The 57,671-nt window shown below is 43.0% G+C and carries 51 protein-coding genes, 2 tRNA genes and 3 pseudogenes (1 of these 56 only partly in view); 37 read left to right on the top strand and 19 right to left on the bottom strand.

Going from position 1 to position 57,671, the window contains the following annotated elements; translation table 11 throughout:
- The 3 genes from QE357_RS00945 to glyA all read right to left on the bottom strand — a co-directional run.
- On the bottom strand, nt 1-864 hold the 5' portion of the coding sequence (locus QE357_RS00945) for a S8 family serine peptidase (protein ID WP_309705067.1). Its footprint begins 3,084 nt before the window's first position; the window shows 864 of its 3,948 coding nt (coding positions 1-864); its start codon is at nt 862-864; the stop codon falls past the left edge of the window.
- Nucleotides 865-1,258: 394 nt separating this feature from the next.
- On the bottom strand, nt 1,259-2,149 hold the full coding sequence (gene tatC, locus QE357_RS00940; RefSeq protein WP_307141695.1) for a twin-arginine translocase subunit TatC: 891 nt from the start codon (nt 2,147-2,149) through the stop codon (nt 1,259-1,261).
- Nucleotides 2,150-2,354: 205 nt separating this feature from the next.
- Nucleotides 2,355-3,650, bottom strand: coding sequence for a serine hydroxymethyltransferase (glyA, locus tag QE357_RS00935; protein ID WP_106636417.1), 1,296 nt, complete (start codon nt 3,648-3,650; stop codon nt 2,355-2,357).
- Nucleotides 3,651-3,935: 285 nt separating this feature from the next.
- Here glyA and QE357_RS00930 point away from each other — a divergent pair, with 285 nt between their 5' ends.
- Complete coding sequence (locus QE357_RS00930) at nt 3,936-4,895, top strand: MlaD family protein (protein WP_106636416.1); 960 nt, start codon at nt 3,936-3,938, stop codon at nt 4,893-4,895.
- A gap of 145 nt (nt 4,896-5,040) precedes the next feature.
- Here QE357_RS00930 and rdgB read toward each other — a convergent pair whose 3' ends face one another.
- Together rdgB and QE357_RS00920 are read right to left on the bottom strand one after the other, a co-directional pair.
- Complete coding sequence (gene rdgB / locus QE357_RS00925) at nt 5,041-5,613, bottom strand: RdgB/HAM1 family non-canonical purine NTP pyrophosphatase (protein WP_106636415.1); 573 nt, start codon at nt 5,611-5,613, stop codon at nt 5,041-5,043.
- A 358-nt stretch (nt 5,614-5,971) separates the two neighbouring features.
- Nucleotides 5,972-8,083, bottom strand: coding sequence for a thioredoxin family protein (locus tag QE357_RS00920; RefSeq protein ID WP_309705063.1), 2,112 nt, complete (start codon nt 8,081-8,083; stop codon nt 5,972-5,974).
- A gap of 270 nt (nt 8,084-8,353) precedes the next feature.
- On the opposite strand from QE357_RS00920, the gene QE357_RS00915 reads away from it, so the two are divergent.
- The 3 genes from QE357_RS00915 (at nt 8,354) to QE357_RS00905 (ending at nt 11,626) form a co-directional block, all read left to right on the top strand.
- Nucleotides 8,354-9,124 (top strand): TerC family protein, encoded by a 771-nt coding sequence (locus tag QE357_RS00915; protein ID WP_106636413.1) that lies wholly within the window; start codon nt 8,354-8,356, stop codon nt 9,122-9,124.
- Between the two features lie 150 nt (nt 9,125-9,274).
- Nucleotides 9,275-10,762, top strand: coding sequence for an amino acid permease (locus tag QE357_RS00910; RefSeq protein ID WP_309705061.1), 1,488 nt, complete (start codon nt 9,275-9,277; stop codon nt 10,760-10,762).
- Nucleotides 10,763-10,990: 228 nt separating this feature from the next.
- Nucleotides 10,991-11,626, top strand: coding sequence for a thioredoxin family protein (locus QE357_RS00905; RefSeq protein ID WP_106636411.1), 636 nt, complete (start codon nt 10,991-10,993; stop codon nt 11,624-11,626).
- A 75-nt stretch (nt 11,627-11,701) separates the two neighbouring features.
- On the opposite strand, the gene QE357_RS00900 is transcribed toward QE357_RS00905, so the two are convergent.
- Together QE357_RS00900 and QE357_RS00895 are read right to left on the bottom strand one after the other, a co-directional pair.
- Nucleotides 11,702-12,619: a DUF2167 domain-containing protein gene (locus QE357_RS00900; protein WP_309705058.1), complete on the bottom strand. Its 918-nt coding sequence runs from the start codon at nt 12,617-12,619 to the stop codon at nt 11,702-11,704.
- A 153-nt stretch (nt 12,620-12,772) separates the two neighbouring features.
- Entirely contained in the window at nt 12,773-13,492 is a 720-nt protein-coding gene (locus QE357_RS00895; protein ID WP_309705055.1) for an outer membrane beta-barrel protein, read from the bottom strand.
- A 169-nt stretch (nt 13,493-13,661) separates the two neighbouring features.
- On the opposite strand from QE357_RS00895, the gene QE357_RS00890 reads away from it, so the two are divergent.
- Nucleotides 13,662-14,246 carry a 5-formyltetrahydrofolate cyclo-ligase gene (locus QE357_RS00890; protein WP_309705053.1) on the top strand — a complete coding sequence of 195 codons (585 nt, stop codon included), beginning with the start codon at nt 13,662-13,664 and terminating at the stop codon, nt 14,244-14,246.
- 321 nt (nt 14,247-14,567) lie between these two features.
- Nucleotides 14,568-15,561 (top strand): annotated as a pseudogene (locus QE357_RS00885) (aspartate-semialdehyde dehydrogenase).
- Nucleotides 15,562-15,588: 27 nt separating this feature from the next.
- On the opposite strand, the gene QE357_RS00880 reads toward QE357_RS00885, so the two are convergent.
- Nucleotides 15,589-16,515: a hypothetical protein gene (locus tag QE357_RS00880; RefSeq protein WP_309705051.1), complete on the bottom strand. Its 927-nt coding sequence runs from the start codon at nt 16,513-16,515 to the stop codon at nt 15,589-15,591.
- 211 nt (nt 16,516-16,726) lie between these two features.
- Here QE357_RS00880 and uvrB point away from each other — a divergent pair, with 211 nt between their 5' ends.
- Complete coding sequence (uvrB, locus tag QE357_RS00875; protein ID WP_307141687.1) at nt 16,727-18,742, top strand: excinuclease ABC subunit UvrB; 2,016 nt, start codon at nt 16,727-16,729, stop codon at nt 18,740-18,742.
- A gap of 60 nt (nt 18,743-18,802) precedes the next feature.
- Here the strand turns inward: uvrB and QE357_RS00870 are convergent, their stop codons facing one another.
- Nucleotides 18,803-19,219 (bottom strand): helix-turn-helix domain-containing protein, encoded by a 417-nt coding sequence (locus QE357_RS00870; RefSeq protein ID WP_309705048.1) that lies wholly within the window; start codon nt 19,217-19,219, stop codon nt 18,803-18,805.
- 99 nt (nt 19,220-19,318) lie between these two features.
- Here QE357_RS00870 and QE357_RS00865 point away from each other — a divergent pair, with 99 nt between their 5' ends.
- Nucleotides 19,319-19,963: an NAD(P)-dependent oxidoreductase gene (locus QE357_RS00865; protein WP_106636404.1), complete on the top strand. Its 645-nt coding sequence runs from the start codon at nt 19,319-19,321 to the stop codon at nt 19,961-19,963.
- Between the two features lie 235 nt (nt 19,964-20,198).
- On the opposite strand, the gene QE357_RS00860 is transcribed toward QE357_RS00865, so the two are convergent.
- Nucleotides 20,199-20,351, bottom strand: coding sequence for a hypothetical protein (locus tag QE357_RS00860; protein WP_157830286.1), 153 nt, complete (start codon nt 20,349-20,351; stop codon nt 20,199-20,201).
- Nucleotides 20,352-20,407: 56 nt separating this feature from the next.
- Entirely contained in the window at nt 20,408-21,013 is a 606-nt protein-coding gene (locus QE357_RS00855) for a hypothetical protein (RefSeq protein ID WP_309705046.1), read from the bottom strand.
- Nucleotides 21,014-21,277: 264 nt separating this feature from the next.
- On the opposite strand from QE357_RS00855, the gene QE357_RS00850 reads away from it, so the two are divergent.
- The 8 genes from QE357_RS00850 to QE357_RS00815 all read left to right on the top strand — a co-directional run bounded on the left by QE357_RS00850 (nt 21,278) and on the right by QE357_RS00815 (nt 29,684).
- Nucleotides 21,278-21,877, top strand: a complete 600-nt coding sequence (locus QE357_RS00850) for an RNA polymerase sigma factor (RefSeq protein ID WP_307141682.1) — start codon at nt 21,278-21,280, stop codon at nt 21,875-21,877.
- Nucleotides 21,874-23,481: a hypothetical protein gene (locus tag QE357_RS00845; RefSeq protein WP_309705044.1), complete on the top strand. Its 1,608-nt coding sequence runs from the start codon at nt 21,874-21,876 to the stop codon at nt 23,479-23,481. The genes QE357_RS00850 and QE357_RS00845 overlap by 4 nt, the downstream gene beginning before the upstream one ends.
- Before the next feature lie 124 nt (nt 23,482-23,605).
- The gene (locus tag QE357_RS00840; protein ID WP_309705042.1) at nt 23,606-24,760 is read left to right on the top strand and encodes a glycoside hydrolase family 172 protein; all 1,155 of its coding nucleotides are present in this window, start codon (nt 23,606-23,608) and stop codon (nt 24,758-24,760) included.
- A 31-nt stretch (nt 24,761-24,791) separates the two neighbouring features.
- Entirely contained in the window at nt 24,792-25,907 is a 1,116-nt protein-coding gene (locus tag QE357_RS00835; protein WP_309705040.1) for a VCBS repeat-containing protein, read from the top strand.
- Nucleotides 25,908-26,038: 131 nt separating this feature from the next.
- The gene (locus tag QE357_RS00830) at nt 26,039-26,506 is read left to right on the top strand and encodes a hypothetical protein (protein ID WP_309705039.1); all 468 of its coding nucleotides are present in this window, start codon (nt 26,039-26,041) and stop codon (nt 26,504-26,506) included.
- Nucleotides 26,507-26,721: 215 nt separating this feature from the next.
- Nucleotides 26,722-27,231, top strand: a complete 510-nt coding sequence (locus tag QE357_RS00825) for an HAD-IIIA family hydrolase (RefSeq protein WP_106636397.1) — start codon at nt 26,722-26,724, stop codon at nt 27,229-27,231.
- A gap of 91 nt (nt 27,232-27,322) precedes the next feature.
- Complete coding sequence (gcvT, locus tag QE357_RS00820; protein ID WP_106636396.1) at nt 27,323-28,414, top strand: glycine cleavage system aminomethyltransferase GcvT; 1,092 nt, start codon at nt 27,323-27,325, stop codon at nt 28,412-28,414.
- Nucleotides 28,415-28,781: 367 nt separating this feature from the next.
- Nucleotides 28,782-29,684 (top strand): CHC2 zinc finger domain-containing protein, encoded by a 903-nt coding sequence (locus tag QE357_RS00815; RefSeq protein ID WP_309705037.1) that lies wholly within the window; start codon nt 28,782-28,784, stop codon nt 29,682-29,684.
- Nucleotides 29,685-29,908: 224 nt separating this feature from the next.
- On the opposite strand, the gene QE357_RS00810 is transcribed toward QE357_RS00815, so the two are convergent.
- Nucleotides 29,909-30,337, bottom strand: a complete 429-nt coding sequence (locus tag QE357_RS00810; protein ID WP_309705035.1) for a DUF6924 domain-containing protein — start codon at nt 30,335-30,337, stop codon at nt 29,909-29,911.
- A 244-nt stretch (nt 30,338-30,581) separates the two neighbouring features.
- Here QE357_RS00810 and QE357_RS00805 point away from each other — a divergent pair, with 244 nt between their 5' ends.
- The 5 genes from QE357_RS00805 to QE357_RS00785 all read left to right on the top strand — a co-directional run bounded on the left by QE357_RS00805 (nt 30,582) and on the right by QE357_RS00785 (nt 36,195).
- Nucleotides 30,582-30,890: a hypothetical protein gene (locus QE357_RS00805; RefSeq protein WP_309705033.1), complete on the top strand. Its 309-nt coding sequence runs from the start codon at nt 30,582-30,584 to the stop codon at nt 30,888-30,890.
- Between the two features lie 236 nt (nt 30,891-31,126).
- The gene (locus QE357_RS00800) at nt 31,127-31,705 is read left to right on the top strand and encodes a hypothetical protein (protein WP_309705031.1); all 579 of its coding nucleotides are present in this window, start codon (nt 31,127-31,129) and stop codon (nt 31,703-31,705) included.
- A gap of 7 nt (nt 31,706-31,712) precedes the next feature.
- On the top strand, nt 31,713-32,039 hold the full coding sequence (locus QE357_RS00795; RefSeq protein WP_309705029.1) for a hypothetical protein: 327 nt from the start codon (nt 31,713-31,715) through the stop codon (nt 32,037-32,039).
- A 262-nt stretch (nt 32,040-32,301) separates the two neighbouring features.
- Nucleotides 32,302-34,701: an ATP-binding protein gene (locus QE357_RS00790; RefSeq protein WP_309705026.1), complete on the top strand. Its 2,400-nt coding sequence runs from the start codon at nt 32,302-32,304 to the stop codon at nt 34,699-34,701.
- A gap of 60 nt (nt 34,702-34,761) precedes the next feature.
- Nucleotides 34,762-36,195, top strand: coding sequence for a hypothetical protein (locus QE357_RS00785; protein WP_309705024.1), 1,434 nt, complete (start codon nt 34,762-34,764; stop codon nt 36,193-36,195).
- Here the strand turns inward: QE357_RS00785 and QE357_RS00780 are convergent.
- Nucleotides 36,167-37,204, bottom strand: a complete 1,038-nt coding sequence (locus QE357_RS00780) for a hypothetical protein (protein ID WP_309705022.1) — start codon at nt 37,202-37,204, stop codon at nt 36,167-36,169. The genes QE357_RS00785 and QE357_RS00780 overlap by 29 nt on opposite strands.
- 32 nt (nt 37,205-37,236) lie before the next feature.
- On the bottom strand, nt 37,237-37,980 hold the full coding sequence (locus tag QE357_RS00775) for a helix-turn-helix transcriptional regulator (protein WP_309705020.1): 744 nt from the start codon (nt 37,978-37,980) through the stop codon (nt 37,237-37,239).
- Between the two features lie 127 nt (nt 37,981-38,107).
- On the opposite strand from QE357_RS00775, the gene QE357_RS00770 reads away from it, so the two are divergent.
- The 6 genes from QE357_RS00770 to QE357_RS00745 all read left to right on the top strand — a co-directional run bounded on the left by QE357_RS00770 (nt 38,108) and on the right by QE357_RS00745 (nt 41,955).
- Entirely contained in the window at nt 38,108-38,341 is a 234-nt protein-coding gene (locus tag QE357_RS00770; protein ID WP_309705018.1) for a hypothetical protein, read from the top strand.
- 172 nt (nt 38,342-38,513) lie between these two features.
- Complete coding sequence (locus tag QE357_RS00765) at nt 38,514-38,906, top strand: hypothetical protein (protein ID WP_309705016.1); 393 nt, start codon at nt 38,514-38,516, stop codon at nt 38,904-38,906.
- Entirely contained in the window at nt 38,906-39,379 is a 474-nt protein-coding gene (locus QE357_RS00760; RefSeq protein ID WP_309705014.1) for a hypothetical protein, read from the top strand. The genes QE357_RS00765 and QE357_RS00760 overlap by 1 nt, the downstream gene beginning before the upstream one ends.
- Entirely contained in the window at nt 39,367-40,215 is an 849-nt protein-coding gene (locus QE357_RS00755; RefSeq protein WP_309705012.1) for a tyrosine-type recombinase/integrase, read from the top strand. The genes QE357_RS00760 and QE357_RS00755 overlap by 13 nt, the downstream gene beginning before the upstream one ends.
- 135 nt (nt 40,216-40,350) lie before the next feature.
- Complete coding sequence (locus QE357_RS00750; RefSeq protein ID WP_309705010.1) at nt 40,351-40,725, top strand: hypothetical protein; 375 nt, start codon at nt 40,351-40,353, stop codon at nt 40,723-40,725.
- 27 nt (nt 40,726-40,752) lie between these two features.
- Nucleotides 40,753-41,955 (top strand): VapE domain-containing protein, encoded by a 1,203-nt coding sequence (locus QE357_RS00745; RefSeq protein WP_309705007.1) that lies wholly within the window; start codon nt 40,753-40,755, stop codon nt 41,953-41,955.
- A gap of 438 nt (nt 41,956-42,393) precedes the next feature.
- Here QE357_RS00745 and QE357_RS00740 read toward each other — a convergent pair.
- Nucleotides 42,394-42,465, bottom strand: a tRNA-Arg gene (locus QE357_RS00740).
- 34 nt (nt 42,466-42,499) lie between these two features.
- A tRNA-Met gene (locus tag QE357_RS00735) sits at nt 42,500-42,572 on the bottom strand.
- Nucleotides 42,573-42,724: 152 nt separating this feature from the next.
- Between QE357_RS00735 and era the strand changes: the two genes are divergently transcribed.
- Both era and der read left to right on the top strand, forming a co-directional pair.
- Nucleotides 42,725-43,624 carry a GTPase Era gene (gene era / locus QE357_RS00730; protein WP_307141663.1) on the top strand — a complete coding sequence of 300 codons (900 nt, stop codon included), beginning with the start codon at nt 42,725-42,727 and terminating at the stop codon, nt 43,622-43,624.
- 179 nt (nt 43,625-43,803) lie between these two features.
- Nucleotides 43,804-45,111, top strand: coding sequence for a ribosome biogenesis GTPase Der (gene der / locus QE357_RS00725; RefSeq protein WP_307141662.1), 1,308 nt, complete (start codon nt 43,804-43,806; stop codon nt 45,109-45,111).
- A 135-nt stretch (nt 45,112-45,246) separates the two neighbouring features.
- Here der and guaB read toward each other — a convergent pair.
- Nucleotides 45,247-46,717: pseudogene (gene guaB, locus QE357_RS00720) on the bottom strand (IMP dehydrogenase).
- 208 nt (nt 46,718-46,925) lie between these two features.
- Here guaB and QE357_RS00715 point away from each other — a divergent pair.
- Nucleotides 46,926-47,741, top strand: a complete 816-nt coding sequence (locus QE357_RS00715) for a 3'-5' exonuclease (RefSeq protein ID WP_307141659.1) — start codon at nt 46,926-46,928, stop codon at nt 47,739-47,741.
- Between the two features lie 187 nt (nt 47,742-47,928).
- Here the strand turns inward: QE357_RS00715 and QE357_RS00710 are convergent, their stop codons facing one another.
- Nucleotides 47,929-49,206: a 4-hydroxy-3-methylbut-2-enyl diphosphate reductase gene (locus QE357_RS00710; protein ID WP_309705003.1), complete on the bottom strand. Its 1,278-nt coding sequence runs from the start codon at nt 49,204-49,206 to the stop codon at nt 47,929-47,931.
- Between the two features lie 347 nt (nt 49,207-49,553).
- Between QE357_RS00710 and QE357_RS00705 the strand changes: the two genes are divergently transcribed.
- Nucleotides 49,554-50,486 (top strand): sugar phosphate isomerase/epimerase family protein, encoded by a 933-nt coding sequence (locus QE357_RS00705; RefSeq protein ID WP_309705002.1) that lies wholly within the window; start codon nt 49,554-49,556, stop codon nt 50,484-50,486.
- Nucleotides 50,487-50,544: 58 nt separating this feature from the next.
- Nucleotides 50,545-52,014, top strand: coding sequence for a Gfo/Idh/MocA family protein (locus tag QE357_RS00700; RefSeq protein ID WP_307141656.1), 1,470 nt, complete (start codon nt 50,545-50,547; stop codon nt 52,012-52,014).
- Between the two features lie 300 nt (nt 52,015-52,314).
- Here QE357_RS00700 and QE357_RS00695 read toward each other — a convergent pair whose 3' ends face one another.
- Nucleotides 52,315-52,749, bottom strand: a complete 435-nt coding sequence (locus QE357_RS00695; protein ID WP_309705000.1) for a hypothetical protein — start codon at nt 52,747-52,749, stop codon at nt 52,315-52,317.
- 330 nt (nt 52,750-53,079) lie between these two features.
- Here QE357_RS00695 and QE357_RS00690 point away from each other — a divergent pair, with 330 nt between their 5' ends.
- The 5 genes and pseudogenes from QE357_RS00690 (at nt 53,080) to QE357_RS24960 (ending at nt 56,964) form a co-directional block, all read left to right on the top strand.
- Nucleotides 53,080-54,447, top strand: coding sequence for an anthranilate synthase component I family protein (locus tag QE357_RS00690; protein WP_409050258.1), 1,368 nt, complete (start codon nt 53,080-53,082; stop codon nt 54,445-54,447).
- A gap of 83 nt (nt 54,448-54,530) precedes the next feature.
- Nucleotides 54,531-55,100: an aminodeoxychorismate/anthranilate synthase component II gene (locus tag QE357_RS00685; RefSeq protein ID WP_309704995.1), complete on the top strand. Its 570-nt coding sequence runs from the start codon at nt 54,531-54,533 to the stop codon at nt 55,098-55,100.
- A 52-nt stretch (nt 55,101-55,152) separates the two neighbouring features.
- Nucleotides 55,153-56,139: an anthranilate phosphoribosyltransferase gene (trpD, locus tag QE357_RS00680; RefSeq protein WP_309704992.1), complete on the top strand. Its 987-nt coding sequence runs from the start codon at nt 55,153-55,155 to the stop codon at nt 56,137-56,139.
- Nucleotides 56,140-56,163: 24 nt separating this feature from the next.
- Nucleotides 56,164-56,439: pseudogene (locus QE357_RS24965) on the top strand (NAD(P)-binding domain-containing protein); the annotation flags it as partial.
- A 9-nt stretch (nt 56,440-56,448) separates the two neighbouring features.
- Nucleotides 56,449-56,964 (top strand): DUF2520 domain-containing protein, encoded by a 516-nt coding sequence (locus tag QE357_RS24960; protein WP_409050257.1) that lies wholly within the window; start codon nt 56,449-56,451, stop codon nt 56,962-56,964.
- Nucleotides 56,965-57,671: the final 707 nt, after the last annotated feature.

The raw sequence follows: 57,671 nt of genomic DNA, 5'->3' as shown, positions 1-57,671 counted from the left end.
ACCCGAACCGATGCTATACGAAGCTCCGTCGGCGGGTTTGTTGGTTCCATTGGCATCGCGGTCATTACCCGCCGCAAAACAGATCAGGTAATTGGGTGAGTTAACGGCAATGCGATCCAGCGATTGAGCATTAGAGCTATAATAGCCAAATTTATAATCTTCTGTTTCGCTGACGGCATCGGTGCCGTACCAACGCCAGGTCGTGCCGTCTTCGTCCAGTTGCCAGCCCGCCAATTGTCCGTAGGAGTGATTGGAGATTAACAAACCCGAAGCAGCACTGGTTATTTCTGAAATATCATTGTTAAAATCCCAGGCCCGAAGCGAAGCTCCCGTAGACATACCTTTGGCTAATGGGTTAACTCCACTGGCAATCATTGTTCCGGCCACGTGCGTAGCGTGTGAGTTATTACTCGTGACGTTATCTACCTGCGTTACCCGACCTGAAAATTCCACGTGATCTGGGCGAACGGCCCCACCGTCCCATACGCCTAAACGGCCATTCATAACGGAGCTTCCACCCGTAAGACTTAATCCCAGACTTCCTCCCTTTTGAAGCGTATTCGTGCGGGTTGTTGCGGCGGCAATTACGTTCGAAAAAGTAGTTATATATACCGGTTCTCCGAGAGCATCAAGCCCTTGAAGTTTAATACGACGACCATTGGCATACAGCCGCTCGACAAACCAGCCGCGTTTATTGACAAGATCCAGAGCTTTCGTATAGGAGGTCTTTTCCTGATCGGCCAACTGGCGAGCCGCCTTTTCCAATAATTGCGTTTGTTTCTGTGAATAAAGTGAAAGAGGTTTTTGGGCCAGGGCAGGATAGAAGACCAATGATCCTAGTAATACCAGTATATATTTTTTCATTTCTTGCGGGGTTACTATTCAAAATACGATACGTTAAAAGTAGGGGTGATGTTGCAGGTTTCGACGGGTAATGCGTTGATTATTATTATTTGGCAAGGCACCTTAAAGTAGAGACGCGATTTGTCACTTCTGGTCAAAAAGATGATGATACGTTTCAGTAGGTTATCAACTTCTTTCCTTCATCCAGAGCGAAGCGAAGGACCTTATTATCTTCTTCTAATTTATTAGGTCATGAGGTACCGTTCATAATCTAAAAGTTTCCCCTGATCTCTCCATTCTTTTGAGATATCAGTTAAGGAATATATGCTTGTTATCCACAGTGAAACTTCGACTGTGGGAATAATGGCAAATCGGTAACTAACAAAAAAGCCCCTGATTTCTCAGAGGCTTTTTCCTAGTTATTTTCTCTAAATCGAGCTTCGTTTTCTTCTGCAATTTCGCTGGCAAGTCGGGCTTTTTCCCGTTTATTATTCACTCTTGCCGAAACGAAAATACTGATTTCATAAAGTAATAATAAAGGAGCCGTTACCAGCATCTGACTGAATACGTCGGGTGAAGGAGTAATAACCGCCGCAATAATCAGGATAACAATGAAGGCGTGTTTCCGATAGTCCCGCATGAACTTAGGAGTCATAATCCCCACCTGCGATAACACGAAAATGATCATCGGTAACTGGAAAGTCAGACCGCAGGCCAGAACCATCATTACCAGCAAACTCACATAAGAAGAAATATCTACCTGATTTTGAATGGATTCATCAATCTTAAAATCAGCAAGGAAATTAATGGCCAGGGGACTGACCACAAAATAACCGAAGGTTACCCCGCAGAAAAACAGGAGCGTTACCCAAAATACCGACCCCCGGGAAGCACTAATTTCCACATCCCGAAGACCTGGTTTAATGAATCGCCATAATTCCCAGAAGGCATACGGAAAGGCTAGTGATAAACCAATGAAAAAGGAATAGGTAATGGCCATCATGAATTGACCCGTCATTTCCCGGTTAATCAGAATGAAGTCAATTTTCTGAACGCATAAATCAGGAGCATTCACGATCTGGGCTAAATCGCAAAGCTTGCGATAGGTCCAGAAATCGGGTCGGCTGGGAGCCAGGATAATGCCATTCCAGATTTCGTTATGAAAAGCAAACGCCAGAACGGTAAAGACGATAATGGCCGCGAGTGCCCGGATGATGTGCCAGCGAAGTTCCTCCAAGTGTTCAATGAAGGTCATTTCACCGCCCGTTTCTTCTTCATTTTCGTCCCAATGTTGATCCAGAGGCATTGTATAAATGTTAAATATGAATAAAAATTTCGGCTATACTGATGTTCAAAAGAGTAAATTAATAGATCAGAGCCGAACGTTTCAACCTTTGACTATCCATTTTTTGCTCTTCAATAAAAAAGATCGTTTGAAGCAGTTGATTTGAAGAGTAAACTTCAAAGCTTTTAAACTGTTTCAAACGATCTTCAACCTTATAATTATTTAATTAGCGGTACAGCGGGAAGTTTTCAGTCCAGGCATTTACCTTTTTCTTCACTTCTGCGATGTAGCTTTCATTTTCGTTGTGCGTTAACACGTCGTCAATCCACTCTACAATTTGTAACATATCATTCTCTTTCAGACCACGTGTCGTCATAGCAGCCGTTCCTACCCGCATACCGGAAGTAACGAAGGGAGACTTATCGTCAAAAGGAACCATGTTTTTGTTCACCGTGATGTCAGCTTTGATCAGCGTGTTTTCAGCTAATTTACCTGTCCAGCCTTTGGGGCGGAGGTCAATAAGCATCAGGTGGTTATCCGTTCCGCCAGAGCTGATTTGATACCCTTTATCGATGAAGGCCTGAGCCATTACCTGAGCGTTTTTCTTTACCTGAATGGCATATTCGCCGAATTCTTCCGTCAGAGCTTCACCGAATGCTACGGCTTTAGCCGCAATCACGTGTTCCAGCGGGCCACCTTGCGTGCCGGGGAATACGGCAGAATCCAGCAGGCTGGTCATAGTACGGATGTCCCCTTTAGGCGTGGTAATACCGAAAGGATTTTCGAAATCTTTACCCACCAGAATCAAACCACCACGAGGACCACGCAGCGTTTTGTGCGTCGTTGTCGTTACGATGTGGCAGTGTTCCATGGGGTTATTCAACAACCCTTTGGCAATCAGAGCCGAAGGGTGAGAAATATCCGCTAATAATAAAGCTCCGATTTGATCAGCGATGGCACGCAGACGAACGTAGTCCCAGTCACGAGAATAGGCTGAAGCACCGCAAATCAGCAGGCGGGGACGCTCACGTAAAGCGATTTCTTCTACTTTATCCCAATCGATCAGACCCGTTTCCTGTTCTACACCGTAGAAGAAAGGCTGGAAATATTTACCCGAGAAGTTTACAGGAGAACCGTGTGAAAGGTGACCCCCGTGAGCCAGACTGAAACCGAGGATTTTATCACCAGGGTTCAGGAATGACAGAAAAACGGCTGCGTTTGCCTGAGCTCCCGAGTGAGGCTGAACGTTTGCCCAGCTAGCTCCGAATAATTCTTTCGCCCGGTCAATAGCCAGTTGTTCCACTTGGTCAACCACTTCGCATCCGCCGTAATAACGTTTACCGGGAAGACCTTCAGCGTATTTATTCGTTAATACACTGCCTTGAGCTTCCATCACTTGCTTAGACGTGAAGTTTTCAGAAGCGATCAATTCAATGCCATATTCCTGGCGATGAGCTTCTTTCTCAATGAGATCGAAAAGTTGGGTGTCGCGTTCAATGCGGGAAGCGGTAACCGTTGACATGGCTATAAAGCAGGTTTATGTAAATGGTAGATTTTTTCGCTAAATTAATCTGATTGTCAGTTTATTGGCTTTCCAGAAATGGCCTAACTAACACAGAAAGACAAAGGTACACCGGAAACCTAAGCTTGCCAAATCCTAAGGTCTGGCTCAGTGTTTTTAGAATCCTATTCTGCAATTTCCCGGTTATGGGCTACTTTTGGGAGTTTTCTGTCTAGATAGTCAGTATCGCATACCAATACCTTCTGCCTGAGTACTGACTATTGTTCAATGAACATTTGAAAAGCCATGTCAAAAGAAATAAAAGTTGGAATAATGACCCTGGTTTCAGGGCTTGTCTTGTACTTCGGATTCAACTTTCTGAAAGGGTCCGATCTGTTTTCCAGTTCCCGAGATTATTATGTGCTGTATGATAGTGTAGATGGACTAACCTCCTCCAATCAGATTATGCTCAATGGCGTAGCGGTAGGTCGAGTTAAAGAAACCCGTATTCTCACGGAACATAATAATAAAATCCTGGTAACCCTCACGCTGGACCAAGACATTCCCCTCACTACCAACACGGTAGCCCTGTTAGGTGATAACGGGCTCATTGGGGGAAAAGTAATTCAATTGCAAATTGGCAAAGGCTCGGCCATCGCTGCTGGCGATACACTTAAAGGAAATAAACAGGCGGGCTTAACGGCGGCTTTACAGGATAAAGCTTTGCCCATTATGACTGACGCGGATTCACTGATTCGTAATCTGAATGTAGTCGTTTCTCGTTTCAAGCAAACGGGCGACGTGCTGAATCAGTTACTGGCTAATGTGGATGAAACCGGGCTGGCTCTGCGGGCTACGATCAATGAAAACCGCAAAAACCTGACGGGTATTACTACCAACCTGAGTAAGTTATCTGCTCAACTGGTAGAAACGGAAAAAAGCATTAAGCCCATTATGGCCAAGGCAAATACCTTCACGGATTCGCTGAATGCCCTTCGTTTAGGTCAGACCGTAGCAAAAGCGAACCAGACCGTAGCTGAATTACAGGCCATGTTACAGGCGTTGAAAGAAGGTCAGGGAACCGCTGGAAAACTATTGAAGGATGATCAGTTATACACCAACATGAATCAGTCGATTCGGGATTTGGATAAACTGCTCGTTGACCTTCGCCAGCAACCCAAACGTTACGTTCATTTCTCTGTTTTTGGAGGAGGGAAGAAAGGCAAAAAAGCCGCTGGCGATACGCTGGGGAATGGGGAGAAATAGTTGTTAGTTGATCTGTAGTTAATAGAATAGCCTTTAGAAGGTCGCTGCCAGCAGAAAAGCTGGCAGCTTTTTTATGAGGTAACCTGAAGTAAAGAACTAATTCACACCATGCTACCAGCGAAAAAGCTGCCAGCGATACCTTATCTCACACAGTCGTCAAAAACTCTACCATTTTCGTGACTGCTCGGGTGCGGTGGTTGATGGCGTTTTTTTCTTCCATGGTCATTTCACCAAAACTACGATCAAAACCTTCGGGCTGAAAAATAGGGTCGTATCCAAAGCCGTGATCGCCACGGGGAGCCTCTAGTATGGTTCCTTCCACGATTCCTTCAAACTGATAAATCTCTTCTTGAATAATCAGCGTGATAACCGTACGAAAACGAGCTGAGCGATCAGTAACTCCTTCCAACTGAGTTAATACCTTCTGCATATTCGCCTGAGCATCTCGTGAACCCGAATAAAAAGCGGAGTCCACACCGGGTTCGCCATTCAAAGCCGTAATCTCTAGTCCGGTATCATCGCCGAAACAATCAACATTGTAGTAATCAGCGAGGTACTTGGTTTTTTGGAGTGAATTGGCTTCCAGCGTCCGTCCGGTTTCGGGAAGTTCTTCGGTACAATCAATATCAGCTAACGTTTTTAATTCAAAGCTAGAGCCTAAAAAAGTCTGAATTTCGTCCAGCTTATGACGGTTATTGGTTGCGACGACTAGTTGCATCTTTCAGAGTTTGAGTTTCAAGGTTTTGAGTTGGATGTTGTATCCTACTGATTGTTCTCAAAACCTTCTTTTTAGATTCAAAGGTAAATCGGCTGTCATTAAAGAAACATAAAGGGCTGGCTAAAATTTACGTTCGTTAGACTTTAGGGCACAAGTTTAAGTTGTCATCTTGAACAAAGAGAAAGACCTTACTTGTGAATGTAAGCGGAGTCTGAAGAAGGCGAGTTATGTTCAATTCCCGATAAGTTCCTTCGTTTCGCTATGGAAGCCAGACTTGGGGACAAATTCAAACCCCAGGTCTGGCTTCATTACTCCAGAAAGAAAAAAGCCATCCTGTTAAAGGGATGGCTTTTCATCATTACTTCTGCTGACTGAATTTTGCTTTTCCTTCGTCGAGATAGCTGATAAACTTCTCCACGTTAGGCTCGTAAGCAACCGCTTTTACCAGTGGTGTTGCATCATTATCTGGGTCGATTAACACGTATAGGGGCTGGGCGTTGAAGTTATACTTTGAAATTTCAAAGTCCAGGTTCTGATCGCCGATGGCGGTTTTGGGTTTGCCGTCCACTTTCGAAACATAATGTTCACTTTCGGGAAGCTCGGTTTTGTCATCCACGTACAGCGAAATGATGATGTAATCTTCGCGTAAACGTTTCAGTACTTCCGGCTGACTCCAAACCGTTTCTTCCATCTTCCGGCAATTCACGCAACCGTGACCCGTAAAGTCAATAAAGACAGGTTTGCCCACCTGTTTTGCATAGGCAATGCCTTCTTTGTAATCAAAGAAACCTTCCAGTCCGTGGGGTAACTTCAGAAAATCGGCGTACTTCCGTCCCGCCGGTAAGGTGCTGCCTGTTCCCAGTTGTGCAGTAGGAGCATTGTGATGCAGGTTAAATTCCTGCGAAGTTTCGGGAGGTAATAAACCCGAGAGTGGCTTTAGCGGAGCTCCGAATAAGCCGGGAATCAGATAGACCACAAAGGAGAAAATTACAATGGCGAACAACGTACGGGGAATCGAAACGCGATCTACCGGGCTATCGTGAGACATTAATACTTTGCCCAATAGATTGAAGCCCATCAGAGCAAAAATGACAATCCAGAGGGAGAGATATACTTCACGGTTCAGTAAGCCCCAGTGATAGGTTTGATCGGGAACACTCAGGAATTTTAACGCAATAGCTAACTCCAGAAAACCTAACTGAACTTTCAACGTGTTTAGCCAGCCACCCGACTTAGGCATGGTTTTCAAAAAGCTCGGAATAAAGGCTGCAATCACGAAAGGTAAGGCGAAGGCCGTACCGAAACTGATGTTTAGTAAAGCCGAATCCCAGATACTGCCTTTGGCCGCCAGAATGGCTGCTGTACCCACAATCGGAGCCGTACACGAAAATGAAACCAGAGCCTGAGCAAAAGCCATAAAGAAAATACCACCCCAACCACCTTTATCGGCCTGAGCGTCTACTTTATTCACAAAGGCACTGGGTAAATTCAGCTCGAAAGCTCCGAGGAACGACAGGGAAAAGAGAACGAAAATCAGGAAAATAAATACGTTGGGAATCCAGTGCGTACTGATAAAATTCACAAATCCGCTACCAAAGACGGCGGAAATCAGCGTTCCGAAAAAAGCGAAAATCAGAATGATCGAGACACCATAGAACAAGGCTTTTGTCATGCCTTCCATCCGCGAATCAACGCGTTTGGTAAACATGGCCACCGTCATCGGAATCATAGGATAGACGCAGGGCATTGCTACTGCCGCTAACCCCGCTAGAAAGGCTAATACAACATCGCCGAAGCCAACCCCACTTTTCTGATCTTTTGCCTCTTCTGGAGTTACAGCGGCCTCCGTTACTGGTGCCCATCCCGTCGCTATAGTATCCGTATCTTCCGTGGTTGGTGCAACTACTGTGGAGGTGGCCGTATCAGCAGGCGTGCTGGTTACAGCGGGCGTTTTTGCTTCTTCGGTTTTGGGAGCTTCCGTAACGGGCGTTGCCGCCGCAATTACTTTTAGTTTGGTTAGATTAAAATCACCATCATTAATGGGAATGCATAAGCCATCGTCCTGGCAAACCTGACCGCCAATGTTTCCTTCAATTTTAGCTCCTTCTTTCAGAATCTTGACGGTCTGGCGAAAGGCAGGCTTCCCTTCAAAAAAGCGAACTTTCCCGTCGAAGATTTCGTCCATTTTTTCAATGGGCTTACTCGTCGTGCGGAATTTGCCTACGGTTTCGTACGCATCACTTTTCTTCAACTTGATTACCGTTGGCAGAGGTCCCACGTCGGGATCCTGATCGGGAGAGAAGATATGCCATCCGCTGTTTACATCAACTTCTACAATCACGTCTACCGTTTCGCCCACCTTAACTTCGTTTTTGGAAAGGGAGAACTTCAGGGCGTAAGGCTTGACCACCTGGGCCTGAGCCGCGATGGCCGTCCATACCCAGAGAGATAATACTAGTAACTTTTTCATGAATGTTGAATGAGTCGAGGACGATGAATGGGGAAAACCAATGAGCAGATTCCTCCGTCCTGCGTCATCTATGCACTGATATTAGTCGGCAACGCAAAATAAATCAGGATAGTTTAGTTTTTGAAAAGGAAGTGTGTTAATCCTGCTTATCCAACGATTTATAGTAAATAATTGCCGGAGGATCGCATTAAAATGAAGCTTTTAGCCCTCCATGCCTTAAATTTGCTGGGTATGGGCCTATACTCTCCCAATTTTCTTTGATAAATCAGAATGGATTTTCTACACCAAATACTCGGGAATGACTTGGAAGCCGCCGGCTTTGTTATCCTGAATTTGATCCTGATTGAAAGTTTACTGTCCGTAGATAACGCCGCTGTATTGGCTACGATGGTCATGGACCTATCGCCTGAACAGCGTAACAAAGCTCTGAAATACGGTATTATTGGTGCTTATTTATTTCGGGGGCTTTGTCTGCTGGCGGCTACCTGGCTCGTAAAAATCTGGTGGCTAAAACCCATCGGCGGAATTTATCTGCTGTATCTCTGTTTCAGCTACTTTTTCAAAGGCTCTCAGCCCGAAGAAGAGCACGAAATCCAGAAAAAAGATTCCTGGTTTTACCGGAATACCATTGGTTTGCTTGGCAAGTTCTGGGCAACCGTTGCTCTGGTCGAAGTGATGGATCTGGCCTTTTCCATTGACAACGTTTTTGCCGCCGTTGCTTTCACCGATAATATCTATCTGATCTGCACAGGCGTCTTCATCGGAATTCTGGCGATGCGTTTTGTGGCTCAGTCTTTCGTGAAACTCATGGAGAAATTTCCTTTTCTGGAAGGAGTTGCTTTTCTGGTCATTGGGCTTTTAGGATTGAAGCTCATGTCTTCCGCGGCGTGTCATTTCTTCAAGGAAACCGCCATTTGTACGTTTCTGGAGGGCGAAGAAGCGGACTTGTACGTATCCATTGCAACGGTCGTTCTTTTTGTCGTGCCCGTTTTAGGGTCACTTCTTTTCAATGTCCCGAAACGGCATATAACAGAAGATTGATCCAGTTTCATTTCTTGAATAGCTTCAGTTAAAAAAGCAGACACGTTTGCGGTAACGCTCTGTTTTTTTGCATATTTGAAGAATAATATTTTGCCGCTTCATTGATAACCTAGACAACATTTTAAATTTTACTCCTAACGGAACATTTGTATGGCGAACATTTGGGTAAAGAAGCCCCTGAAACAGTTACTAAACGAGGCGGAAGCCACAGGTGAAGGCTCATTAAAACGAACACTTACCGCTGGAAACCTGATTGCTCTGGGGATTGGAGCGATCATCGGGGCGGGTCTTTTCGTACGTACGGCTGCCGCCGCTGCTGATAGTGCCGGTCCTTCTGTAACGATTTCTTTCATTCTGGCCGCTGTGGGTTGTGCCCTGGCTGGTTTATGCTACGCTGAATTTGCTTCCATGATCCCCATCGCGGGTTCTGCTTATACGTATTCGTATGCAACTATGGGTGAGTTTGTAGCCTGGACCATTGGTTGGGATTTAGTATTAGAGTACGCTTTGGGTGCTGCAACGGTTTCCATTGCCTGGTCCGAATATCTGAACAAGCTTCTGGCCACGATCTTTGGGACTGAGATCCCTTATCAGTGGTGTCATTCACCCTTTCAGGTTTCAGAGTTGGGTACGCATGGAATTATGAATATTCCGGCCGTATTTATTCTCTTCTGTATAACCTTGTTGTTAATCCGTGGCGTTCAGGAATCAGCGACCGTTAATGCAGTTATCGTTGTCCTGAAAGTAGCGATCGTCATTCTCTTTATTGCTCTGGGCTGGCAGTACATTAACCCTGCCAACCACATGCCTTACATTCCTGAAGCAACGCGAGTGACTGATTCCGCAGGTGTAACCCGAGACTTTGGTGGGTTCTGGGGAATTGTGGGCGGTGCAGGTACTGTATTCTTCGCTTTCATTGGTTTTGATGCCGTTTCAACCGCAGCTCAGGAAGCGAAAAATCCTAGCCGTGACATGCCGATTGGTATCCTCGTTTCGCTCGTGATTTGTACCATTCTTTATATTCTTTTTGGTCACGTATTAACGGGAATTGCTAACTATACGGAATTCCGTACGGCAGGTAAAGAAGCATCGGTGGTGTATGCTATTCAGAAATATATGCACGATTACCAGTGGTTAGGCACTTTGATCACCGTGGCTATTCTGGCAGGTTTCTCATCCGTAATTCTGGTGATGTTGTTAGGTCAGTCTCGGGTGTTCTATTCAATGGCAAACGATGGTCTGGTACCTAAAGTATTCAGCCAGTTACACCCTAAATTCCGCACGCCTTACCGTTCGAATATGTTGTTTTTCGTTTTCGTAGGTATTTTCGCTGCCTTCGTTCCTGGTGACGTGGTAGGTGATATGACCAGTATTGGTACATTATTCGCGTTCGTTCTGGTATCACTCGGCGTGGTAATCATGCGTAAAACGGATCCAAATGTACCTCGTCCCTTCAGAACACCTTTCTCACCCGTAGTGCCTATTTTGGGTGCAGTTACCTGTCTGTTAATGATCTATGGACTAGGTCAGGAAAACTGGCTTCGTCTGATCGTATGGATGGCCCTGGGTCTGGTGATCTATTTTGGTTATAGCGTTCGTCGGAGTAAACTTCAACGTCCCGGAGCTGGTGAAGAATAAGCACTTCTTACAGCTATGATATACCTTAAAGGGCGGCTCTGCATCCAGAGCCGCCCTTTTATATTTGTCTTTGATAATCATATAGTTTTACGGCAGGTAATAAATAAATATTCACGAGTATTCGTTATTAACCGATTGAGGAATAATCTTGTGAAAGAAAAATAAATCCGCCAGAGCCGTCTTATCTAATCCGGGAAGTACAAAGCTCAAAAATTATTACCGACTACTATGAATACGAGAATTTATAGAACCTGCCTCTGCCTCTGGATAGGTCTGCTAGCCTGGAGTACGCTGAAGGCTGCCGATCATCCGACTGATCAGCGGGGATATAATATTGGAGAAACCGTTGCCAATTTCGTGCTGAAAAATGTAGATGGCCGAATGTTGGGTCTGTCCGAATTTAGGGCCAGCAAAGGAGTCATTGTGGTATTCACAACGAATCACTGCCCCTACGCGAAAGCCTATGAAGACCGCATTATTGCTCTGGACGCCAAGTACAAATCGCAGGGTTTTCCGGTATTGGCCATTAATCCCAATGATCCTTCGGCTTATGAAGAAGATTCCTATGAAAACATGAAGGTAAGAGCCAATGCCAAGCGTTACCCCTTTCCGTATCTGTTTGATGATACCCAGAAAGTGGCAAAGAACTTTGGAGCGAGTCGTACGCCTCAGGTTTATATTCTGGTTCGGGAAGGCGATAAATTTACCGTTCAGTACATGGGTGCTCTGGATGATAATTCACAGGACCCCTCTGGCGTAACCCGGAGATATGTAGAAGATGCCGTTAATAACCTCATTCAGGGTAAACCCGTCATGTTGAACGTAACCAAATCGGTGGGTTGTGCGATTCAGTGGAAGGAATGATAACGAAGAATAGATTTACTAGTTAAATAAAAGAGCTCGGTCCTACCGAGCTCTTTTATTTAAAAGTGGTTGTAACTAAGCTTCAGTTGAAGAGGTCGGATCTTCTTCAATTTCTGGAACCAGTTCTTCTTTTTTACGACCTAAGAAGAATCTCTTTATAACTCCCCAGCCCGCGGCAATAGCTACGATGATGGCTTTCCAAAACTTCAATATCAGTGCTAGGAATCCTACTTTAGTCAGAATCTTACCTGCTACCAAACTTCCAATGGTCCAGGCCGCAACATTATCCACATCGGGAAGATAGTCAGCGTATGTACTGCCGGGATTAAAAGTAATACTGCCTAAAACTTTATCGATATTTGCTTTTACTTCAGGAAGCTCACTCATAGACGCAACAGCATTAAGCATGAAAATTCCTTTTCTTCCTAAAATTCGAAGATTATAGTTTAACGTATGTTCATCACTATCTCCAAATTTCAAGTCCTTAGCCCAGTGAAGTACTTTTTTATTACTATCATAATAAGGTGCAGAAGCCCATTTAACTAACTCGAATGGGGGATAACCCTGCTTAATTCTTTCAGGATTAGCCTCGTCAATTTCTTCCTGTTGTTCTTTTAAAAGATCATCGTAATTGATGTCCTGGGCATCATCGTCTTTGACATAACCCATAGCATCATAGCTAATGGTAAAGACCCAGCTTTTTTCTCCTAAGACACCGTGATTGACAGGAACAAGTAATCCCAGAATAGATTCATCGGCTGGATTACCCCATAAGTCCGTTAAGACATACTGGCTTTGTTTCTTGTCGAGAAATTGAAAGCCTGCCGGAACCGTGAGCGTAGCATTGCCTTCTTCCAGCTTAATAACACCAGTCTGATAGCGAAGAGATTTTTCAATTTTTTCATGTTCAAGCTTTAAGCTATCTAGATTTTGAGCTTGAAGAGATGATAACGCGAATAGTAATAAAGATAGAAAAAGGAATAATTTTCTCATGGACAAGGTTAGTTGTGGAGATTAATATTTTAATTGATTATGGACTTTGTAAATATATAAATATTACGAATTAATTTAAATGTTAATCGGGCTTTTAAAAGCAACGATTTATCGCTTTTAAAAGCCCGATTAAGAGGGAAGTATGGAACTATATTATAAACGAATTCCAAAATTAATTGCACTCATTTCGGGACCTTTATTGGTTTGGAAAACATTATTTAAATCATATTGAACAAAGAAGGAACCCGCTTTGCGGAAGGCAATGTCAAGAGCTACGCCGTAACGTATGTTATTCATGTAAAAGCGACCATGATCGCGACTTTTGTTACCATCCTGATCTTTGATTTTCGTGTAACTGTCCAGTCTCATACCCGCATAACCCCCGAAACTAACCTGAGAAACCACTCCTTCGCGGAACACTACTGTGGGCATTACTGGAATATTAAGGTAAGCGGCAGTTAATTTACTTTTCTGTAGAGGACGACCCGCTTCGGGGAAAGTAACCTGTCCATTGGCCGCATTAACTACGTTGTTTTCCTGAAACATGAAGTTATTCCAACTAACTTCCACGCCCGTTTTCAACGCGAAGGCGGCTTTGTTGCCTTTGTATAAGCGAAAACGGTGAGAAGAACCGATGGATACGAAGCGACTTCCCAGTGGACGAAGGTCATAGCCTGAGATGCCATTCGAGTTTTTCACGTTCAGAGCATTGAGTCCGAAAGAGAAATCCATACCGTGGGTCACAGCAGGAATCCAGCTTAATACCTTAACTGGTTTGGTAGGTAAGGTGGGTAACGTATCCGCAGGGGCTTGTCCAAAAGCTACCGAAGCAAAGGTGGATAAAGCGGTGATGGCAATTAAGGAGCGTTTCATGGCTATGTCTATTTAGAAGGTTCTTTTAACAGGAATTCTTTACTTTCGAATTCAATTAGCAGATGTGCAAGCCTGGAAGAAGGTAAATGATATCAGTAGTAATGGTCAATAAGCGGGAAGAAAGGTTGAAATCGCAGATAAGAATGGCTTGAGACCGAAAAACAGCGTTATGACTAAAGCAGAACTACGAAAAGAATTCCGTCAGAAACGGCAGGGATTAACCGATGAGGAACTAGTTATCCACAGTCAGGCGATTGCTCAACATTTAATTCTTTCGTCGCTGGTAACCTCTATTCACACCTTACACGTTTTTTTACCCATTCGAAAGAAGAAAGAGGTGGATATGTATGAAGTTATCCACAGAGTTCAAGAGAGTTATCCACAGATTAATATAGTGGTTTCACGTTCTAATCCAGATACCCGACGGTTAACCCATTATTTACTAACCGAGACCACCGAAATTGTGGAAAACCAATGGGGAATTCCTGAGCCCGTCCCAGGAACTTCGCCGGAAATTGCGGATGCTGAAATTGATGCAGTCCTGATTCCGTTAATGGCTTTCGATCTGGCTGGAAATCGGGTAGGGTACGGCATGGGCTTTTACGATCGGTTTTTATCCCGTTGTCGGCAGGAGGTTCAGAAGATTGGCGTTTCATTTTTCGAGCCGGTACCACTCATTACGGATATTACCTCAGATGATGTGCCTTTAACGGCCTGCATTACTCCGCAGGAGATTTGGCATTTTATGCACTGAGCTAGCCTTTGTTTGGGAATACTTTTCAAAAGAAAAATAAAAAAACAGGGTAACTGTTTTTCAATCGCCGAGAAACCCCTTACTTTGCGGCCAATTCGACAATTCGTCACAGTGAACACAAAGAAAATTAAATAGAACATTCGGAGTGAGCGGGGCCTCGACCCTCGTTTGCCAGAATTGTTTTGTCGGTTTTCTCTCCTTCACGGTGACGAATTTTTTTATGTCCATACCTCAACACTGGTACGAAAGTTGCTGTTGAATATGAGCATATTACGAAAACAAGAGTCTATTTATTCACTATAATTTCTTCGTTACAAAACAATGAAAGTTGCTGTAGTTGGAGCCACCGGCCTCGTGGGTGGTGAGATGTTAAAAGTATTGGAAGAACGTAACTTCCCCATCACCGAACTCATTCCGGTCGTCTTCTGAGCGTTCTGTGGGTAAAAAAGTAAGCTTCAAGGGACAGGAATATACCGTAGTTAGTTTTGAAGATGCCATTGCTGCTAAACCAGCAATCGCCATTTTCTCAGCGGGCGGTAGCACTTCTCTGGAGCTGGCTCCCAAGTTTGCAGAAGCAGGCATTTTTGTAATTGATAACTCTTCAGCCTGGCGGATGGACCCTACGAAAAAACTCGTAGTACCCGAAATCAACGCTCACACGCTGACGAAAGAAGATAAAATCATTGCAAACCCCAACTGTTCAACGATTCAGATGGTGGTGGTGTTGAACCCGCTGCATCAGCAATATAAAATCAAACGCGTAGTCGTTTCGACGTATCAGTCTGTAACAGGTACGGGTAAAGCGGCGGTCGACCAGTTATTTGCCGAGCGTAAAGGCGATGATACGGTGAAAAAAGTATATCCTCACCCCATCGACCTGAACGTACTTCCTCACATCGACGTATTCCTGGATAACGGCTATACGAAAGAGGAAATGAAAATGGTGAATGAAACCAAGAAAATCATGGGGGATGAAACCATCGCGGTAACGGCTACTACGGTACGTATTCCTACGATTGGGGGTCACTCAGAGGCAGTTAACATCGAATTTGAAAACGACTTCGATCTGGAAGAAGTACGGGCTATTCTGGAAAAAGCTCCCGGTGTAGTGGTTCAGGATGATCCGAAAAATCAGGTATATCCGATGCCATTAACGGCTCACGGCAAAGATGAAACCTTCGTGGGTCGCATCCGTCGGGACGAATCTCAGCCGAACACCCTGAACTTATGGATCGTAGCTGACAACCTGCGTAAAGGAGCAGCCACGAACGCCGTTCAGATCGCTGAATATCTGAATACAAATGAGTTAGTATAAAGTTATTACTAATGAAGAAAGAGCGGGCTAGTAATTACTGGCTCGCTTTTTCTTTGTTCGAAATTCTCCTAGTCGATAAATATAACCGAACTGGATAGCGGGCTTTCGGGCGTTATTACCTATTGTACAAGATGCCAAATGCCTTTCAACCTGAAAGGCCAGCATGATATTTGAAGTATTAAACCATTGAGGGCCGGTATAATCTTTCGTAATGGTTTTTCCCCAGGTAGCTTTTAGAATCATAGCTCCTTCGTTGTCGGGGAAATGATTGAAAACCAATTCACTCGATAAAGCCAACGTTGTTAACCCTCGGGAAGAAGCAACGATCCAGTTATCCGTATATTCTCTTGAGCCTAAGCCTACGTAACGAGAGTGATAAATGGTCTTGTTAGGTATTTTCTGGCGAATATCATACAATGAGCCATATTCCTGACTGTAAGCCCATTCAATTCCTAGGTACCGCCAATTGACATTTTTTCCCCCGCCAATACATGCATTTAGGTGAGCACTACCCCTCATGCCCCAACCGTAAAAGTGATACGTTCCCGCGTATTGACTGAATAATCTCCCATAGCTGGGGCTAGATGTATGACTCGTGGTATCGTATTCTGAAAAGGTATAAGGACCAATGGCATACGTTCCAATAAAGCCAAAAGTTCCGTAAGAGATACTTGCATTTCTCCAGCTATGAGCTCTGCTTACTTGTGCTAACCCAAATTTATAGCCATTTTTTGATGCGTTAGTAGCTCTATTGTAACCATCGCCCACGGTATAAACGCCACCCACATACCACGCTGAATGAACACCGCTGTCTTTAGGAGCGAAGGGTTTAGGTTGATAAATCAGATCATGAGCATGAAGTCCAGCTCCGAGTCGGTAATTACGTACCGTTTGGCAGCTAGTCAAATATACCGTCACAATACAGAAAAAGCAGAAGTAGTAAAGGTATTTCATAAGGATAGGTGCAGGGTAACTAATGGATTACATCAACTACGCGAAAGACCCCAAGTTTTTTCAAAAAGTTGGAATGGAAAGGCTTTTTTAAGCGTTACTGTCTGGATGGCCCGAATCGTATCTTTCTGACCATTTTTTAGTAGTTTCACTCATTCGAAAAGGGCTGATTGTCCTTTCGATTTTTTTGTGTAAAGAAGCTGAACCGAACGCCATGAATTTTGAATTAACCTCTGAATATCAGCCCACGGGCGACCAGCCCAAAGCCATTCAGCAGCTCGTTGAAGGAATTAACCGAAATGAACCGGCTCAGGTCTTGCTGGGGGTAACCGGCTCGGGTAAAACCTTTACGGTAGCTAATGTTATTAAAGAAATTAACCGTCCGACGCTGATTCTCAGCCATAACAAAACGCTGGCGGCTCAATTGTACGGCGAGTTCAAGCAGTTCTTCCCCAATAATGCCGTCGAGTACTTCATCAGTTACTACGATTACTACCAGCCCGAGGCGTATATCGCCACGACGAATACGTACATCGAGAAAGATCTTGCCATTAATCAGGAAATCGACAAACTTCGACTTTCAGCCACTTCAGCGTTGATGTCTGGTCGGCGGGATGTGATTGTGGTGGCTTCGGTTTCGTGTATCTACGGTATGGGTAACCCCGACGAATTCCGTAAGAGCATTATGCGGGTGGGGGTCGGAGAGTTATACTCTCGAAACCAGTTCCTGTATCGCCTGGTTGAGATTTTATATTCGAGAACGGAAGCCGATTTCGCCCGGGGAACGTTCCGGGTGAAAGGGGACACCGTTGATGTTCACTTACCCTATGCAGAGTTTGGGTATCGTTTCATCTTTTTTGGGGATGAAATCGAAGCCATTCATCGGATTGATCCGGCATCGGGTAAGAAGATTGGCGAAGAAAACCGCGTAGCCATTTTCCCGGCCAATCTGTTTGTAACGGGTCGCGATACGCTGGCCCGGGCCATGCACGAAATTCAGGATGATCTGGTGGAACAGATCAAATTTTTCGAAAAAGAACTGCGTTTGCAGGAAGCCGACCGAATTAAGCAACGGACGGAATTCGACATGGAAATGATGCGGGAGTTAGGGTATTGCTCGGGTATTGAGAACTATTCCCGTTATTTTGATAACCGATTACCCGGCCAGCGACCTTTCTGCCTGCTGGACTTTTTCCCCGAAGATTACCTCATGGTGATTGACGAAAGTCACGTAACCGTTCCGCAGATTCGGGCGATGTGGGGCGGTGACCGTTCGCGTAAGGAAGCTCTGGTTGATTATGGGTTCCGCTTACCTAGTGCTCTGGATAACCGTCCTTTGACTTTCCAGGAATTCGAAAGTATGGCCTTACAAACGCTCTACGTTTCTGCTACGCCCGCTGATTATGAATTACGCCGGAGCGAAGGGGTTGTTGTTGAACAAATCATTCGCCCAACGGGTCTATTAGATCCGGAAATTGAAGTTCGCCCCAGCATTAACCAGATTGATGATTTACTGGATGAAATTCATGATCGCATTAAACGCGAGGAGCGGGTGCTGGTAACCACTCTGACCAAGCGAATGGCCGAAGAGCTTTCCAAGTACCTGGATCGGGTAGGCGTGAAGTGCCGGTATATTCACTCGGAAGTAAAAACGCTCGAACGGGTCGAAATTTTGCGGGAGTTACGTTTGGGTATCTTTGATGTACTGGTGGGGGTTAACCTCCTGCGGGAAGGCTTGGATTTACCGGAAGTTTCGCTGGTTGCGATTATGGATGCTGATAAAGAAGGGTTCCTGCGGGATATTCGTTCACTGATTCAGACGATTGGTCGGGCAGCCCGGAATGATCGCGGTAAGGTATTGATGTACGCCGACCGCATTACGGGATCCATGGAAAAAGCCATTAGTGAAACGGCTCGTCGCCGGGCCTTACAAATGGAGTATAACGCCGATAATGGGATAACTCCGAGAACGGTACGTAAATCGAAAGACGTAATTCTGGAACAAACCAGCATTGCGGATGTCATGGGTAAGCCCTCTCGAAATTATTATGTGGAACCTCAGGAGATATCGCTGGCTGCCGACCCTGTGATGGCCTATATGGATAAAGATGCTATTAACGAACGCATCAAACAGGTGCAGAAAGAAATGGAGCAGGCCGCTAAAGAACTCGACTTTATGAATGCTGCCAAGCTTCGGGATGAAATGCTGAGTTTGAAGAAGATGTTGTAGTTATTGGTAGCCTATTGACTGCCCGAAAGTTCTAAAACTTTCGGGCATTTTTTTGATAGACTAATTCTCCGAGTATTTCTGCCGAGCCTTCACAATCTCTGCCTTGTACATATTGGCCCATTCGGCGAGGTCAATCATTCGTTGCAGCAGACTTCTACCTAAAGCAGTCAACTGATATTCCACCCGAGGCGGAACTTCGGCATACACCTGCCGTTGAACCAGCCCGTCTTCTTCCAGACTTCTCAAGGTAACGGTCAGCATTCGTTGGGAAACGTCACCAATCTGAGCCTTTAACTCATTAAAACGCAGCGTTCCGGCATTGCCTAAGTGGATAATCGTTAGGAATGACCACTTATCCCCAATCCGGTCAAGAATGCCACGAATGGGGCAGACGCCGAGTCCATCGGTGTTACTGAAAATTTTTTCTATTTTTTCCTGAACCGGATTTTCCTGAGTATCAACAATAGTTACTTCCATGTGCCTTAGTTATCGAAAAATGCCTTCTTGTAAGGCTTAAACCATTGATTTACTTTTGAGTTATTAAAAGTAACCAAGGAAACAAAAATAACTAATAAAATGAAAATTGCACTCATTGGAGCTACTGGATTTGTAGGAACTGCCGTTTTAAACGAAGCTTTAAACCGCGGTCATGAAGTAACGGCCATCGCTCGGAATACCGATAAAATCACGAATACGTCCGAATTTCTAACGGTGAAAGCGGGTGATGTTCAGACCAAAGAAGAAGTAAAATCACTGGTAGCAGGTCATGATGCCGTTGTGAGTTCTTACAACGCGGGCTGGACTAACCCAAACCTGTACGAGGATTTTCTCAAAGGATCACAAGCCATCCTGGACGGAACGAAAGAAGCGGGCGTTTCGCGTCTGATCGTTGTGGGAGGGGCCGGAAGTTTGTATGCTGCTCCAGGAGTGCAATTAGTAGATACGCCTCAATTTCCCGCAGAATGGAAAGCCGGAGCTACTTCTGCCCGTGACTTTCTGAATGTAATTAAAAAAGAATCAACGATTGACTGGACGTTTCTAAGCCCAGCCATCGAACTCGTTCCTGGCGAACGTACAGGAAAATATCGTACGGAATTGGAAAGCCCCGTTTTCGATGAAAAAGGCAAAAGCCGAATCTCAGTAGAAGACCTGGCTGTAGCTATTGTGGATGAATTAGAAAAACCACAATTTGTACAAAAACGCTTTACGATTGGATACTAACAGGAAATACAAGGTTATTACCCAAATAAAGCCTGAAATCTACAGTCCGTCGAAGAAGCCTTTGCAGTCACTAAAGTCACGTTACCTTTGAATTGACAATAAGGACAAGTGGCGACTTGAGTCTTATAAGGTACATATTTAGTAACGTGACACCAAGGCGGTGGAGTCACATGATCTACATTAACCCCACATTCCTTTTAGGAGCGTGGGGTTTCTTTTTGATGCCTCCACCGCTCTACAGAATAGCGTATGCTATGAGAATAGTCATACTCATTACTACCATTTCAATCAGCCACTCCGAAAGGGGTAACGTTGAGTTTTCGGCTTCCTTCCAGTCTTGAGTCTGTTCTTTGGTTGCCTTGGGTTTGCTTTCCAGTAATGATTCCATGAGAGCGGGAGTTATGCGTGAATGAAAAACCCGGTAGGTTCTCTACCGGGTAACTATTAATGACGTTTCTTCGGACGAGCTTCTTTCGCGAGTTCTTCCACGAAAGTTCCGCTTGCGTCAAAACGTAATACTTTGATAGAGTTACCACTTTTAATGGCTACGAAATAGACGCCATCTGCATTTTTACCTGCTTTCTCAAGCGTAGCACCGGCGTAATGGGCAGTGATATAAGTAGTAATGCTGGTGGGTAAATCAGCCAGAGCCACTTCCGTAAGTTTCGCCTGCTTCTGGTAATGACTTAATTCCTGAACGAAGACTCCTGCAGCAGTAAATAGTAATGCTTTGGGCTTATTATCTACTGTAATACCCACAATCAGATTACCTTTTTCGTCGCTGGCGGCCAGTTTAATCGTTGCGGTTGGGTAAGTCTGCTGAATGTACGTGGTAATAGCTGAAGACAAAGTCGAAATATCAACTGCCGTTAGTTTTCCTTTGCATTTCTGTTTGGTAACCGAGTCCGCAGCAACGGCAACCCGGGCAGCCGAAAGTGTCATCACTTCCGCCGCTTCTTCCGTTGACGTAGAGGTCGCTAGGTCTTCACGATTACAACTCATCAGGCAAGTCCCGATCAGTATTACTAAAGCAATCCAATAGTTTTTCATAAGTTATTATGGGGTAAAATGTGTTTGATAGCGAATACGCAGGTTTTCGGAACTGCGTTGCAAAGCCTCGAAATAGATTTATTTTTTTAATGAAAATTAAATCAGACAAGAGAGTAATCATCTGTCAATCAGATATATTAGCAGACGAATCGCCACAGTTTAGTAGCAGCTTGAGTAAGGGCAGTAAAAAAGTTTGTGGTGGCCTGCAACGCCAGGGGCTAGGGCTGCGTAAAGGCATAACAAAGGACCTTAACCACGATCATTTTGTTTTTCCGGAAAAAATCATCCTTTTCTGATGATGACCTCGAAGGGGTCATTCAGGCCTGCTTGTTGGAAGACCAGCGGGCCCAGCGGGTGCTTTTCCAGCAGTTTTTCAGTTATGCCAAAAGTATTTGTCTGAGGTATTCTTCAAATGTGGAAGAGGCGGAAGAGATTTTAAATGAGGGGTTCTTTAAGGTATTTAAAAGCCTGCCTAATTACGATACACAATTACCTTTCAAGGCTTGGTTACGTACGATAATGGTTAATTCTGCGATTAGTCATTTCCGTAAAAATCAGAAATTTCATAGTGAAATTGGTTTTGAAGCCATCACTGAACCGGCTTTGGACGAAGGAATTGTGGATCAGATTTCCGCAGAAGAAATATTAGAACTGGTTCAGCAGTTACGTCCCATTTACCGATCTATTTTTCTCATGCACGTCGTGGATGGGTATCAGTTAAGGGAAATTGCTGATCAGCTAAATGTAAAGGAAGGAACCGTACGCTCACACTTTGCCCGAGCCCGCGTGATTCTTCAGCAAATGGTTATGGAATCCTATCCTGATGTGGTACAAAAAAACTGGGGGAATACGTCTTTGCCATGAAAACGGATCGTTTCAATGAAGCCATCCGACGAAAGTTGGAAGGGATTGAGCCTCCTTTCGAAGAAAAGGATTGGTCTGCATTCCAGGCTTTTTCCAAGCAGCAGATGCCCGTCTCGTGGTGGGCCAAAACCGGAGCCAAATGGGTTGGCTACGGAGCTTCCGGTTTGGTAGCTTCCGTCTTGATTATTACCAACATTATTCAATATCAGCAGAATAAAGAGTTAAAACAGACGGTTGCCCAATTGCAGCAGGAAGTAAAGCAGCAAGCCGCTCAAACGCGAGTACCCGAATCTTATACTCTTCAAACCCCTTCGAATGAATCAACTTTACCTCATCCTTCCGTTGAGAAACTAACTCCATCGGGTTCTTCAGTGGAAAATTATCCGGCAGAAGAAGCATTGGTGATTGACAAGTTGGAAAAAACGGAAGCTGTTACTTCAACTGAAAAGCGAAGTGCTTCCGTACAAAAATCACAACGTCCAATCATAGAAGCTGAGAAAAATGAATCTGTCGCGATTGCTGAAGATCGGCTTTCAGTAATTAGGAAAGGTACTATTTCTACGGAAGTAAAAAGTAACGTAACGGAAGAACGGGTTATTAAAGAGTCAGATACTGAACCTCGCTATACCAATCAAGAGCTTATTCAGGAACGTAAAAGCGTCAGGGCTGGCTCTAATCAGTTCAGTAATGAACGTTTTGCTAGTCCTAAAGATAAGCGTAGCCATTCAGGTAACTCGAAGAAACGAGCAGTTGGAGAAACGTCTTCGGAGGAGCTAAACGCTAGTTTGGTAGAGGCTCAGAATCGATCAGCCGTTGAAGTTTTGTCAGCCGTTACTACTAAAACATTAGCCCCCAAACTATCCTTTGAAGCTTTTCCGGGTGGGGTGCCAGTGTTCGCCAAAATTCCGGTCAAACGTAAGTTCTACAATTGGGCGGCGGGTTCTTCTTCCTCTACGGTAACTTCCGAAAAAGTAGCGAAAGCTCCTAAAATTCGTCTACCCAAAGAGAATAGCATTAATGTTCGGGCGGGAGTTGGTTTGGATCTTGAAAAAAATTACGTTGGAAAATCCTTAGTAGCGGGGGTAAATTTCGGCAAGCACTGGGGACTTTCATTAGGGTTGAGTAAAGGAGTCATTCAGGGTCAGCAGTATAAAGACGAGCGGGTATTTATGGAACGAAATCGATTTGATTTCAAGAGACGATATGTTCCTCATATTCCACCCATTCCGATTTTTGTGGTCAAGAATATTTCTACGGAAGCAGAGGTTGTTCGAATGCCCGTAGCCGTGAATTATCGGGTCCCCTTGCAAAAATCCTGGACATTCTATGCTTCGGCGGGAACAACGTTTGATCTGAAAGTAGAAGAGAAATTTAAGTTTGACCTCGAAAAATGGAATAATAACCCCATTAGAGATCAAGTGATTGCCAAACCCTGGCAAGCTTCTGTTTTCAATAACGTGAATGCGGGTGTGGGAATTGAAAAGCAATGGAATCATTTGGTTGTGCAGGCTGAAACATACCTGGCTCCAAATCTGAAAGAATGCTCTTTCCGGCAGGAAAAAGCCCCCGCTGGTTTGCGAATCAGAGCCTTATATCAATTCTGAAAATAGATTTTTGTGAATATAACCGTGAGCCCTCTGTTTTTCAGAGGGCTCTTTTTGTGAATTTACCTTAATAAAAGTGGGGGAATTCCGATCTTTCGCTCGTAACCTCTTTCTAATTACCACTATGAAATATTTATTACTCGGAAGCCTGATGCTGAGCTTCCTTTCTTCGCATGCTCAAACCAAACCCTGGAATGGCCTTGATGTAGGGCTTTCCAATATCTACCGCCTTTCCAATGCCCAAACCCGCTCCATCAGTCCGGAAAATTTTACGGGAGAACGCGGCAAAGGCGGTATGGCCGATACTTCTGATTATCGGGAGAATCAGTCTAATGCTCGTCGGGAAGCCCGCGATTTGGGGAAGGGCTGGAAAGTAAATCCTTTTATAAAAATAAAACCAAAGCAAACCTTTACGCTGGCCGAAATCTCGGGTTCCGGGCAAATTCAGCACATCTGGATGACACCAACGGGTAACTGGCGATACAGCATTCTTCGATTTTATTGGGATGGTGAAAAAACGCCCTCGGTTGAGGTACCCGTAGGAGATTTCTTTGGAATGGGTTGGGGCGAATACGCTCCATTGAATTCGTTGGCTGTTACCGTAAATCCCGGTAGTGCTTTCAATTGTTATTGGCCCATGCCATTTCGAAAAAAATGTCGCATTACAATGGAGAACCTCGACGAGCACGAAATGCGGCTGTATTATCAGGTTGACTATACTTTGACTGAAGTACCGGAAGATGCGGCTTATTTCCATGCTCAATTTCGCAGAGCCAATGGTCATGATCCTAAGCAGGCTATTACCCTTGTTGACGGCATCAAGGGAAAAGGCCATTACGTTGGAACGTACCTGGCCTGGGGTGTGCATAATACGGGCTGGTGGGGAGAAGGGGAGATAAAGTTCTTTATGGATGGTGACAAAGACTATCCTACCATTGCGGGCACAGGAACGGAAGATTACTTCTGCGGCAGTTATAATTTTGACCGGGGAGGAAAATACGTAGAATTTTCTACGCCTTACGCGGGCTTGCCGCAGGTAATCCGCCCTGACGGGACGTATCGTTCTCAGCAACGATTCGGACTCTACCGCTGGCACTTACTAGACCCTATTCGTTTTGAAAAAGACCTGAAAGTAACCATTCAGGATCTGGGCTGGCGAAGTGAAGGACGTTACCTGCAACAACGTTCGGATGTAGCCAGTACGATTTTTTGGTATCAAACAGAACCACACGCAGCTTTCCCGACACTTCCCGGAAAAGATAGCCTGGAGGTTAACTAGCAGCGTATTTGATTCACCAACTAATTCAATTATGAAAACCATTTATGGAGGCCTGCTTGTGCTTGTCGTAATGGTGGCATATCCTGACAAAGGAAAATTTCGCCAGCAGAAAATCAGCGACGAACGCTACGAGTCGGTGGGGGTATTTGATGTAAATGGAGATAAAAAACCAGATCTGATTTCGGGTGCCTGGTGGTATGAAGGACCGAATTTCAAAAAACGGCATCGGATAGGAGAGGTAAAAGCTCAGGGGGAATATTACGATGATTTTTCAACCATTCCATTGGATGTAAATCGAGACGGTCGAATGGATTTTATCACTGGCGGCTGGTGGGGAAATACCGTTCGCTGGCGTGAGAATCCCGGCCATTCTTCCAAGGAATGGCCTGAGCATGTCATTGACAGTTGTGGAAATGTAGAAACCACCCGAGCTTGGGATATCGATGGTGACGGCGTGCCCGAAATTGTCCCTAATACCCCTAATAATCCGTTGCGAGTATACCGCCTTGAAAAAGGAAAAAAAGGAACATTCAAGGCTTACACCTTACATCCGATCCAGGGGCATGGTCTGGGTTTTGGCGATGTAAACGGCGATGGCCGGGGCGACTTTGTGTTGGCTGATGGCTGGCTAGAGGCACCCGAGAAACCCTTTGAGGAGCCCTGGATTTTTCACGGTGAACTGAATTTAGGCCAGGCAAGCATCCCGATTTTGGTAGTCGATGTGAATGGGGATGGAAAAAACGACCTCATTGCTGGGCAGGCTCACGATTACGGTTTGTTCTGGTACGAACATAAAAAAGACGGCAATCGGATTGTCTGGGAGAAACGAACCATAGATACGGAGAACTCCCAGTATCACGAAATGCATTGGCGGGACATTGATGGGGATGGAAAACCAGAGCTAATCACAGGCAAGCGTTACCGGGCTCATAATGACAATGATGCCGGAGCAGCTGACTCCTACGGAATCTATTACTTCACGTGGAACGGTCAGAAATTTGAAAAAAACATCATTACCTATGGACCTGCCGGAGAAACCAAAGGAACCGGGATTTATATGGTTGTACAGGATTTAGATAAAGACGGTTATCCCGAATTAATTACTGCGGGAAAAGACGGGCTGAGCATTTTCTGGAACGAGCGATGAGCAACATTTTTCATTTTAATCACTTCGGGTATTTGGTGATTTAACGGCTGGGCTGTTTGTTTGCCTGCTCATTAACGAACATTCCAGCTCATCCTTTCCCGTGAGCCTACTATTTTAACGAAGCAAACGAAATGGAATCTCTTTACCCCGCCTTTCTTACCATTCACTCCTGGCTCCGCTGGGTAGTGTTGGTACTGGCTATTCTGGCATTAATTCGGGCAGCACGTGGCCTGTCCTCTCATAGTCTGTATACCGATGCCGATCGCAAAACAGGTCTGTTTTTTATGATTTCCTGCGATGTCCAGTTATTGGTAGGATTAATCCTGTACTTTGTTCTGAGTCCTTTATATGGCATCAAAGCATTCCAGATTGAAGGGATCAACCCGATGAAGGATACGACGATCCGTTATTTCGCAGTTGAGCACATTTTTGTCATGATTGTTGCCATTGCATTGGTGCACGTAGGGTATAGCAAAGCCAAAAAAGCGACCTCTGACGCGGTAAAGCATAAAAGCTCATTGATCTTCTTCGGCATTGCTTTGATCCTCATGCTTAGCCGTATTCCCTGGAACCGTCTGTCTCTGGGTAATGAAGGATAATGTATAGAAATAAAGAACGCTCCTAGAAAAGCGTTTACTTTCTGTGAAGAAGCCTGTTACCTGCTAAAGGTGGCAGGCTTTTTTTTAAGAAAATTTTTTAAAAACAAAGTTCGACCGATTCATTTCAATCCCTATATTAGCATTATATGCAAATAATTATTTGCATAATACTATTCGTGTGGCCTCATCACTAGAACCTACAAGCAAGGAACCTTATGAACAAATGCATTTTTCTGGACCGGGACGGTGTATTAAATCAAGATAGTCCGGGGTATTTATATTGCACGGATGATCTGATCATTACCGACGAGACAGTGCAAGCCTTACGGCTTTTGAAGGAGGCTGGCTACATGCTCATTGTGATTACTAATCAGGCAGGAATTGCCAAAGGGTTATATAAAAAAGAGGATGTGGTGAAATGCCACGAATTCTTGCAGGAAAAGTGCGGTAATGTCATAGACGATTTGTATTTCTGTCCTCATCACCCCGATTTTGATACGAATTCTTTGTTACGCAAGCCCGATTCACTAATGATCGAAAAGGCGATGGCTAAGCACCGGATCGATCCGACTCAATCCTGGATGATTGGCGATCAGGAGCGAGACGTGCAGGCGGGCAAAAAAGCGGGCGTTCGTACCATTCGCATCGCCAGCCCTGGTACTCAGTCTAAAGCCGAAGCTTTACGGACCAATCTATGGGAAGCCTCTGCCTTGTTGGTAGGTTAATTGGATTCCTTTTTGAGTAAGAACGCATTTACTGGTGGGAAAGCTTATTTTTCCACTATTTTTGCTGTTCCTACAATAGATCCTTTTGTACATGTCAGATTCACTTCGTCAAGTTCAGTTACACGACGTACACGTAGCTCTGGGAGCAAAAATTGTTCCTTTTGCTGGCTTTGAAATGCCCGTTTCTTATACCGGATTAATCCAGGAACACCACGCCGTTCGTAACTCGGTGGGTATTTTTGATGTTTCTCACATGGGAGAATTCCGCGTGAAGGGCGAAAAAGCTCTTGAGTTTTTACAAAGCGTCACGACGAATGATGTAGCGGCTCTGTACGACGGAAAAGTGCAGTATTCCTGTCTGACCAACGAAATGGGTGGTATCGTGGACGATTTGCTGATTTACCGTCGCAGCGAAAACGATTACTTTGTGGTAGTTAATGCTTCCAACATTGAGAAAGACTGGAATTGGTTACAGAAATTCATCATTGAAGGCGTTGAGCTGGAAAACGTATCAGACGACTATTCACTTTTTGCCGTTCAGGGACCTAAAGGTGTAGCGACTATGCAAAAGCTAACCGACCTGAATCTGGAAGAAATGCCTTACTATTCTTTCAAGGAAGGAACCGTGGCTGGTTTTGACGATATTCTGATTGCTACAACGGGTTATACCGGAGCGGGTGGAATGGAAGTATACGTACCCAATCATCAGGCCAAAGCCATGTGGGACGCGATCATGGAAGCCGGAGCGGAGTTTAACATCGTTCCCGTAGGCCTGGGTGCTCGTGATACCTTACGTACCGAAATGGGTTATTGCTTATACGGTAATGACATTGACGATACGACATCGCCCATTGAAGCAGGCTTAGGCTGGATTACAAAATTCAATAAAGAATTCACGTACAGTGATTTCCACAAAAAGCTGAAAGAAAACGGCGTTACCCGTAAGCTGGTTGGTTTTGAAATGATTGACCGTGGCATTCCCCGTCAGCATTATGAAATCATGACGGCTGCGGGACAAATCATCGGTGAAGTAACTTCTGGAACGCAGTCACCCAGTTTGAACAAAGGTATCGGTATGGGTTATGTTCAGGCAGAATACAGCAAAGTAGGTTCCGAGATTTACATTAACATTCGTAACAAGTACCTGAAAGCGGTAGTAGTGAAACTGCCTTTTCTGAAATAACAGATCTTACCATAAAAAAGCGGCTACCGATCTTAAAATCAGTAGCCGCTTTTTTATGGTAAGATCTATAAATACAAACCGACAATGGTATTAAAGATAAAGGCCTGACTAGTGAATAGTCAGGCCTTTATTGTGGTCTCGTTAGGCCTCGAACTCTCCCTTCAATATGTTCATAATCAGGCCATAACTAGCCGATTTTCTTCTAATTCAGTAAATAAGGTTTCTCAATTTCTAAAGTATCATCTCTCTTTATTCTTCGTAAAAGTCTTTTTATTGGCTTTTACTTACTACCAGCATAGAGGTTACCAACTATTGCAGGTTACCAGTTTCATTTTTGTTCAAACCTTAAGCCGCTAAAAGAAAGAAGATGCAAACTTTATCAACAGACTTAATTGAGCGGGCCAAAAGTGTTTCTATACCTCAATACCTGCAACAAAAGGGCATCTTACCTGCCAAGCAAATAGGGAATGAGTTGCTTTACTGTTCGCCGATCCGGCAGGAGTCGACACCTTCCTTTTTTGTAAACCTCACTAAAAACGTATTTGCTGATTTTGGTGGAGAAGGAGAGAAGGGGGATGTAATCCGGTTGTGTCAGCTCCTGGAACGAATCAGCTTCAGAAAGGCGGTTGAGCAGCTTCTAAGCTTTGAGAATAGCCCTTTTACCCTTGCTTTTTCTTTTAGCGGCCTAAAGGTTAATAGAGAAAGTCAACTCGAAGTACTGTGTGCAATCCCCCTGCAACATCCGGTGTTGATCCGGTACGTAGAAAGCCGGGGAATTCCTTTGGGCTTAGCTAATCAGTATGTGCAGGAAGTTCATTATCAAAGGGAAGGGAAACGATACTTCGCTCTCGGGTTCGCTAATGATCTGGGAGGCTACGCTCTTCGCAATGGGGCGGGTTTTAAATTTCAGACCAAACCTGCGGGATTTACCACATTCGAAGGTAGTCTGAAAGGGAAAGTATGCGTATTCGAAGGCTTTTTCGATTTCCTTTCGGCTCTGGCTTACTATGATCTGGATAGTCCCCGCTATCCTACCATCGTATTAAATTCTACTTCGCATCTGCGAGCGGCTTTGCCGGTGCTTCAGGAGTGGAAATGTACGCAGCTCAATTGCTTCCTTGATAATGACAACGAAGGGCACCGGGCACTGACTCGTTTTGAAGAAATGGGCTTCTCCATAGTTGACGGTTCCTTTCTTTATCAGGGATATAAAGACTTCAACGAATTACTAACGGCTCGTCCTAATAGCCGATATATTCCTTTGATCTAGCGTTATGCAGCAGCCCCGTTTCCTCATTACTACCGAAGAGATCCAGCTTGTATTACGGTGTGGGCGTACATCAGCTTTTGAGGTTAGCCGCCTGATTAAAATACTCTATCCTGCTTCCGCTCATCTACATGGAAAGGTACGCCTCAGAGACTTTTGTAACTATCACGATTTTCCTGAAAATGATATACAGGAATTCCTGAGAACGTTAAGCTCCTAAAATGAAATTAGGAATACCAGCCTGTTGCTCGAAAAATGCCATCAATGTCTGTCTTGTCAATAAATTCCTCAAAGAGCATATTAGCAGTAAATAGATTACTTTCTAATATGTATAGTTCCTTAGGAATGAAACGCAATGTTTCTCCGAATGTAAATTCACTCAGAGATAGGCAAATAAATGGGTGTTCAGGGTGTTGAATAGTCAAGCTATCTAAGATAAACATGAAATTATGAGCGTAATCTTTAGGTATTAATTTTAGAAGATCTTGCGGGGTGAAACCTTCAAAGGATTGATCATTCAAAACTTCCACATATGGAGTGTATTCATCCTCTTGATTACCTTTTAGTGCTTCCTCATAGAGCATATTGACTAAATCATTATTAGAAAAGTCAGTACGTAATATGAGAGGGAACTCTGTTTCGGGGATTGTAGCCATACGAATAATAAAAGATAGGAGCAGTATAAATCAAGAAGTTCAAATATAAGACGCTTCATTTTTAAGGTAATGCACAGAACTGTGTCGTAAACGTTCAGAAGCGTACGAAACCGTTCAAAGGCGTACAGCCAAAAGCTACAATTTGCAGGCGTTTACTGCATGGTATTACAAACGTGTGACAAAGCGAACGTCTGTAACACCATCAGTAAACGCTCATTTTTATCCAACCCCTTATAAAAAAGACATGATACGTTTTCCACGGCAGCAGCCAAACCTAAAGTTCGTTTCCGGGCTACCGTTTTCCTCTATTCAAATACCTTCCGTTACGGATGATTCTGCTTCGGCAGCCCCTCCCATACCCTTACCTTTTACCAAAGCTTCACCCAAAGCTACAGCTCTCAAAAAGGAAATTACGCCTATCATTCGTCAGGCTCTGAAAGTAACCATGCCGCTTTTACCCTGCCTGCTGGGCAGCCCCGGTTTCTTTCTGGCTGGTTTGATGGTCGGTTATACGCTGAGCAGCGAAAATCAGGATGAAGCCTTTCATCGGTAAACTCCGGCTATAATCCGGGAATGTCCGACTGTGTAACACATCGTCATACCGTGTCATACGATGTCATACATTCCCGGCATTTACCGGGGCAGGCAAAATCACCATTGAAAAGCCCTTTTATCCGGGAAAATACCGAGGAATACCCGGTAAATCCCGGTTTGTGAGACACTGTTTACAGCCTCGGTAAACACCGATAAACAGAAAAACCTCATTCATCATACGATGTCTTACAACGTGTGACAAAAACTAATAATCCCGGTGTTTGCCGGAAAATTCCGATCAAAATGAGTCAGGCCCTTACTACTACCGTTAGCGTCCGGGTGAGCCCGGAGCGTAAGTCAAACCTATTGAAAGAAGCTCAGGCTTTAGGTACTTCGTTATCCGAGCTGATTTTAGCCCGGCTGGATGATTATACGAATGTCACGGAAAGAGTGGCCGTGCTGGAAGAGAACCTGCATAATCTTCAGTGGCAAAGCGGACAGGAGAAAACAACCTTCCAGCAGGCTCTGGAAAAAGCTCAGGAGCTGGCGGGCCAGAATCTGGATAAAGTCAGACAGGAGGCGGCTCATCGAGCCATTGAAGAGTATAAAGTTCAAATAGGTACTCAGAAGTTGAGCAGTGAATCTGATTTGGTGCAGCAGCTCAAAGCCCGTTTAGCTCAATATGAATCAGCAGAGCTACAAACCTTATTCTCCCAGGTGAAAGGCCATCAAATGGATTTGATGATGGATGGTCGTATACATGAAATTACCGTTCAGGATATGCCTGAAGTGGTGATCGGATTAATACAGGCGTTTCATACACAACTTAGCTAACCAGATCATGGCAAAGATTCAATTTATTCCCCGCAGTAACTCTTTTGGGTACTATTCCATTCCTAAACAGGATGATGACGACAGGAGCGGAAATGGCTGGTTGCTTGTAATAGGCTTTCTGCTGCTACTGTACGGCATCTGGGCCTATCTAAAGCTTAGTGAAACGAAAGAAGAAACGCTGGTAGCGAAAGAACCAATTTTATCAACATTACCTGAACTGCCCTTGATGATCGAAACAAAATCAGGTAGTACGGAGCAGCTAAAACCAGAAAACGAGTCTACCTCAATTCCGAACCCCAAATCTTCTGATGAAAACGACACAATTAACAATTGAACTGGAATTTCAGATTGGACAACCTGTATGGTTAAAGACTGATCCAGAGCAACAGGAAAGAATGGTAACGGCAATCATTCTAATTCCCAAGAACATTATGTATCGAGTGACAACGGCAGGGGATGAGAGCGAGCACTATGGATTTGAAATAATCACAAAAATAGAATGCTGAAGTTATGAAAAAATCAAGATAAATATTTTGCATTTCTAATAGAAACATGCATTTTAAAGCAAAAATGGCTTTGATAATATGTTAGATGTTATGCAATCATTGAGAGGCAACTCAATTTTTAAAGAATTAAAGGCTAAGTGTGATGCCATAGGGGATACTAACGTTATACCGTTGGTAGAAGAAGTAGTGTCTTCTTCAATTGATAGAATGAAAACCGTAGTAATATACATGAGGCAGTATACTCTTCATGATGAAGTTCATTTATCAAGGGTTTTAGATATAATGGGTAAACTTTTAGGAGAAGAAAACATAAACAAATTATCCATACCTGAATTAATGCTATTAATACTTACAGCATATTATCATGATATTGGTATGGCTCCAGAGGTTGAAGAAGTTAATACTTGGTATAAGTTTTGGGATTCAGAAAAATTAAATATAAGAGAAGATTTAATTGAAAGTTATAAAGATTTTGACATATTCTGTTTGTCAAACCCTTTAATATTAGATCAAATAAATAGAAGTATTTCGATAGGAAATCAAAGTAAAGCTGACGCTTTAAAATTATATTTAATTTCAGAATATATAAGAATAACTCACGCCGATAGAGCAAAAAGTATTATAAAAAATGAATGGAATGAAAGAATAAAATATAAAAGCCTTGATTTGTCTGTAATGTTAGCAAGACTATGTGTAAGTCATAATGAGCATGCTCTTGACTTATTAAGCATGGATAAGCATTTTATATGTGAGCAAAATACGTTTATTAGTTTTCCTTTAATAGGGTTATTGTTGCGACTTTCAGATATACTAGATTTTGATTCTAAACGTACACCAAATACTTTATTTAATCAGTTATATATAGAAAATGATACTTCAAAAGCAGAATGGAATAAACATCGATCTATACAGTCATGGACTATTTCTCCTGACTTAATTAGATACAATGCTAGTTGCGAATCCCCTGCTATAGAATATACTATTCATCAGTTTTGTAATATAATTGATGAAGAGTTGAGTCACGGAAATCATATATTAAGTATTCTAAATAACGATCAAGAGTTTGCTAAAAGACAATTGGAAATAAAAATAGAATTTAAAGTTGATAGAAGAGCAATTGGAGCCAAAAAGGATTTTGATGGTAATGCTAAGTATATATATAGGGAAACTAAGTTTGAGTTAAACAAGAGACAAGTTATTGATTTATTGATGGGTACTCAGCTTTATGGTAATCCATCTGTAGCTATAAGAGAGTTACTTCAGAATTCAATAGACACATGTTTATTAAGAAAAAGTCTTGAAGATAAATGGGGTGAAGGATATTTACCTAAAATTATAGTAAGATTTAAAGCTCATGGTCATGAAAAGTATATAGAAGTTGAAGATAATGGTATGGGAATGGATCAAGAAATTATAGATAAATTCTATTCAAAAGTTGGAACTTCCTACTATAAATCAACAGATTTTTTTGAACTAAGAGCTAAGTCTAAGTTATCATTTGTTCCTACTTCTAGATTTGGCATTGGTATTCTGTCTGTATTTATGATAGCAGATAATTTCAACGTGCAAACTAAAAGGGTACTAGGACCCTATGCTTCAAGTGATTCATTATCAGTAACTGTTGAAGGTCAAGATAGCATTTTTTGGATAACTAAAGGTACCAGAGATAAGCCTGGAACAAACACTATAATAAGGTTGAGAGAAGATAATAATCCAGTTTGGCATATGCGAGATATTGATTTTATAAATTATATTAAATATGAAATCCCTTATCCCCCAGTTCCCATAATTGTTGAGACAGATAGTGAAGTTAAAACTATAAGTAGCGATATTATCAATAGTGATTATTTAGAAAATATTATGAGCCAAAATCATACGTGGAACTATAATGAAAATGTGAATTGTATGAATATCGACCTAGAAGATCCGGAACTAGGCATAACGGGTAAACTAATGGTTGCTTTTTTACAATTGTTTGATACTCCAGTTATTGATATCCATATTCCTGTAAAAAATATCGTTATTGATAGTACTACATACGGGTTATATAGAAATTTAAAACCTAATATGAATATGATTTATGAAGAATCTTCAAGTCTATTTATAGATGCAAATAGTAATGTTAGTCTATCAAATACAGTAAATTATTTATTTATGTCAAGATGCAGTATCTCTTTACATGGAATTAATGTACCTATAAATCCTTTCCCGGAAAGTTGGAATAGCCAACATATGCAAGCCTTTCTAAATTGGCCTATTTCAGTTTTGGGAAGTATTAATGTTAATTCTAAATTCAAACTTAATTTGAACTCTTCTCTTACTCAATTTACTTTAGATGAAGTCTGGAATAATTTCGATTACAATTTTGCTCTATTAGTACTTAATAAGATGAAAGAAGTATTAGGTGATGAGTATTGGGACAAGCTAAAACATATTTTATTATTTAATTCTAATAGTAATAATTTCTCAAATGCTGTAAATAATATTTGATTTTAGATTTATAAAACATGATTTTATAACTAAACTAACCTATTTTAAATATTAATAACTATGGTAAGAGTATATCTCGATAGCAATGTTTATAGGAAAATTAAACAGAATACTAATTCAAATAATTTAAAAAGTAAGCTTATAGATAATGATGATTCTTTACTTTTTCTATATTCTCATGCACACATAAAAGATTTGCATCAGGACAAAACTGAGAAAAAATTCGAAGATCTTGATTTTATGTGTCAAATAGTCAAAGATAACTATTTGATGTATAATGATGATACCGAAAATTTTGTTCCATTTATAGTAAATCCACGTGAAGCTTATGAAGCAGATACAACTGAAAACATTTTTAACTTAGATTGGCTTGCATCGAATATAGACAGTGTGCCATCTTGGATGGCATTATATCCAGAATACAAAGAGTTTTCTAGTGTACTTAAAGATATCTTAGATACTAAGATAAACTTTGACATAGACATTAGCTCATTACCTGATGAAGTTGTCGAAAATTTGTCTCGTATTATGCCAATAAATATTGGTGATATTTCAATAAAATCTTGGATACAAAACTATTGGGATAAAACAAATAGTATATTCAATGATCCAGATATATATCGAAAATTAAGAAGATCATTGCATTCATATTTAGGAGTTGACAAGTTTGTTATAGATTATAATTCGTTTGATTTTGATGATGATTTGAAAAACAGTCCTCTTAAAATGAAGTTTAAAGAATATGTAGATAGCTTTTTTGATAATAATAGCTTAAAGAAAACAGAATTTAATTACCATGTATATGCATATTTATCCCTAGATATTTTAGGGATTAGTAAAGAAAAAGGTAGATCTGTTAAATATACTAATTTATTTAACGATGCATTACATTCAGCTTATGGAGGTTACACTGATATCGTAGTGTCAGAGGATGAAGGTTTTTTAAAAAAATCTTCTATATTGTATAAGTTGCTAAATGTTTCGACTCAAGTCATCCACATTGATGATTTAGAAAAGAATATAGATTCATTTTTTTCTAAAAACTACAGTTCTGACTATTTCATTAATTCCATATTTAATAATGTTAAATATGGAATTGTACTTCATACAAGAAATTCATTAGCATATAATAGAATAACTTATATAATTAAATCAAATTATAAATACTTTAATTTCTTTAATTATGTAAATCATATAATAGAGGACAATAATGAATATATATTACTTAGGCGTATAAGTAAAAATTATTCACATTTTACATCGTTTAAAGAATACGAAAATTTGACAAATTATTTAATTAAAATGTTTGGAGTTGATGATAATCTTAATAATGAATTTGAAGAATTTGACTTAGAATGCATAAGACTAAAAAAATGGAATGGACGTATATGGAATTATAAGAATTATGATATAAAGTTAGAGATTAATGAAGGTATTGAAGATATTTGTCTAAGTATAGGGCCAATCAAAAATATAAGTGATCTGCTGCTTTAAGAAGATTCAAGTAGTATATAAACCCAATTTGCTCCCAAGCTTCGTATGGGAGGAATGCAGGCCGTTGTTCTTGTATATAGGAAATAAAGTCTTCACTATAGTTGTTAGGAATAACCTCTTCAAAAAATAAAGCTATTCCGTCATTTTTAAATTCTTGTCCATTTTGCCTGTATGGATTATCAAAAGCTAAATTGAAGGATTTTTTTAAAGAAAAAGAATCACATATATAATTTGTTGATTGTTCATTTTTATGTCTATAATATATATTAGTTAATACAACTATATCCGTTTTGTCATATTCTTCTATAGGTAATATATTGCTTTTTTTATTACTAAAAAAACCTTCATTTCCATATAAGTAGTTTATCCATAGATGCACGTCTCTATCGGTGTTGCAATTTACGAATAGAATATTTACATCATTATGAGTACTGTTATTACTGAATTTCTCTTGAGCTGACAATAAATAGTCTTTTAGTTTATTATCTAATCTTTTAAAGTTTTGGTATTGAGGAATATTAGCATCGTTTGCAACATTTCTTACGCCTTCCATGACATGTTCGGCTAGTTTTCTATGTTCTTCAGGTAATCTACCTAAGCTGAAGAACTGAGGATTTCCTTCTATACGTTGCTCTCTGTAGTCAGGCGTTTTAACTTCTATATTATATTTTACGCCTTTATGTGTAAATGAACACTCTACGTTTTTATCGGACCCTTGATTTAATTTTGGTTCATAAATAAAATTTTCATTAAATAAATTAGCGAAATAAGATACTATTGTACTCTCGCAAGCAAGTTGTAAGTACTCATGCTCATTGTATCTGGAAGATGATAGTTGTAATTTATTTGTTAATAGGTCACTTACTTTCGATTGAGTTAGATTGTTTATCAATGGTAATATATTATCTATGAAACTTTTATGATAGTCTTTATTTTGAGTTGTACTTTTTTTTAATAGATGTTCTTCCTTTGCATCATCTATAATTTGCAATAGCTGTTCTTGAGTCATATTGATTGATTATCTATTATTGTTGTTGACAATTATAATCTATTTTTATTTTGCTCAGCCAAATACTTATAATAAACAAACCAATCATCAAACCCTTTCTCCTTAGCTTCTCTATTAAGTTCATCCCATTCTTCGGCAGAAGCAAAACCTAGTTTCAAGGCATTCTCTGTATTTTGTGCGTAATAGTATTTATCTAAAGCATCGTAGAAAGGTTTGAAGTATTCGTCTTTTTCTATAAGCCCTGTATCAAGAAGCTCCCTTACGTAATACTTAGATACTACTTCTTCTAACACTTCCTGCTTTGTCTCTTCGGAACAATCTAATTTAATATTGTAACCGCTTTTTAGTTTTCCGTCATCATCTACATCATGTACTTTAGTTTCAATGCGATTAGGATGCTTTACCAGCGTATTTAAATATATGCTCTCTATCACATCCGCTATAGCTTCAACAGCCTGCACATATTTATCCTTATACGTATCCAACAATTCGCCTCTTTCCTTCAACCACTGATTAAGCCGCTGGTTTTCTTCGGCTAGTTTCGCTACTTCTCCCTGATCAGTAGAACCCTTAGGTGTTTCACCATAAGTCAATAACTCAATATAGCTCATACCTAGGGCTGTAGCTATCTTCTCCACTTGCTCGATACTCAGCTTTTCTCCTCGCTTCTCAAGTCTGTGATACGCTGGGGGATCAATTTCTAATCTTTTAGCTAATTCCGACTGCGACACCCTCTGTGATTCCCTCGCCGCTCTTATTTTATCAGAAAGTGACATGCTTTTCTATTTTTATACAATGTTATTAACAATTCGAATAATAATTTTTATCGAAAATGTTAATCAGTATTTGTTCATTTGAATAATCTTATTGTATTTTTGCACAAAATGATTAACAAATTTGTATATGGCATCTGTAGTTTCGGCTATTCGAACGGATAAGCCGCCAATCCAAAAAGCTTTTGAAGCTTTTCAAACTCGTAAAGGAGTTTCTGTTAAGCTTGATGATCGCTTTCACCGCCAATTAGGCATTGCTCAATTACGTTTCTGGAAACTTCGTACCGGGCGGGCACAGCCCCGCCCCAATGAGCTGAAGGCTCTCAGTACATTTCTGGAATGTGATATCAGGGATTTAATCTAATCCGGTTTCTGCGGGGTCGAGACCGTAGTTACTTAACCATCAAACAATTATGAACGAAAGACAATTGGAGCAACCTACTCACTTGCAAAGCATTCTTTAATCAGGTATCAAAAAAATCCCCCGGAGGTAGTCGAGACCAGCCGGGGGAATAATTGTTAAAAACTCAACAATTATGAACACTTCAAAAGTAAACAACAACGGAGACGATTTCAAGTCATTCAGCACGAATGAGACCTATGTAACAAATTTTAACGATTTGACACCAGAGGCCATCTTTCAAAAATGTGAGCGAGCGTCGGCTTTGGTAGGTCAGGTCATTAATGGCTGCTCTTACGAAACCGCAGCACAGATTTCCGCTCTGTTCAGAGAGAATATGCTGCTGAATCGCAAGATGGAAGAAGTTAGAAAGCAGCTCTGCATGATCTCTGGTGTTCATGAAAATGACTGGCTACGGTTTCTGCAAGGATTGGACTGGATGAAAATACAAGGAATTCCTATTCCAGATCGGGTCAGCATTGCTACCAAAAACCTTGAGAATGAGTACTTAAATGATAAAACCGAGTAATGAAAAGGCCTTCCATAGAAAATGCAGCCCGAAAATTTGAAACCAAGCTTCAGCAGGCTCAGACATCGCTACCGAATAAGGATAAACGTCGAAAGATGGGCGTAAGCATTTCCGCTTATAACCGGGGCCAGAAGGGTAGCATTTACTTAAAGATTAGCTATCCCGATCAGGATACAGTGCAGTTATCAACCGGAATAGAAGTTGAAGCCGGGCAACTGATCCCGGATCGCTTCGAGGTAGACGGCGACCGCCTGAAAACCGAACGGCTCCGGCAGATCAGGGGCCAGATTGTAGCGATAGTAACCCGGCTTGAAGTAGCCGGATTGCCGATTGATCTGAAACAGGTTCGTAACGAAGTGAGTGGGAGAGACCGACCGCAGCCACCTACGCTCCTGGAAGCAATCGAACGGCATTATCAGGTGCGATATGCTCCCTTTGTGGAAGGTAAAACCAAGCATTCATGGCAAAAGTAATCCGACACAGTACCGACCGGGCCGTTCGAAAACGGCTCGGTAATTTAGTTGACTTTATCAACTGGAAGCAGCCTGATCTACGAGTGACCGAAGTAAAACCCAGTATCATTTACGATCTGGAGCATTACTTCGGAAAGATTCGGGCCTTTGCACCGGACGTAATGGCCCGGCACATCAAAGAGCTGCGGGCCGTTCTGCAATTATCCGTTCTGGACGGACATTTGGAACGTAATCCGCTGGAAACCTTCACCCATACCAGTACGCCCAAACCGAAAGAATACCTCACGCTGGCCGATCTGGAAAGGCTACGTACACTCAAAGGCCTCGATGACTCGGAACGTTTGGAACGAGACATTTTTCTTTTTCAGATCATTACAGGCCTGAGCCACATTGATCTGGCTAATCTGACCGAAAAACAGGTAAAGAAAACGCCCGATGGCCTGACTTATCTGGATATACGGCGGCAGAAATCAGGTGTGCAGGCTTTCCCAATTTTGGATGATGAATGCTTAGAGACGATTGAACGCTACCGGAATCATCCTAAAGTACGCCGAACCGGACGGCTGCTGCCCGTCAATGAAAACCAGCATCGAAACCGGGTACTGAAGTACTTAGCCCGGAGCATTGATTTAAGCTTTCCCTTAACTACAAAGACCGCCCGAGATAGCCACGCGGATTTGATGCTCAATGAATACGGGATTCCCCCGGACGTGGTGGCTGCCAGCTTGGGACATAGCAACAGCAAAACAACGCTGAGCCTGTATGCCCGGCTGAAGCCAGAAACCGTAGCAAGGGCCGTTTCTGAAGCTAAAGCAAAAAAGAAGAACAGTTCATAAAAAAAGCCTAGCGTGTGACGACGCTAAGCTTCAAATTCTTTTGTAAGGCTACCTACCTCTTAAGAATATCCAACCCATGTAAAAGTTTAATGGAGATCGTAACCCACTAAACGAATTTTAATCACTTAAAACTCAATGGCAAAATTACACGTAATCAGCACTTTTGCAAATGCTGTACCTTCCTTGTCTTCTGGGAATAGTCCTGATGCCGATCAGTTCCGGTTACCATTCCCACTCAATGATCTTTCTACGCTGATTGCCCGCTTTGAAGCAGAACCGCCTATCGAAAGAAAGCCTATTAATAGGGATGCTCAGCAGGTCAGTTTTGCTCATTCTCCTAGAAAGAATGAGCAATTGCTTATGTCCATCGATGGTATTAATGATCCTTATCTACGGGCTTTAAGGAAGCAATTAATTACCTGCTGGAGAGGTGGTCGTGCAGAAGGACGTAAGCGAACCAGACCCATACCTTCAGGAAAGCCCTTCCCGATCCGCCCCCCCCGTCTATAATCCTATTACCTGCAAACCTACTCGTTAATGGCCCGTACTAATGCTAAGTCGGAAGGGGAACAAAACCCTTATCAGCGACTGAAACAATACCTGTTTGATCGATACGAAATTCGACTGAATGTTATTTCTAATGATTTAGAGGCTCGTTCGAAGAGCGGCACCAGTGAGTACACTGTGCTGAATGATAATGACCTTAAATGTGAACTTTACGACAAAAATTTCAATGGCTTCGAGAAGAGACTCGAAGCCCTGTTGCTATCTAGTCAGGTTGAACGCTATGATCCCATCACCCATTATTTTGAATCACTGCCCAGGTGGGAGCAAGGAGACCCAGATTACATTGCCAAACTGTGTACCTACGTCAAAACGCCCGATCCTGAATGGTTTACTGCGATGTTCCGTAAATGGCTGGTGAGAGCTGTAGCCTGTGGCATTGGAGCAAGTCCTTTTAATAAACAGTGCCTTACATTAGTAGGTTCTCAGAACGACGGTAAAACGTCGTTTTTACGGTTTCTGGCTTCAGGAACGCTCAAATCTTACTATAAAGAGAATGTAGACTTTGAAAATAAAGATGGCCGAATTGCCCTGTGCAGAAACTTTCTAATCAATCTGGACGAATTAGCGACGCTTTCCAAGACGGATATTAATAAAGCTAAGTCCTTTTTCACGGATCATATCATTCGGGTACGATTGCCTTACGCCAAGCGAGAGTCAGATGGTATCCGGCGAGCTTCATTTGTGGCTTCAACGAACGAGAGTGAGTTCCTGACCGATACTACTGGTAACGTCCGGTGGCTGATCTTCGAAGTACAGGGCTTCATTCACAACAACGGAGGGCCGGGGGGCTATCAGCATGACATCGATATGGATCAGGTCTGGTCGCAGGCGTATGGATTGCTCAAAAGCGGATTCATGTACGAAATGAACCGGGAAGAAATAGAGCAGTCAGAGAAGGTGAATCGAAGTTTCCAGCGATCAAACCCCGAGACCGAGTTAATTACCCGGTACTTCGTTCCCGAAGAGAAAGGCCATCCAGAAGCAGAGTTTCTTACTTCATCGGAAATGATGGAAAAACTGTCCTATCTAACCGCTCATTCGCACAAACTAAACCCCGTTACCTTTGGCCGGGCTTTAGCCTTTTTAAGGTTTCCCCAAACAACAGATCGTACAAATAGTATTTTTCCGAGAAAAGGCTATTGGGTAAGGCAGTACACTTTTAGAAATAATTGACCATTTAAGTTACTACTTACTACAAAAATGATACAATTAACTGATTATTAATTAATTAAGTGTAGTGAGATTAACAAGATAAGAAGTTACTACATTTTACTACAACTTACTACACATATAGGAAAGTAATGATTTGTAGTAGGGTAAAAGCTGAATTGTAGTAGCATGAAAAAAGTAAATTACTACACTTAAGCTTCTGTGAGTTAGATAGTTATAGGCTTGTAGTACTGTAGTAAGATAATTTCCAAAACTTTTCAAAAAAGTACACTTTTAAAAAGATTTCGAAACGCAATTAATTGAATTTTTCTGTGATGAATAACCAGATAAGATTGGTAACCTGCCAGGTATCTAAAAGCAAATCTCTGTTTTTGGTTACTGAAGGGTTAACTATGGGGCAACAAAAAAGCCCTGATTTTCAGGGCTTTAACTGTTTTAAAGTGGTCTCGTTAGGAATCGAACCTAAATCTTGAGCTCCGGAGGCTCACATACTATCCGTTGTACTACGAGACCTGAAAAAAAGCCGCCATTGCTGACGGCTTTGTAGTAGCGGGAACAGGACTCGAACCTGTGACCTTTGGGTTATGAGCCCAACGAGCTGCCAACTGCTCCATCCCGCGGTGTGTTATTGGACTGCAAATATACGGGCATTTCAATTAAAATCAATACCTTTGTGTAAAAATTAAGGGAGTACTATAAATTATTTTTTAATTATTACTGATTTTCAGTGAAATAGCTAAAAAATATTTTTATAATTTTTTTGAATTACACGATGGATAATCATAAAACGGGATACGTCAGTATTGTTGGAAAGCCCAATGTGGGCAAATCAACGCTGATGAATGCCATGGTAGGCGAGCGGCTTTCAATCATTACTTCGAAGGCTCAAACCACCCGGCATCGGATCATGGGGATTGTGAATGGGGTGCAGGATGGTATCCCGTTTCAACTGGTTTATTCAGATACGCCGGGGATTATCAAGCCTCAGTATCAGTTACACCAGTCGATGATGAATTTCGTACGGGGTTCGCTGGAAGATGCCGACGTGATTTTGTTCGTAACGGATATTTTTGAAGCTTACGACGAGGATGACGTCATTGAAAAGCTGGCCCGAATTGATCATACACCGGTTATTCTATTGATCAATAAGGTAGACTTAGCTACTCAGGAGCAGGTTGAAGAAAAAATTGCTCACTGGCGGAACCGTTTTCCTACCCAAACGATTTTACCCATCTCTGCTTTGCATAAACTGGGTCTGGAAGAATTATTCAGCCTGATTGTCAAAGCTATACCTACACATCCGCCGTTTTTTGATAAGGATTCGCTGACGGATCGGCCCGAACGCTTTTTTGCGGCGGAGATCGTCCGGGAAAAAATATTTCTCAATTACAAAAAGGAAATCCCCTACAGCTCGGAAGTGGTCATTACTTCTTTCAAGGAAACCGATGACATCATTCGGATTCTGGCGGAGATTTATGTGGAACGCTCCAGCCAACGGGCTATTTTACTGGGCCATAAAGGAGCTTCCATCAAGAAAGTGGGAATTGAATCCCGTAAGGAAATGGAAGCCTTTTTTGGAAAACAAATTCACCTGGAAACCTACGTTCGCGTAGAATCCGACTGGCGGAGTAAAGCAAATAAGCTCCGGGAGTTCGGGTACATTCAAGAGTAATAGCTGTTTCGAAAGGACTCTCAACGCATGAATACGCCTCATACACAGGTGAAAGGCTCATTCATGGAGGGTAGTGATTGTATCGGTCGGAACGGATACTATTATTTATTTTTCAATGAAGCGGCCGAGAAACGGCTGGTCAAACCGATGCTGGCGGGTTTATGCCAGCGAAAATCATCATGTCAAATATTGTTGCTATTGTGGGGCGGCCTAACGTAGGTAAATCCACATTGTTTAACCGGATCATCGAGCAGAAAAAAGCCATTATGGACAACGTTTCGGGGGTTACCCGTGACCGTCACTATGGATATGCGGACTGGACTGGTAAATTTTTTACCGTGATTGATACGGGTGGTTACGTGGTTGGCTCCGAAGATATTTTTGAAGAAGCCATCCGCGAGCAGGTGCAGATTGCTATGGATGAAGCAACGGTTGTTATCTTCGTAGTAGACTGTATTGCAGGTCTGACGGGCCTGGATGAGGATTTTGCTAACGTGCTTCGTCGTTCTAAAAAGCCAGTAATTTTAGTGGCTAACAAGGCTGATACGACTGAGAAGATGCACGCTGCGGCTGAGTTTTATGCCTTAGGCTTAGGCGAGCCGTTCCCTATTTCCGCAGAAAACGGTAATAACACGGGTGATTTCCTGGATGCCGTAGTGTCTCATTTTGAAGACGAGGGTGTAGAAGATCCCGAAGCAGGTATTCCCCGGATTGCTATCCTGGGCCGTCCGAACGTTGGAAAATCTTCTTTCCTGAATGCTTTATTAGGTCGTGAGCGGAGTATCGTAACGGACATTGCCGGAACTACTCGCGATGCCATTCATACGCGTTACTCGCTGTATGGCAATGACTTTATCATTACCGATACCGCCGGAATGCGTCGGAAAGCTCGGGTAAATGATAACATTGAGTTTTATTCGACCCTGCGGTCGATGCGGGCTCTGGATGAATGTGATGTAGCCGTTATTATTCTGGACGCTGAACGTGGTCTGGAGGCTCAGGACATGAACATCATTGGGATGGCTCACCGGGCAAAAAAGGGTATTGTCATCATGGTGAATAAGTGGGATTTAATTCAGAAAGATTCCCGCACGGCTCCTGCTTTAGAGAAGGAGTTACGCCAACGAATGGCCCCCATCGATTATGCTCCGATCATCTTCACTTCGGTAACCGAAAAAACGCGGATTTTTAAAGTGGTAGAGAAGGTATCTGAGGTATACGAACAACGTCGTCGCCGAATTCCAACTTCGCAACTGAACGACTTGATTCTGCCGGAAATTGAAGCGTACCCACCCCCAGCAATTAACGGTAAATACGTGAAGATCAAATACCTGACACAGTTACCCACGCCAAGTCCAACGTTTGTATTATTCTGTAACTATCCTCAGTACATCAAAGAAAGCTACGAGCGTTACCTGGAAAACAAATTCCGGGCTCACTTTGGCTTTGACGGGGTGCCGTTAACGATGTTCTTCCGGAAGAAATAATGGTTTGTTAGTGGTTTTTCGTTGTTGGTAAACACTTCTAGTAACTTTTAACGTACACTAAAAAAGGTCGCCTTTCAAGCGACCTTTTTTAGTACTGAAAGTAATCTAAGAACTAATAACCATCAACAAACAACCTTATTTCACGCTATAGTTAGGAGCTTCTTTCGAAATAACTACATCGTGGGGGTGGCTTTCGCGAACACCAGCAGCGGTAATTTTTACAAATTTCGCCTGTTGCATCGCTTCGATATTTTTAGCTCCGCAGTAACCCATTCCGGCTTTCAGACCACCAACCATTTGGTACAGAATATCACCTACACGGCCTTTGTAAGAAATACGGCCTACGATACCTTCGGGAACCAGCTTTTTGATGTCGTCTTCGGCATCCTGGAAATAACGATCTTTTGATCCCTCTTCCATGGCTTCTACAGAACCCATGCCCCGGTAACTCTTGAAACGACGGCCTTCAGCGATGATAATCTCACCTGGAGCTTCGTCCGTACCAGCCAGTAAGGAACCCATCATGATAGAGCTGGCTCCACCTGCGATGGCTTTTAACAATATCACCAGAGTAACGAATACCGCCATCCGCAATGATAGGAACACCCGTACCAGCTACGGCTTTTGCTGCTTCGTATACGGCAGAAAGCTGAGGCATACCTACCCCTGCAATGACCCGAGTTGTACAGATCGAACCCGGACCAACGCCTACTTTAACGGCATCTGCACCAGCATCGGCCAGAGCCTTGGCACCTTCACCCGTAGCCACGTTACCAACGATAACGTCCAGATTTGGGAAAGCGGCTTTTACTGATTTCAAAGCGTTGATAACTCCTAAGGAATGGCCGTGAGCGGTATCAATACTGATGACATCCACTCCTGCCTTTACCAGAGCAGCTACGCGATCCAGTAAATCAGGCGTAACACCAACGGCAGCTCCTACACGTAAACGACCGCGAGAATCTTTACAGGCGTTCGGGTGATTTTTCTTCTTGAGGATATCTTTATAGGTAATCAGACCGACCAGCTTCTGATTTTCATCCACGATGGGAAGTTTTTCAATGCGATATTCCTGTAAAACAGCCTCGGCAGCCTGAAGATCAATGCCTGCACGAGCCGTAATAAGTTTGCCCTGCGTCATAATCTCCGTAACAGGCTGACTTAATTTCGTTTGAAAACGAATGTCACGGTTAGTCAGAATTCCGATCAGCTTGTTCGTAGCGTCAACGACGGGAATACCGCCGATTTTATTTTCCCGCATCAGACGATGAGCATCCGCCAGGGTATCGCCTTCTGTAAGAGTAATAGGATCGAGAATCATCCCTGATTCTGAACGTTTTACCTTACGAACTTCTTCCGCCTGACGGTCAATCGACATGTTCTTGTGAATCATGCCAATACCGCCTTCCTGAGCCATCGCAATAGCCATTTCGGATTCGGTAACCGTATCCATAGCTGCCGAGACCAGGGGCATGTTTAAGCGTATGTTTTTTGTCAGAAATGATTCGGTGCTAGTTTCGCGGGGGAGAACTTCCGAATAGGCAGGGAGCAGAAGCACATCATCGTAAGTAAGTGCTTCAAAGAGAAACTTGGAGGAGTCCAACATGGCAAATAACAGTGCTATTCTTATTTGCCGGACAAAGATACTCTTTTTTTATGAGGAACGAAAAACATTTATTGATTTAATATAAAGTTAATAAACGCTTGATTCTGAGTGTGAATGACTCCTGATGTTTTCGCTTTATCAAAAAGGCATTGAACCATTTCCGGGGAAATTGGTGTATTTTTGAATAATCAGTAAATAGAGGAACACCGTGCAACATAGTCTGAAACTCCGTAAGCCACTCGCTTTTTTTGATCTGGAAACTACCGGCATCAATTTAATTCGGGATCGTATCGTCGAAATATCCATTGCTAAAGCTATGCCTGACGGTTCGGTACAGGTACGGACGGAACGGATTAATCCTGAAATGCCTATTCCGCTGGAAACTAGCTTGATTCATGGTCTGTATGATGAAGATGTAGCCGATAAACCTCCCTTTAAACAGTTAGCTAAGTCACTGGCTCAGTTTCTGGAAGGCTGTGATCTGGCGGGTTTCAACTCCAATCGTTTTGATGTTCCTATGCTGGTGGAAGAATTTCTTCGGGCGGGCATTGATTTTGACACCAAAAACCGTCGCCTGATTGATGCTCAGCGGATTTACCACATGATGGAACCGCGTAATCTTTCAGCAGCGTATAAATTTTATTGCGGAAAAAGCCTGAAAGATGCCCACTCTGCCGAAGCAGATACACTGGCTACGCTGGAAGTATTAGATGCAATGGTGAAGCGGTACGAAGGAGTTGAGATCGAAAAGAATAAAGAAGAAACCTGGGCTCCCATAAAAAATGATATGGATGCTCTGCACGAGTTAACGTCCGGTCAATTAGTTGATTTTGCCCAGCGGATGAAATATAACAATGACGGCGTCGTCGTCTTTAATTTTGGTAAACACACCGGTAAGCCCGTTCAGGAAATCTTCAAACGCGAACCAAGTTATTACGACTGGATGATGCAGGGTGATTTTACGCTGGATACTAAGCGAAAATTAACCGAAATAAAGCTGAAGAGCAGTGCCTTAATGAAATAAAAGCACAAAAAAACGAGCCGAATATTCGGCTCGTTTTTTGTTTATTCAGAAGGATATTACTTAAAAACGATCATTCTATATTAATTATCCTTCAGAAACGTTACCTGTAACCCTAAGTAAGGTTCTTCGCTACGCTCTGAAAGACAGGAAAGAATTATTAGTAGTAGTTAACCATCGCCCTAAAAGCTTACACAAAGGCTTCCATGGTTTCGTCCAGAGGTTTCGCTTCGGGGTAAAAGGATAAGAGGCGAATCAGAATATCTTCTACCACTTTATCCGGGCAGGAAGCACCGCACGTGAGCATGATCGTTACGGGTGAGGAGTCAGGCAGGTAATGTTCAGTTACTTTCTCCACTTTCTCGTGCAGGTCATAATGCCGGATTAAGTCACGATCCAGAATTTTAGCCGCATTTTCAATAAAGTAGGTCGGTAACTTTGCCTCGCACAACTCAACTAGGTGCGAAGTATTCGAGGAGTTATAACCTCCCGCTACTACGCATAAGTCCGCTGCTTGTTCCAGCAAACCATACGTTGCCGACTGGTTATCATTGGTAGCATAACAAAGGGTGTCCCGCGTATCAGCAAAATGGGCTGTAATGTCTGAACCTTCAGAAGCGTAGGTTTCAACCATTACCTGTTTCAGATAATCCGCGATAGCTTGGGTGTCAGAAGCCAGCATCGTTGTCTGGTTGACGACTCCAATGCGTTTTAAATCTTTCTCTACGCTAAAACCTTCGGAGTATTGACCTTTGAATTCTTCGTAGAATAACTCCGCCGACTTTTCTCCTTTCATATACGCCGCCAGTTTCTGAGCTTCCTTCATGTCTTTGACAATCACCGTAGGAGCGTTCTGACGGGCGTGAGAAAACGTAGCCCTTGTTTCTTCGTGAGCGGGTTTTCCGTGGATCACAATCGTATAATCACTTTGGCCAATGGAAGAAGCCCGTTTCCAGACTTTTTCTACGAAAGGACAAGTAGTATCATACTGTTCAGTCTGGATTCCGATTGTGGATAACTTAGCCTGAATTTCAAGCGTCGTTCCAAAAGCCGGAATAATCACAATATCATCTGCCGTTAACTCTTCCCAGGGAATCAGTTGACGACCAGAGGTATCCATGATAAAACGAACGCCCTGATCGAGTAAATCCCGGTTTACTTCGGGATTATGGATCATTTCGCTCAGTAAGTATATCTTTTTGGAAGAATAGTCCTTAATAATCTGATAAGCCGTTTCTACCGCATTTTCTACCCCATAGCAGAAGCCAAAATGACGGGCAATAAGAAACCGTACCGGCCCAAAATCAAGTAGGGTCGGACTAAAATCCTTCTTCATTTTATCCTGCTTCCGGCGATATTCCTTGATCGCACCGATAACTGGACTCTTAAACGTATCGGGAATTTGAAACGATTTCATTTTCTTAAATTTCGTTGTCTTTTGAGGCAACGCATGAACGGTACTGCTCATTTCCTTAATAAAGAACAAGTTTATCAATAAACAGTTTTCGTAATTTGGATTTTCTTAGGAAAAAACTTTCCAAATACTATAAGCTATGTATTGATTAGGTATAACAGGGGCGTCAAAAAACTGAAAATGAACTTATTATCCACTTTTTCGTCCTTCAAAAGTAACTATAAAAAGAATGGCTTACCACTTAAATATTCAGGAACTACAGAAGGAACACTATCCTGACGTTCTAGATGCATAGAGAAGAGCCGTAGGCCTTTTCCTTCGTTTCATCGTGAACGTATTATTTTTCAAAAAATCTTCTGTACTTTTCAACCCGAAAAGCGACAGCTCTAAACCTTATAAATATGCAACAGAACCGACGTTCCTTTCTGCGGAATCTGGGCCTGGCAGCTGCGGCTACCCTTCCGGCAGCTGACCTTTGGGCGGGAACCCTGGGGCAAAAGCCTTTCTTCGAAATTTCGCTAGCCGAGTGGTCTTTACACCGAGCCCTGCGATCCAAAAAAATAGACAATCTTGACTTTCCGGCCCTTGCCAAAAAAGAATTTGGTATTAGCGTAGTGGAATACGTGAACCAGTTTTTCAAGGACAAAGCGGAAGATTCTGCTTACCTCAAGGATTTGCTACAACGCTGTAAAGACAACGGCGTAAAGAACCATTTAATAATGATTGATGGGGAAGGCGAAATCGGTAATAAGGATGCCGCCAAGCGGAAACAAGCCGTTGAGAATCACTACAAATGGGTGGAAGCAGCGAAATTCCTGGGTTGCAAAACCATTCGCGTGAATGCAGCAGGTGAGGGTTCGGCGGATGAAGTCAAGAAAAGTGCGACGGACGGGTTACATTCACTGAGCGAATTTGCGGCTAAAACGGGTATTAACGTTATCGTAGAAAATCATGGCGGTTATTCCTCTAACGGGCAATGGCTGAGTGAGGTAATAAAAGGCGTAGGTCTAAAAAACTGCGGAACCTTGCCCGATTTCGGAAATTTCTGTATCAAGCGTAAGGCGGGTAGTTACCACGAGTGCGAAGACGAGTATGACCGCTACAAAGGCACGCAGGAGTTACTACCTTATGCAAAAGGAATTTCTGCCAAAACCTTCGATTTCGATGCGAAAGGCAACTGCGTAGAAACCGACTATGACCGCATGATGGGAATTGTGAAAAAATCGGGTTTTAAAGGAATCATCGGCATTGAATACGAAGGCGATACGCTCGGTGAATACGAAGGAATTAAGAAAACGAAGCAGTTACTGGAACGCTACGCTTCTCAGGCATAACACTTAACTTTTTACATTTCAATATACCGTTAGAGTCACTCAGACTTCTAATCCTACTATGAAAGAACAATCCCCCTCTCGCCGCGAGTTTATCAAGAAGGGAGCCCTTTCGGCCGCGGCCTTTTACATCGTTCCTCGCCACGTATTAGGTAAAGGTTTCACCGCTCCTTCAGATAAGCTGAATTTGGCGGCTATCGGAGCCGGTGGCAAAGGTGCTAGTGACATCTGGAATGCCTATAATAACGGAGCTGAAAATGTAGTTGCTCTTTGCGACGTAGACTGGAAGGTAGCTGACGCGTCCGTAAAGCGTTTCCCCAATGCCAAGCGTTACCAGAATTACAAGGAAATGCTGGATAAGGAAGGCAAGAATATTGATGCAATAACCATCTCAACTCCCGACCATACGCACGCCGTAATCGCAATGGCTGCTATGCAGGCGGGTAAGCACGTATACGTTCAGAAGCCGCTTTCGCACGACATCTACGAAGCCCGTATGATGACTGAAGCGGCTCGTAAGTATAAAATTGTATCCCAGATGGGTAACCAGGGAGCTTCCAGTGTGGGTAGCTGGCAGATGGTAAACTGGTTCAATGCGGGGCTGATTGGAACGGTAGACGAAGTACACATTTGGACAAACCGTCCCGTTTGGCCTCAGGGTATTCCGGTGCCAACGGGTCAGAAAGATATTCCCGATGGCATCGCCTGGGATCAATTTATTGGTCCTTCAGATTGGGTAGATTACACGCCTGCCTATCACCCCTTCAAATGGCGGGGTTGGTGGAATTTCGGTACTGGAGCTCTGGGTGACATGGGTTGCCACCTGATTGACCCTGCGTTCCGGGTATTAGGCCTGGGGTATCCAACGGAAGTAGAATGTTCAGTGGGTTCGGTATTTATCAAAGACTGGACGCCCGAGTACATTCCTGAAGGATGTCCTCCATCAAGCTCGGTTCAAATCAAATTCCCGGCTACGAAAAAGAATAAGTCAGCCGTGACTATGAACTGGTCAGATGGTGGTATTCGTGCTTTCCACCCAGATCTGATTCCTGCCGACGAGCCCCTGGGCGATCCCGACAGCTCAAACGGGGTAATCCTGATTGGTTCAAAAGGTATTATGACCTGCGGAACTTACGGAAATGCACCCAAATTGTTCTTCGAGAAGAAAAAAGTGAGCGAACAGGATCTGGCTAAGTATAAATGGACCGAAACGGAACTTCAGAAAATGCCAGAAAGCGGTCACCAGACGGCTTGGGTACGGGCATGTAAAGAAGGCTTCGGATCAGAAACTCACAAAAAATTAACGTCATCGTTCGATTATGCTGGACCATTAACGGAAACCGTATTAATGGGTAACCTGGCGATTCGTAGCTATAACATTCGTAAGCCTAATGCCGAGGGTAAGGGCTTTGCGTATCCGGGTCGTAAAAAACTACTTTGGGATGGTAACGCAATGCGGATCACCAACTTCGAAGACGCGAACCAGTTCGTTAAACGCGAATACCGCAAAGGCTGGACGCTGGGCTCATAGTTAATTTCGAATGAGCGAATGAATAGAATGAGTGAATAGGTGATTTTATACCTGTTCACTCATTTTTAGTTTTGAATGAGTGAAGCGTTAACTACTAACACCTTTCTTCTGCCATTCAGAGTGTAGCGAAGGACCTTACTTAGGATTTAAAGTAACTTCTTTGAATGAAAGTCAATAAGCCTTTCCTAAGTCTGGTCTAGGCCTACGAAAGGTCTCTCGCTACGTTCGAGATGACCGCTGAAGTAATAAAAAGATGATATCATTCGATCATTCACGCCCTCGATCATTCAAAATTTAAAATCATTGTACTGGCGTTCCGTTTTGGAAGGTAATCTCGGCGGCCAGGCCTACGGAAGAAAAGCGGATGGCTACGGAAGCCGCTTCTGATTTTTTAGTGATGTCTTCGCAATGCGGCCCGGCTTCCAGGAAGTACACGTAATATTCCTGATTGCGGTCAGCGATTTGGTTAATATCGGGTCGGCCAAAAATATCCACGAAATCATTTGAGGAAGTGCCTTTCAGATTTTGCCGGATTTTCTTGAAATCGGCGAGTAACGTTTTCCGTTCACCTGTGCATCCACCTTTGTCTGCCTTCCATTTTTCTATCGGAAATCCCTGTAAATCGGGTTTATGCGTACACGAGGCGATGGTTAAAGTAAGAAAAAGTAATGTGCCGAAGGGCTTGATATTCTTGGATATAAAGAGAAGCGAAGCAGTCATTAGTCTTGTTTTCATGAATCAAAATTCCGTTTGCTGGCGTGAAAAACAAAAAAAAAGGTAACACTTTAGCCAAACTCTGAAATTGTTTTTAAGTTTGCCGAAATTAATCAGATCAGAATATGAACGTTTCATTCGCAAAAGCATGGTGGTGGCAACTGGGATTCCTCGGTTGAACAGCCTCTTTTTGCGTCAGATAAGCGATAACTATAGCATTAACGACAACGCCCGCTGTTCAACCGAACAGGGGGCGTTGTCGTTTTAACTCATTTCATTTGGACTTATAAGACCAGAACAAACGTGAAAAATTACCCGATTACCACTCATTCCCGGCGATTACTAGCCGATATGTTAACGCCAGTGAGTGCTTACCAACGCTTACGCCGCCAGTTTCCGAATACTGTTTTACTGGAAAGTGCCGATTACCACGCCATGCAAAATAGTTTGAGTTTCATTGGCTGTGATCCCGTGGCAAGTTTTATTCTGGATGAAGACGTCGTTACTCAAAAGTTTCCCGATGGCACAACCGAACAGTTTAAGCTGGAAAACCGAAAAGACGCTGTAGATACGCTACGGGCTTTTGCGGCTAGTTTCACGGAAAGTAACTCGGGTTACCCTTTCCCAACGAATGGGTTATTTGGTCACATGACGTATGATTCGGTTGAATATTTTGAGGACATCGAAATTCAACCCAAAAGCGAAGAATCAGCCATTCCGCAGATTGTTTATTATGTCTATCGCTACGTAATCGTTTTCAATCACTTCAAAAACGAAGTATTTCTGTTTGAACATCAGTACGGAGATACCAAAAACAAGAATACCGAAGGCCTGAGCCAACTGGAATTTCTGATTCAAACGCCTAAATCGTCTTCCAATACATTTAAGCTAAGCGGCGAAGAAGTAACTAATCGCACCGATGAGGAAATGCGGGAAGTAATAAATAAATGCATCAGTCACTGTCTGCGGGGAGATGTATTCCAAATTGTGCCTTCGCGTCGTTTTTCCCGCGAGTTCACTGGGGATGATTTTCAGGTTTACCGGGCACTGCGTTCCATTAACCCTTCTCCTTACTTATTTTACTTTGATTTCGGCAGCTATCATATCTTTGGTTCTTCTCCTGAAAAGCAGATTTTTATTAAAAATGGTCAGGCAGAAATTCACCCTATTGCCGGAACCTTCCGTCGAACGGGTGACGATGAACGTGACGCCGAGCTGGCACGCGAGTTACTGGCCGATCCTAAAGAGTCTGCCGAACACGTCATGCTGGTCGATTTAGCCCGCAATGATTTAAGCCGCAGCAGTGATGAGGTAAAAGTAGAGACGTTCAAAGAAGTCCAATATTATAGTCACGTCATTCACTTGGTCTCAAAAGTGGTGGGTAAAATGACAGCCGGAACAAATCCCTTGCAGTTAGTTGCGGATACATTCCCTGCCGGAACGCTCTCGGGTGCTCCCAAGCACAACGCTATGACGTTGATTAATCGCTACGAAACGACGAACCGCAGCATATACGGCGGTGCCATTGGCCATTTGAGTTTCAACGGTGATTTTAACCACGCCATCGCGATCCGTACCTTCCTGAGCAAACATAATACGCTTTTTTATCAGGCGGGCATGGGTGTGGTTGCTAAATCAAACGTGGAAAGTGAATTACAGGAAATTCACAGCAAACTAGCTGCTTTACGCAAAGCCATGGAAATGGCCGAAGAACTCTAATCAGTTGTGAGTTTTCGATTGATAGTTTTCAGGAAATGAGATTCATCAACGAACAACTAATAACCAACAACTAAAGCAAAAAGATGCCTTACAAAATATTAGTACTCGATAACTACGATTCCTTTGTTTATAATCTGGTCTATCTATTAAAGGAACTGGGCCATGAAGTAGATGTATTTCGAAATGATAAAATTTCGTTGGAAGAAGTCGTCAAATACGATAAAATATTACTCTCACCCGGCCCCGGTATTCCCGAAGAAGCGGGTATTATGCTAGACCTTATTAAGGAATACGCTCCGACTAAATCCATTTTCGGTGTTTGTCTCGGTCATCAGGCCATCGGCGAAGCGTTTGGTGCCAAGTTGCATAACATGGGCGATGTTCTACACGGCGTAACTACGACTTGTATTATAAAGGATGAAACGGAGAAGCTTTTCCAGGGCTTGCCCGAGTCCATTGAGGTGTGCCGCTATCACTCCTGGACGGTAATTCCTGAAACCATGCCCGAGGAGCTCAAAGTAACGGCTGTGGATGAAAAGGGATTTGTACTAGCGGAAGCTCACACAAAGTATGACGTTCGGGGCGTGCAGTTTCACCCGGAAGCTTACTTGACCGAATACGGCAAGGAAATGTTAATAAACTGGCTGAAGTAATAAGGTTGAGATTACCGAATACAAACCCAGGCCAAAACCTCCATTATTACGCATGAAAGAATTACTTTCCCAGTTATTAGCCAGCCAAACGTTAACTACCGAGCAGGCCTATCAGGCTCTGCTCTCCATTGGTCAAGGCGAAGTTAATCCATCCCAGACCGCCGCTTTCCTGACGGCTTATGCCATGAAAGGCCTGACGGTTGAAGAAGTAAACGGTTTTCGTCAGGCCATGCTTGAATTATGCGTTTCCGTCGATTTTACCGAATTCGATCCCATGGATGTATGTGGAACGGGAGGGGATGGCAAGAATACCTTTAATATATCAACAACTTCGGCCTTTGTTATTGCGGGAGCGGGCCAAACAGTAGCTAAACACGGAAATCACGGGGTTTCATCCTCGGTCGGTTCATCCACGGTAATCGAAAAGCTGGGCTACGAATTTACCAATGATTACGACCGTCTGCGACGACAGTTAGAGAAAGCTGGAATTTGTTACCTGCATGCTCCGCTGTTTCATCCGGCCATGAAGCACGTAGGGAATGTCCGCCGCGAGTTGGGTTTCAAGACATTTTTCAATTTATTAGGGCCTTTAATGAACCCGGCTCTGGTGAAACGCCAGCTTTCAGGGGTGTATAGTCCTGAAGTCGGAGAGCTATATGCCGGAGTATTGCGTTCGGCAGGGGTACGGTTTGCCGTCGTTCATGCCTATGATGGATACGATGAAGTGTCGCTAACGGGCAACTTCCTATTAATTAAAGATAAAGAAACGCATCAATACAGTCCAGAAGACATCGGCCTGGTTCAATTAAAAGCCGAAGAACTAGCCGGAGGTAATAACCTTCAGGAGTCGGCTGACATTCTGGTACAGATTCTGGATAATCGCGGAACGAAAGCCCAAACGCAGGTCGTAATAGCTAATGCCGCTGTAGCCTTGCACACGGCTCAGGAAATTTCGATGGAAGAGGCGATGGAACGGGCGAAGGAATCACTGGAAAGCGGACGGGCGTATCAATCTTTGAAAACACTTCTTCAGTCCTAACGCTTCTAAACAGAATTACGATCGTCTATTATGAAAATGGCATTCATCGGAGCCGGTAATGTGGCTCACCACTTAGCTGTCGAGTTGGAACGGGCCCATCATGAAATAGTCTTTATCTATAGTCGTAATCCTGATCACGCCGAGGAATTAACGGAGAAACTGGCATTAGCCTATCCCATGGAGGAGCTTGATTTCTCGGAAACGGAAGTAGAACTGTTTTTCCTTACTACTTCCGATGATGCCATAAAAGAAATCATCCCGCAAATCGTCTGGCCCGAAAACGCAGTAATTGTACACACCGCTGGAGCCATGCCATTAACCTCACTAAGAGAGCAGCTATCTATTTATAGTGATGTTGAAGTGAAAGCGGGGGTTTTCTATCCTTTACAAAGTATCAGTAAAAAGGTGGAGCTAAACTGGACAGAAGTACCCTTATGTATCGAAGGCGAAGATGAAGGTGTGGAAACCTTATTAATAGAGATAGCAAAATCCATCAGTGAAGAAGTATACCTGATTAATTCATCAGAACGATTAAGGCTGCATCTGGCAGCTGTCTGGGCGAATAACTTTCCTAATCACTTATGGGCGATTACAAAAGAATTACTGGCAGAGCAAAACTTGGATTTCGATTTAATGCGACCAATTATTAAGGAAACCTTTCGAAAAGCCATGGAAGCCGAGCATCCAGCCGAAGTACAAACGGGACCTGCTAGACGAGGTGATCAGTCGACCATGCAAAAACACCAGCTATTATTAGAAGAGCAACCACAGTGGTCTCGGCTCTATTCCGTACTCTCTGAGAGTATAATGCAATGGTATTTATAGGAAAGGCAATAGAAAAAGTAGGTAATGTGTAAACGGGCGGAATAAGGTAGAGGGGAAGTTGCGGGAGGGGCCAGAAGTAGATAACTCGTGGGGAGGGAGAAAGGTTTTAAGGGATTGGTGGGGGCAGGCAAGAGGGTATAAAAAAGTTTTGCTGTTTAGTTTGTTCATTGTCAGCGGCTTATGGGGTGGTTGATAAATTATTTTGGCAAAGGGCTTGACAAGAGGGGTGTAGGCGGTGCATCTTTGCACTCCCAAACGACGGGGAAGGAGATAAATCGGGAGCGGTGCTTGGGTTTAACTTCTTGATTTAGAGTGGATTGCGAGGGAGTTTAAGGGTAGTGGGGTTGGAAGTTGAGGGTTTTAAAGTTTTGAAAATAAATTTTAAAAAAGTCTTGACAAGGGGATGGAAAATGGCTTACCTTTGCACTCCGATTCTGAAAGAGAGTCGAAAAGAAGTAAAGAGTTCGTAAAAAGGAAGAAGCTTCAAAGGTGGAGCTTTTAAGTTTGGAAGAGGGAAGGTGCTAGAGGGGAAGAGAGTTAAGGAGATGAGAAAATAAATTTTCAAAATTTCTTGACAAGTGAAAATGGAAGTTGTACCTTTGCACTCCGATTCTGAAACGAAGAATCACAAACGAAGTAGATAAGTAAAAGAGAGTGAAGGAGTTAAGCTTCTCAAACGAGAGAAAGTGATTCACTAGCAAAGCGAG

Source organism: Siphonobacter sp. SORGH_AS_0500 (assembly GCF_031453245.1).
Lineage (GTDB): Bacteria > Bacteroidota > Bacteroidia > Cytophagales > Spirosomataceae > Siphonobacter.
The sequence above is the reverse complement of the archived record's forward strand: the minus strand, read 5'-3'. Positions and strand labels throughout refer to the sequence as shown.

What these genes read in the sequence shown, in the direction of transcription:
- tatC (WP_307141695.1), bottom strand. Translation starts at nt 2,149, where the DNA reads ATGCCTCTGGATCAACATTGGGACGAAAATGAAGAAGAAACGGGCGGT.
- glyA (WP_106636417.1), bottom strand. Translation starts at nt 3,650, where the DNA reads ATGTCAACGGTTACCGCTTCCCGCATTGAACGCGACACCCAACTTTTC.
- QE357_RS00930 (WP_106636416.1), top strand. Translation starts at nt 3,936, where the DNA reads ATGTCAAAAGAAATAAAAGTTGGAATAATGACCCTGGTTTCAGGGCTT.
- rdgB (WP_106636415.1), bottom strand. Translation starts at nt 5,613, where the DNA reads ATGCAACTAGTCGTCGCAACCAATAACCGTCATAAGCTGGACGAAATT.
- QE357_RS00920 (WP_309705063.1), bottom strand. Translation starts at nt 8,083, where the DNA reads ATGAAAAAGTTACTAGTATTATCTCTCTGGGTATGGACGGCCATCGCG.
- QE357_RS00915 (WP_106636413.1), top strand. Translation starts at nt 8,354, where the DNA reads ATGGATTTTCTACACCAAATACTCGGGAATGACTTGGAAGCCGCCGGC.
- QE357_RS00910 (WP_309705061.1), top strand. Translation starts at nt 9,275, where the DNA reads ATGGCGAACATTTGGGTAAAGAAGCCCCTGAAACAGTTACTAAACGAG.
- QE357_RS00905 (WP_106636411.1), top strand. Translation starts at nt 10,991, where the DNA reads ATGAATACGAGAATTTATAGAACCTGCCTCTGCCTCTGGATAGGTCTG.
- QE357_RS00900 (WP_309705058.1), bottom strand. Translation starts at nt 12,619, where the DNA reads ATGAGAAAATTATTCCTTTTTCTATCTTTATTACTATTCGCGTTATCA.
- QE357_RS00895 (WP_309705055.1), bottom strand. Translation starts at nt 13,492, where the DNA reads ATGAAACGCTCCTTAATTGCCATCACCGCTTTATCCACCTTTGCTTCG.
- QE357_RS00890 (WP_309705053.1), top strand. Translation starts at nt 13,662, where the DNA reads ATGACTAAAGCAGAACTACGAAAAGAATTCCGTCAGAAACGGCAGGGA.
- QE357_RS00880 (WP_309705051.1), bottom strand. Translation starts at nt 16,515, where the DNA reads ATGAAATACCTTTACTACTTCTGCTTTTTCTGTATTGTGACGGTATAT.
- uvrB (WP_307141687.1), top strand. Translation starts at nt 16,727, where the DNA reads ATGAATTTTGAATTAACCTCTGAATATCAGCCCACGGGCGACCAGCCC.
- QE357_RS00870 (WP_309705048.1), bottom strand. Translation starts at nt 19,219, where the DNA reads ATGGAAGTAACTATTGTTGATACTCAGGAAAATCCGGTTCAGGAAAAA.
- QE357_RS00865 (WP_106636404.1), top strand. Translation starts at nt 19,319, where the DNA reads ATGAAAATTGCACTCATTGGAGCTACTGGATTTGTAGGAACTGCCGTT.
- QE357_RS00860 (WP_157830286.1), bottom strand. Translation starts at nt 20,351, where the DNA reads ATGGAATCATTACTGGAAAGCAAACCCAAGGCAACCAAAGAACAGACT.
- QE357_RS00855 (WP_309705046.1), bottom strand. Translation starts at nt 21,013, where the DNA reads ATGAAAAACTATTGGATTGCTTTAGTAATACTGATCGGGACTTGCCTG.
- QE357_RS00845 (WP_309705044.1), top strand. Translation starts at nt 21,874, where the DNA reads ATGAAAACGGATCGTTTCAATGAAGCCATCCGACGAAAGTTGGAAGGG.
- QE357_RS00840 (WP_309705042.1), top strand. Translation starts at nt 23,606, where the DNA reads ATGAAATATTTATTACTCGGAAGCCTGATGCTGAGCTTCCTTTCTTCG.
- QE357_RS00835 (WP_309705040.1), top strand. Translation starts at nt 24,792, where the DNA reads ATGAAAACCATTTATGGAGGCCTGCTTGTGCTTGTCGTAATGGTGGCA.
- QE357_RS00830 (WP_309705039.1), top strand. Translation starts at nt 26,039, where the DNA reads ATGGAATCTCTTTACCCCGCCTTTCTTACCATTCACTCCTGGCTCCGC.
- QE357_RS00825 (WP_106636397.1), top strand. Translation starts at nt 26,722, where the DNA reads ATGAACAAATGCATTTTTCTGGACCGGGACGGTGTATTAAATCAAGAT.
- gcvT (WP_106636396.1), top strand. Translation starts at nt 27,323, where the DNA reads ATGTCAGATTCACTTCGTCAAGTTCAGTTACACGACGTACACGTAGCT.
- QE357_RS00815 (WP_309705037.1), top strand. Translation starts at nt 28,782, where the DNA reads ATGCAAACTTTATCAACAGACTTAATTGAGCGGGCCAAAAGTGTTTCT.
- QE357_RS00810 (WP_309705035.1), bottom strand. Translation starts at nt 30,337, where the DNA reads ATGGCTACAATCCCCGAAACAGAGTTCCCTCTCATATTACGTACTGAC.
- QE357_RS00805 (WP_309705033.1), top strand. Translation starts at nt 30,582, where the DNA reads ATGATACGTTTTCCACGGCAGCAGCCAAACCTAAAGTTCGTTTCCGGG.
- QE357_RS00795 (WP_309705029.1), top strand. Translation starts at nt 31,713, where the DNA reads ATGGCAAAGATTCAATTTATTCCCCGCAGTAACTCTTTTGGGTACTAT.
- QE357_RS00790 (WP_309705026.1), top strand. Translation starts at nt 32,302, where the DNA reads ATGCAATCATTGAGAGGCAACTCAATTTTTAAAGAATTAAAGGCTAAG.
- QE357_RS00785 (WP_309705024.1), top strand. Translation starts at nt 34,762, where the DNA reads ATGGTAAGAGTATATCTCGATAGCAATGTTTATAGGAAAATTAAACAG.
- QE357_RS00780 (WP_309705022.1), bottom strand. Translation starts at nt 37,204, where the DNA reads ATGACTCAAGAACAGCTATTGCAAATTATAGATGATGCAAAGGAAGAA.
- QE357_RS00775 (WP_309705020.1), bottom strand. Translation starts at nt 37,980, where the DNA reads ATGTCACTTTCTGATAAAATAAGAGCGGCGAGGGAATCACAGAGGGTG.
- QE357_RS00770 (WP_309705018.1), top strand. Translation starts at nt 38,108, where the DNA reads ATGGCATCTGTAGTTTCGGCTATTCGAACGGATAAGCCGCCAATCCAA.
- QE357_RS00765 (WP_309705016.1), top strand. Translation starts at nt 38,514, where the DNA reads ATGAACACTTCAAAAGTAAACAACAACGGAGACGATTTCAAGTCATTC.
- QE357_RS00760 (WP_309705014.1), top strand. Translation starts at nt 38,906, where the DNA reads ATGAAAAGGCCTTCCATAGAAAATGCAGCCCGAAAATTTGAAACCAAG.
- QE357_RS00755 (WP_309705012.1), top strand. Translation starts at nt 39,367, where the DNA reads ATGGCAAAAGTAATCCGACACAGTACCGACCGGGCCGTTCGAAAACGG.
- QE357_RS00750 (WP_309705010.1), top strand. Translation starts at nt 40,351, where the DNA reads ATGGCAAAATTACACGTAATCAGCACTTTTGCAAATGCTGTACCTTCC.
- QE357_RS00745 (WP_309705007.1), top strand. Translation starts at nt 40,753, where the DNA reads ATGGCCCGTACTAATGCTAAGTCGGAAGGGGAACAAAACCCTTATCAG.
- era (WP_307141663.1), top strand. Translation starts at nt 42,725, where the DNA reads ATGGATAATCATAAAACGGGATACGTCAGTATTGTTGGAAAGCCCAAT.
- der (WP_307141662.1), top strand. Translation starts at nt 43,804, where the DNA reads ATGTCAAATATTGTTGCTATTGTGGGGCGGCCTAACGTAGGTAAATCC.
- QE357_RS00710 (WP_309705003.1), bottom strand. Translation starts at nt 49,206, where the DNA reads ATGAGCAGTACCGTTCATGCGTTGCCTCAAAAGACAACGAAATTTAAG.
- QE357_RS00705 (WP_309705002.1), top strand. Translation starts at nt 49,554, where the DNA reads ATGCAACAGAACCGACGTTCCTTTCTGCGGAATCTGGGCCTGGCAGCT.
- QE357_RS00700 (WP_307141656.1), top strand. Translation starts at nt 50,545, where the DNA reads ATGAAAGAACAATCCCCCTCTCGCCGCGAGTTTATCAAGAAGGGAGCC.
- QE357_RS00695 (WP_309705000.1), bottom strand. Translation starts at nt 52,749, where the DNA reads ATGAAAACAAGACTAATGACTGCTTCGCTTCTCTTTATATCCAAGAAT.
- QE357_RS00690 (WP_409050258.1), top strand. Translation starts at nt 53,080, where the DNA reads ATGTTAACGCCAGTGAGTGCTTACCAACGCTTACGCCGCCAGTTTCCG.
- QE357_RS00685 (WP_309704995.1), top strand. Translation starts at nt 54,531, where the DNA reads ATGCCTTACAAAATATTAGTACTCGATAACTACGATTCCTTTGTTTAT.
- trpD (WP_309704992.1), top strand. Translation starts at nt 55,153, where the DNA reads ATGAAAGAATTACTTTCCCAGTTATTAGCCAGCCAAACGTTAACTACC.
- QE357_RS24960 (WP_409050257.1), top strand. Translation starts at nt 56,449, where the DNA reads ATGCCATTAACCTCACTAAGAGAGCAGCTATCTATTTATAGTGATGTT.